Genomic DNA, 55,773 nt, shown 5'->3' on the forward strand with positions numbered 1-55,773 from the left:
ATCAGTCGACTGAACGGACCCTGGCCGTCTGGTATCAGCAGACCCGCAACAACGAGGGCGACGGCAAGGACTGGCTGAAGGATCTGCGCACCTGGTGGCGCAAGGGCGGACGCGCCATGACCCTGCCCGCCGACGGCGTGTCGGGCGCCACGCGCGCGCCGGGCCGCCAGACCATCACCGTGCCCGCCGCACGTTTAGCCGGCCTGCAGCCGGGCCAATACAACATCGTCGTCGAGGCGGCCCGCGAACTGGGCGGCCGCGAGGTCGTGCGCGTGCCCTTCCGCTGGGGCGCGGCCAACACCAGCGCCGGGACCGGCGCATCCGAACTGGGCGCCGTGCGCGTCGCCGTCTCTCGCTGAGGATCACGACCATGAAGAAGACGATCGCCCTTCTGACGCTCGCCGCCGCCCTGGCGGCGCCGATGGCGGCCCAGGCGCACCGCGCCTGGATGGCGCCGACCGCCACCATCCTGTCGGGGACCGACGCCTGGGTCGGGTTCGACGCCGGCATGTCCAACAAGGTGTTCGATCCCGACCACGCCGCCATGCGGATGACGGGCCTGACCATCACCGCGCCGGACGGCTCGGCGGTCCAGCCCGAACACGCCATGCAGGGCCAATATCGCTCGACCTTCGACGCCCATCTGACGCAGAACGGCACCTATAAAATCGCCAACGTCATGAGCGGGGTCATGGCCAGCTACAAGCTGAACGGCGAGCAGAAGCGCTGGCGCGGGACCGCCGCCGAATATCCCGCCGCCCTGCCGGCGGGCGCGACCGACGTTCAGGCGACCCGCACCGCCAGCCGCATCGAGACCTTCGTCACCCTGAACAATCCGACCGACACCGTCTTCAAGACGACCGGCGAGGGGCTGGAGCTGGCGCCCGTGACCCATCCCAACGACCTGGTCGCGGGCGAGACGGCGACGTTCAAACTGCTGAACAACGGCCAGCCGGCCTCGGGCCTGGACGTCACCGTGGCGCGCGGCGGCGTCCGTTATCGCGACAATCCCGAGGAAATGACCGTGAAGACCGACGCGGACGGCGCCTTCACCATCACCTGGCCGGCGGCCGGCATGTACTGGCTGAATGCCTCGGTCCGCACCGAAGGGCAGGGGCAAACGCTCGGTTCCAGCGCCAACTATGTGGCGGCCGTGGAAGTCCTGCCCTAAGCGAGCGGGATGTCCGACACGCCCCTCTCGCGCGGCTCGCGCGCCGCTCCCTCCGCCGTCGTCATCGGCGACCCCGCTCCGCTCGCGGACCGGGCCGACAATCGCGTCCTGATCCCCGTGATCGAGGGCGCGCCGCCGCGTCCGCCCAGCGACCTGATCCGCTCGCTGGACGGCCAGACGATGGGCACGACCTGGAGCGCGCGCGTCATCGCCCCGCCCGGCGTGGGCGAGGCGACCGTTCGCGAGGCCATCGAGGAAGAACTGGCAGCCGTCGTCGCCCTGTTCAGCCCGTGGGAGCCGTCCAGCGAGATCAGCCGCTTCAACACCGCCCCGGCCGGCGTGTGGGCGGTGTCGCAACCGTTCTGGGACTTGCTGGACGCGGCGATGACCCTGGGCGACGAGACGAACGGCGCGGTCGATCCGACCCTGGGCGCCCTGGTCGATCTGTGGGGCTTCGGGCCGCCGGGACCACGCCCGGCCCTGCTGCCGCTTCCACCCGAAGAAGAAATCGCGGCGGCCCTGGCCGTATCCGGCTGGCAGAAATTGCGGCTGAACCCCGATGCGCGCGGCGTGATGCAGATGGGCGGGATGAAGCTGGACTTCTCCGGCATCGCCAAGGGGCATGCGGTGGACCGGGTGTCCGACCGGCTGACGGCCCTGGGCGCGACCTCGCACCTGATCGAGATCGGCGGCGAGCTGAAGGGGCGCGGCGTCAAGCCGGACGCCCAGCCCTGGTGGGTCGAGATCGAGCGTGTCGAGAACAGTCCCGCGCCCCGCACCGTGGCGGCCCTGTTCGACCTGGCGGTGGCGACCAGCGGCGACTACCGCCGCGCCTTCGTCCATGACGGCCGGCTGTATCCCCACACCCTGGACGGTTCGACCGGCCGTCCGGTCCGCAACGCCCTGAGTTCGGTCACGGTGATCCACGCCTCGGCGATGATGGCCGACGCCTACGCCACGGCCCTGACCGTCATGGGACCGTTCGAGGGGCCGGAATACGCCGAGGCCCTGGGCCTGGCCGCCCACTTCGTCGAGCGCAGCGAACGCGGGCCGATCGAGCGGATGACGCCGGCCTTCGCCGCCATGATGGACGATCCCGACGGAGACCGGCCGGGGTGACGGCCGATCCGCAGCGCTGGCTGTGGGCGGTCGGGGCGGTTGTGCTTTGGCTGGTCCTGATCGCCGTCAAGGTCTGGCGCGAACGCCGCGCGGCCGCCCTGGTCCGCGCCCGATCCGAGGCCATGGCCGGCGCGGGAGACGGCAAGCCCGTTCTGGTCGCCTTCGCCAGCCAGACGGGGTTCGCCGAGGAACTGGCCTGGATGACGGCGCGGGCCCTTTTGGGCGACGGCGGCGTGGGCGCGCGGGTGTTGTCCTTCGCCGATCTGGACCTTGAGACATTGAAGGCGGCGGATCGGGCCTTGCTGATCGTCTCAACGACGGGCGAGGGCGACCCGCCCGACAACGCCGCCCGCTTTGTCAGGAAGACGATGGCGGCCCCCGGTGATCTGGCCGGCGTGCGGTTCGGCGTGCTGGCCTTGGGCGACCGCAGCTATGACCAGTTCTGCGGCTTCGGCCATGCGGTGGACGGCTGGCTGCGGCGCTCGGGCGCCGAACCCCTGTTCGATACGGTCGAGGTCGACAATGGCGAGGCCGGCGCCCTCCGCCACTGGCAGCATCAGTTGAACCAGATCACCGGCCACGTCGCCGTCCCAGATTGGACCCCGCCCGCCTACGCCCCCTGGCGGCTGGTCGAGCGCACCCTGGTCAATCCGGGCAGTCCGGGCGGCGAGGCCTGGCGTCTGGCGTTCGAACCCGTGGACCCTGTGCCCGACTGGTCGGCCGGCGACATCGCCGAGGTCGGCCTGCCCGAACGGGACGGCGTGACGCCTGGCTCGCGCGAATATTCCATCGCCTCCCTGCCGTCGGATGGGCGGGTCGAGTTTCTGATCCGCCTGATGCGCCGCCCCGACGGAACGCCCGGCCTGGCTTCGGGCTGGCTGACCCAAGGATTGGCGCTCGGCGACCGGATCGGGATGCGGCTGAGGACGAACCGCAGCTTCCACGGCCCGGCGGATGCGACGCCGATGATCCTGATCGGCAACGGCACGGGCCTCGCGGGTCTGCGCGCGCATCTGAAGGCGCGAACGGCGGCGGGCGGCGGGGCTTGGTTGTTGTTCGGCGAACGGACTCAGGCCCACGACGCCTTCTTCGACGCCGAGCTTCAAGCCTGGCTGGCGTCGGGCGTGTTGCGACGGCTGGACCGATGCTTCTCGCGTGATGCAGGCGACGGCCGCTATGTTCAGGATCTGGTCGCGGCCGCGGCCGACGACCTGCGCGACTGGATCGCGCGCGGGGCCGCGATCTATGTCTGCGGCAGTCTGGAAGGCATGTCCCAGGGCGTTCACGCGGCGCTGGAGCAGGCGCTGGGCGCGGACGTGGTTCTGACGATGCTGGAAGACGGCCGCTATCGGCGCGACGTGTACTGAGCCTTTCCGCTCATTCCGACCTTCGGGGGATGAGCGGTTATTTCTGTAGCCGCGCCAGCAGTTCCGCCGCGAAGGTCGACAGGGTGTCGTCGCGCGCGCCCATGACGATGATCCGGTCGCCCGGCTTGGCGATCTCCACGATCCGGTCGCCGCAGTCGGCGCGCGTCGGCAGGGCCTCGGCCTGACGGCCGGCGGCGCGGACGCCGGAGGCGATGTCCTCGGACCCCACGCTGCGGTCGGTGGTGCCGCCGTAATAGACCGGCTCGGGCATCAGCAGCAGGTCGTCGGGGCGCATCAGTCCGGCGAAACCGTCGATGAACTCGGACTTCATCAGCTTCAACGGGCCGAACCCGTGCGGCTGGAACAGGATCAGCAGCCGCCCGTCGAAGGCGTGCAGCGTCTTCAGGGTGGCGGCGATCTTGTCGGGGTTATGGGCGAAGTCGTCGATGACGGTGATGTCGCCGGCGGTTCCCACCACCTCCATGCGGCGACGGATGCCGGCGAAGGTCTCCAGCGCCCTGACCGCCTCGCCCGTCGGCACGCCCAGCGCGCGGGTCGCGCCCAGCGCCGCCAGGGCGTTGGCGACATTGTGGGCGCCGGGCACGTTCAGCACCACGTCGTGTTCGCTCCATCCCTCGATCAGGCGGAACGTCATGCCTGTCGGCAGGGGCTGCAGGTCGTGGGCGGACAGGTCGGCCTTCTCCTCGCCCAGGCCGAAGGTGATCGCCTTTCCGGCTGGAAGAGACTGGGCCAGGGCCGCCGTCTCGGGGTTGTCCAGGTTCAGCACCGCCGTCGTCGCCCGCGCGGTGAAGCCGCCGAACAGGTCGCGCAGCTCCTCCATCGACTTGTGGTCCAGCGAGATGTTGGACACGACCGCCACGGTCGGATCGTAGCGGGCGATGGAGCCGTCGCTCTCGTCCACCTCGGACACGAACAGGTCCGTTCCGCCGATCAGGGCGCTGGCGAACGGATGGTCGGCGTCGGCGAAGTTCTTCATCACCGCCCCGTTCATCACCGTGGGATTTCGACCCGTCTGGTGCAGAATCCAGGCGATCATGCCGGTTATGGTGGACTTGCCGCTGGTGCCGGCGACCCCCACCGAGGTCGGGGCGGCGTTGAACAGCTCGCTCAGCAATTCGGGGCGGGTCTTGATTGTCGCGCCGGCGCGTCGGGCCGCGCCGATGTCGGGCACCGTGTCTTCGATGGCGCCGGTGGCGATCACGGTCTGGTGGGGGCGGGTGACGCCTGACCCGTCCTGGGGATGCAGGACGACGCCGTGGGCGCGCAGCCAGTCGAACTTTTCGGGCGTGCGGCCCTGATCCAGGGCGCGGTCGGAGCCTTCGATGGCGTTTCCGCGCGCCTGCACGATCATGGCCAGGGGCAGCATCCCCGATCCGCCGATGCCGCAGAAGAAATAGGAGGCGTCTTGGTTCATGCCCCCTTAGAACAGGGGATCGGGCCGGTCCGCCAGTGGGGATCGCAAAAACGACGAAGAAGGCGGGCGTGACCACCAAGAGCTTCAAGATCGGCGTCGTCTGCGCCAGTTCGCGCTTCTCGCGGAAGCGCGCCGACCAGATCGACGCCTGGATGGCCGAACACCATCCCGACCGCAACGTCTCGGTGGTGTTCCACCCCGCCTGTTTCCTGAAGCACGGCCATTTCGCCGGGGACGACCGGGCGCGGGCCGAGGCGTTCGTGGCCTTCGCCAACGATCCGCGCATCGACGCCATCTGGTTCGCGCGCGGCGGCTATGGGTCGTGCCGCATCGCCGAGGCGGTGATCCCGCGCCTGGACGCCGTGGCGCGCAAGAAACGCTACATGGGCTATTCCGACGCGGGCAGCCTGCTGGCGGGGATGTACAAGGCCGGGTTCGAACATCTGGCGCATGGGCCGATGGCGTCGGACGCGGTTCGGCACGATGAAACGGCGCGCGGCGCCCTGGCCTGGCTGACCACCGGCCGCACCGACTGGATCGAGCCGTCTCTGGCCGTCGATCCGCGCCCCGCTGTCGCCTTCAACCTGACCATCGTCGACCAGCTTGTCGGCACGGCGCTGGAGCCGGATCTGACCGATCACGTCCTGATGCTGGAGGAGGTTGCGGAGGCCGCCTATCGGATCGACCGGATGATGTTTCACTTGACGGGCCAGGCGTCGATCCGTCGCGTGGCCGGGATTCGCCTGGGACGGGTTTCGGACGTCACGCCAAACGATCCCGATTTTGGTCAGACCCCGGAGGAAATCGTTCGATACTGGTGTCTCAGGTCGGGCATTCCTTTCCTCGGACAGGCCGATATCGGGCACGACGGCGCCAACAAGGTCGTGCCTTTTGGCCGCCGTTGAACGAAATTGGTCGCGGCGGAAAAGACACAGTCTCGCCTTGATTTGCAGCCCGACCTTGGCCGCCCTCTCGACAGACCGCCGGTCCTTCCGTCAGATGCAGGTCCGCGAGGCGTTAGGACTTCGTTAGCCAAGGCGTTGGGGGACGCTGCGGTTTACGCCTTCTGCGATGCGGCGGTTCGTTCGGATATCGGGGGATGCCTGGACGAACCGCCTGATCGCCCCGATATCGGTTGAACAGTTGCGACCGATATTGGCGTTGGCAAATCTTATCCTCGATATTACCCACAGCGCGAATCAGGATCGGGGAAACTGGCGATAGGGCTAGTTTTCGACATTCACTTTCGCGCTAAGCGAAGGCTTGTGCTCGTGTGCGCTTTGACGACCGTTTCATCGATGAACTGAAGGCTCGCCTTCGCCCGTCCGACGTCATCGGGCGGACGGTGAAGCTTAAGCGTCAGGGGCGGGAATACGCCGGGCTGTCACCTTTCTCGAAGGAGAAGTCGCCCTCCTTCTTCGTCAATGACGACAAGGGTTTCTTCCACGATTTCTCGTCCGGCAAGCACGGCGACATCATCTCCTTCCTGCAGGAGACGGAGCGGCTGAGCTTCGTCGAGGCCGTGCAGCGTCTGGCGGGCGAGGCGGGGATGCAGCTTCCCGCCGAAGACCCCAAGGAGGCCGAGCGCGAGCAGAAGCGGGCGGGTCTGTCGGACTGGATGGACCTGGCCCAGAAATGGTTCGCCGCCAACCTGCGCCGCACGCCGGGCAAGGCGGCGCGCGAATACCTCGAAAAACGCGGCCTGCCCGAGGATCAGTGGGAGCGGTTCGGCCTGGGCTATGCGCCCAACGACCGCGAGGGTCTGAAACAGGCGCTGGTGCAGCGCGGGGCGCGGCCGGCCGATCTGGTCGAGGCGGGCCTGCTGATCTCGCCCGAAAGCGGCGGTCAGCCCTATGATCGGTTCCGCGACCGGCTGATGTTCCCGATCTTGGACGCGCGCGGGCGGATCGTCAGCTTCGGCGGCCGGGCCATGAACCCCGACGACCGGGCCAAATATCTGAACGGCCCGGAGAGCCCGCTATTTCACAAGGGGGCGACACTCTACGGCCTGCCCGAGGCGCGGCGGATTCTTGGCGCGGAATCCAAGAACGATCAGGCCATTATCGTGGTCGAAGGCTATATGGACGTCATCGCCTGCCAGCGCGCGGGCCTGCCGGCCGTGGCGCCGATGGGCACGGCCCTGACCGAAGAGCAGATGGAGCGTCTGTGGCGGGTCTCGCACGAGCCGGTCCTGTGCTTCGACGGCGATGCGGCGGGGCTGCGCGCCGCCTATCGCGCCATCGAACGGTCGCTGCCGTTGCTTAAGGCGGGGCGGTCGTTCCGGTTCTCGTTGCTGAGCGGCGGTCAGGACCCGGACGACATCCTGCGCGACAAGGGGGCGCCGGCCCTGCGCCAGGCCCTGTCCGAGACGCACGGTTTCGCCGAAGTCCTGTTCCGCCGGGAACAGGAACTGGAGCCGCTGGACACGCCGGAACGCAAGGCCGGTTTCAAGGCGCGCCTGCGCAACACCGCCTCGGCCATTCAGGACAGGGACCTGGCCGAACAGTATCGTCGCGATCTGTTCGAACGGTTCGACGCCCTGTTCCCGCGCAGCCCGCAACGCGCCCCCTGGACGCCGGGGCAGGGCAAGGGCCGGTTCGGCCCGCCGCCGAAACTGGGCCAGACCGCCGAGGGCGCCCAGGCGATGCAGTCGCTGTTTCGCGCCATCGAGCCCGTGCCCGCCGCCCTGGCCCACGGCGCCATCGATGACCCCGAGCGGATGGACGACCATCTGGAGGAAATTTCGGCCCACGGGTTCGGCGACAAGGGGCTGGACGGGCTGGCGCAGGAGCTGGTTCGCCTACGTCTGTCGGGACGATCCCTTGACTCCGCCGCCCTGCGACGCCATCTGGCGCAATCGGGTCATGATGCCTTAGTGCGCGAGGTCGAGAAGGCGGCGGCGAAGTCCGGCGCGCCATTCCTGGCCGCAAATGCGCCCCTCGCCGAGGCAAGGGTCCGATGGTCGCAGGCGTTCGACGCTTCGACGCGGGTCGCCGCGTTGGAGGACGCCTTGTCCCAGGCGCGTGGCGTGCCTGGGCAGGATGAGGCGTTCCGCCGGCTGAAGGCCGAGCGGGATGCGCTTCGCCGTGCGATCAAAGCCGGGACGATTTGGGAAGACAGCGCGGGCGCGTAACCTTACGCCTCGCCAGGCATTGTATTTTTCGCCGGGGCGGATTGATCACCCCCTCCGGCCGGAGACAGACTGACTATGAACGCACAGACCGAGACGCAGGACGCCGAGGTTTCGACCGACGGGCCCCTGCTCGATCTGACCGACGCCGGCGTCAAGAAGTTCATCAAACAGGCCAAGGCGCGCGGCTATGTGACGATGGACGAGCTGAACAAGGTCATGCCGTCCGAAGAGGTGTCGGGCGACGCCATCGAAGACACCCTGGCCATGCTGTCCGAAATGGGCGTCAACGTCGTCCAGGACGAGGAAGAGGCCGCCGAGGGCAAGGAAGGCACCGACGTCGCCGCCGCCGCCGGCACCGCCGTCGCCGAAACGCCCGCCAAGGCCGCCTATGACCGCACCGACGACCCGGTGCGCATGTATCTGCGCGAAATGGGCTCGGTCGAACTGCTGAGCCGCGAGGGTGAAATCGCCATCGCCAAGCGGATCGAGGCCGGCCGCGACGCCATGATCTCGGGCCTGTGCGAAAGCGCCCTGACGTTCGAGGCCATCATGGTCTGGCGCGACGAACTTGAGAACAACCGCATCCTGTTGCGCGAGGTCATCGACCTGGACGCGACCTACGGCGTGCTGAACCCGTCCTCCGTCCCCGGCGCCGAACAGCCCGAGGGCGAGGAAGAAGAGGCCGAGGACAAGCCGGCGGCCGAAGAGAAGCCAGAGTCCGATGACGAGGACGACGATGACTTCGACGATGGCGGCGGCATGTCGATCTCGGCGCTGGAGGCCGAGCTGCGCGACGGGGTGATGGAGGTTCTGAACCTGATCGCCGCCGACTTCGGCGCCTTCCGCCAGCTGCAGGACAAGCTGGTGCAGGCGCGGCTGAAGGGCGAGGTGCTGAGCGCCAAGGACGAGAAGGCCTATCAGGCGCTGACGCTGTCCATCTCGGATCGTCTGAAGACGATGAAGCTGAACAACAACCGCATCGAGGCGCTGGTCGAGCAGCTTTACGCCATCAACAAGCGGCTGATCGGTCTGGAAGGGCGTCTGCTGCGTCTGGCCGACAGCTACGGCATTTCGCGGCCCGAGTTCCTGAAGGCCTATTTCGGCGCCGAACTGGACCCGACCTGGACGGATCGGATCAAGGAACAGGGCGTGCGCTGGACCAAGTTCAGCGACAACGAAGCCAGCCAGATCGCCACCATCCGGGGCGATGTCGCCGCCGTGGCGCTGGAAGCCGGCCTGCCGATCGACGACTATCGCCGCATCGTCCAGACGGTGCAGAAGGGCGAGCGCGAAGCCCGTCAGGCCAAGAAGGAGATGGTCGAGGCCAATCTGCGTCTGGTGATCTCCATCGCCAAGAAATACACCAACCGCGGCCTGCAGTTCCTGGACCTGATCCAGGAGGGCAACATCGGCCTGATGAAGGCGGTCGACAAGTTCGAGTATCGTCGCGGCTACAAGTTCTCGACCTACGCCACCTGGTGGATCAGGCAGGCGATCACCCGCTCCATCGCCGACCAGGCGCGCACCATCCGCATCCCGGTCCACATGATCGAGACGATCAACAAGATCGTCCGCACCAGCCGCCAGATGCTGCACGAGATCGGCCGCGAGCCGACCCCGGAAGAACTGGCTGAAAAACTGGCCATGCCGCTGGAAAAGGTGCGCAAGGTCCTGAAGATCGCCAAGGAGCCGATCTCGCTCGAAACCCCCATCGGGGATGAGGAAGACAGTCACCTGGGCGATTTCATCGAGGACAAGAACGCCGTCCTGCCCATCGACGCCGCCATCCAGTCGAACCTGCGCGAGACCACGACGCGGGTTCTGGCGTCGCTGACGCCGCGCGAGGAGCGGGTTCTGCGGATGCGTTTCGGCATCGGCATGAACACCGACCACACGCTGGAAGAGGTCGGCCAGCAGTTCAGCGTCACCCGCGAACGCATCCGCCAGATCGAGGCCAAGGCGCTGCGCAAGCTGAAACACCCCAGCCGGTCCCGCAAACTGCGGTCCTTCCTGGACAGCTGAAGACGATCAGGGGCGGCGCCGAAAGGGCCGCCCTTTTTCGTTGCCAACCGCATGGCTCGAAAGCACGTCAATCTGGGCGTGGCGCCCGCCAAGGCCGACCTGCCGCAAAAGGTCTGCGCCGCCTGCGGCCTGCCGTTCGTCTGGCGCAGGAAGTGGGCGCGGGACTGGGATCGGGTGCGGTTCTGTTCGGATCGATGCCGGACAAAGGGGGCGTCGGGCGAGGGCCGGGAGGCGTGAGACTCAAGAGAGAATTGGACGACGGATTTTGTGGGATTACGGCGATGGCGACGACGGCCTGCGACCGATTTTGACGACTCGGGCGACCAGGATGTCGTCATGGAACACTATCGTCTGAGAAAATATCGCGGGCCCGAGGTCTGGAAACGGGTGCGCGAGGCCTATGAGGCCGGCGAAAGCGGCAAGTCGGTGGCGCGTCGGTTCGACGTGGGCCTGGCCAATCTGAGGAAGAAGTCGCGCCGCGAGGGGTGGAGCCGTAAGGACACCGCCGCGCGCCTGGATCGCGAACTGGAGCCGGCGCGGCCGGACCCGACGCCGACCGATGCCGCCCCGGCGCCGCCGGTCGATCCCCGCAAGGCGGTGGAGGAGGCGATGCAGCGCGCCGGCGGACTGCTGGTCCAGGGGCGCGGAGGTGAGGCCCAGGTTCTGGTGCGCTCGGCCGAGGCGTTGGCGCGGCTGGCGGATCGCGCCGAACCGGCCAGAGCCGCCGAGGCCGATGACGAGGCGCGCTCCGAGGACGATCTGGCCCGATTGATCGCCCAGCGCGACGCCGACATCATCGCGGAGGCGACCCGACTGGCGCATGCGATGCTGATGGACCAGCCGATGGGCGAATCCGGGCGATACGGCGCCTTTCTCTATCACTGGCGGGCGCGCCATCTGGGGCCGGAGGCGACGGCGTCCGACTTCGCCTATGCGGTCGACGGGGGCTGGGCGCCCAACTATTTCGACGCGGAGGGCCGGTTGAGGCCGCTGCCCGAGCCGATCACGCCGCTGGGGATGATGGTGGCCCAGCACTTGAGGCGCGCGCCGAATTTCGACGCCATCCCCGGCTGGCGTCACCCCTATACGATGGATCTGGATTACGCGGGGCCGATCAATGACTGGCCGCCTTCGGATGGCCCCGGAATCGATTAGGATGGCGAAATGTCATCGCCCCTGTTCCCGCGTCGATTCGGCCGTGCGGCCGCCTCGGTCGCCCTGGTCGCCGGCCTGATCCTGAGCGGCTGCGTGCGACGGCCGCCCGAGCCGTTGCGGCCGCCCTCGCCCTATCCGTCGCGCACCGAGGCGCCCCTGGTCGGGGGGCTGGTCGACCGGGCCATCGACGGCGGCACCCAGGCGCTGGTGGTGCGCGAGGGGAGCGATCTGGGCCGGTGTCTGGCCGAGTTGAACGCCGCGCGGGTGCGGTTCAGCCCCGTGCCGGATCGTCAGAACACCGCCAGCTGCGGCCTGCGTCAGGGCGGAGTGCTGGGCGCCGACCTGGGTACTGTGGCGCGGATGGCGCCGGGCGAGGTGGAGATGACCTGCCAGACCGCGCTGGCGCTGAGCATCTGGCGCAGGCAGTCGCTGGAGCCGGCGGCGCGCGAAATCCTGGGCTCGGACGTGGTCCAGATCGACCACATGGGCGCCTATGCCTGTCGCAATGTGAACAACGGCGTGGGGTCCAACCGGATCAGCGCCCATGCCCAGGCGGCGGCGCTGGATTTCGCCGGGGTGCGGTTGCGGGACGGGCGGCGCATCACCGTGACCAAGGACTGGAGCGGCGACACGGCCGAGGCCCGCTTCCTGCGCCGCATCCGCGACGACGCCTGCCGCATCTTCGGCACGACCCTGAGCCCCGACTACAACGCCGTCCACCACGACCACCTGCATCTGGAGGCGACCGACACGCGGTTCTGTCGGTAGAGCAACCGGCGCTGAGTTGATGTGCAAGGCGTTCATCACAACGGGCACGACGAAGTCACAGCGGACACGACGGAACCGAACACGCATCGGCTCGCAACTTCGTGTGCGGGCCGTCGATCGTTCGGTAGCCTCGCCCTCGCAGGCCATCAAGCCTTTGCCGAATCGGCAAGGCTCCGTCGTGTTCTCCGTGGCCTCGCTGTGATCGCTGTGATGAACATTATTCTGGACTGCGCTGATGAGTTGGCCCGTCCAAATCAGCCGCTGAACATCCTAGCCGAAAGCGGACAAGCGCAACGGTTTCGCCTGAGGCGGATTACGCCCCCATGCGCGGTGAACTGAAGACCTATCGGGCGAAGCGGCGGTTCGGGGAGACGCCCGAGCCGAAGGGGGCCAAGGGCGGGCGGTCGAAAGGCGGGCTGCGCTATCTGATTCAGCGTCATGCGGCGACGCGGCTGCATTATGATTTCCGCATCGAGGCGGACGGGGTGCTGAAATCCTGGGCCGTGACCAAGGCGCCGTCGCGCGACACGGCGGTCAAGCGGCTGGCGGTCGAGGTCGAGGATCATCCGCTGGACTATGGGGCGTTCGAGGGGACGATCCCCGACGGCAACTATGGCGCCGGCACGGTGCAGATGTGGGACGTCGGGACGTGGGAGCCGCAGGAGCCGGACCTGGAGGCGGCCTGGGCCAGGGGGCAGATCAAGATGATCCTGCACGGCGAGCGGCTGAAGGGAAAATGGGCGCTGATCCGGCTGAAGAACGACCGGGGCAAGCCGTCCAAACGGAACAACTGGCTGCTGCTGAAGGAGAAGGACGATTTCGCCGTGGCGGGCGAGGGGGATGCGCTGGCCGAAATCGACGCCTCGGTGACGACGGGGCGGTCGCTGGCCGAGATCGCGGATGGAACAAAGGCATGGACGGCGTCCCGGCCGACGGGTCGCAAGGGGCCGGCCAAGCCCAGGCCGTCCAAGGCGGCGGCGAAGGCGAAGAAGCCGCCGGCCTTCGCGCCGATCCAGCTGTGCAAGGTCGCGGACCATCCGCCGGGCGGGGCGGGATGGGCGCACGAGATCAAGTTCGACGGCTATCGCCTCCAGATCGGCGTCGGCGGTGGGCGGGCGGTGTTGCGGACGCGAAAAGGGCTGGACTGGAGCGACAGGTTCCCGGACCTGACGGCGGAGGCCGCGACCTGGCCCGATGCGGTGATCGACGGCGAACTGTGCGCGCTGGACGACGATCACAGACCGGATTTCGGGGCGTTGCAGGCCGCGATCTCGGACGAGAAGACTGGCGGCCTGGTCTATTTCGCCTTCGACCTGTTGTTCGAGGGGGCGGAGGATTTGCGAAAACTGCCGCTGTCGCATCGCAAGGCGCGGTTGCAGGCCTATGTGGACCGGATCGGCAAGGGGCGGGGCGGGCGGCTGCGCTATGTCGAACATTTCGCCTCGACCGGGCAGGCGGTGCTGGAGAGCGCCTGCCGAATGGATCTGGAAGGGGTGATCTCCAAGAAGCTGGAGGCGCCCTATCACGCCGGGCGGTCGTCCACCTGGCTGAAGTCCAAATGCCGGGGGCGCGACGAGGTGGTGATCGGCGGCTGGTCGTCGGAGGGCGGGACGCGGTTCCGCTCTCTGCTGGTCGGGGTGAAGGGCAGGGGCGGCCTGCGCTATCTGGGCCGGGTGGGGACCGGCTATGGCGAGGCGGTCGTGAAGACGCTGGTTCCGGCGCTGAAGGGTGCGGCGGCGGACAGGTCGCCCTTTGTCGGGGCGGGCGTGCCCAAGACGGCCAAGGACATCCACTGGGTCCGGCCGGTGCTGGTCGCCGAGGTCGAGCATGGCGGATACACCGAGGCTGGATCGCTGCGGCAGGCGGCGTTCAAGGGCTTGCGCGACGACAAGGCGGCCGCCGAGGTCACCGAGGCGCCGCAACCGCCCGCCGACATGGGCGACGCGAAGAAAACCACGACCACGGTGCGACCGGCTGGAAAGCCCGGCAAAGTGGTTGTGGCGGGGGTGACGATCTCCAGCCCTGACAAGGTGCTGTGGCCCGGTAGCGGCGACCGGCCGGCGATCACCAAGGCCGATCTGGCGCGCTATTACGAGGCGGCGGCCGAGCGCCTTCTGGCCCATGTGGCGGATCGGCCGACCTCGATCATCCGCGCGCCCGAGGGGATCGGCGGCGAGACCTTCTTCCAGCGGCACGCCATGGCCGGGTCGAACCCGCGCCTGAAGTTGATCGACGTCAAGGCGCGCACCCCCTATGTCGCCGCCGTCGATGTCGGCGGCCTGGTCGCCATCGCCCAGTCGGGCGGGCTGGAGCTGCATCCCTGGGGCTGCGCGCCCGGCCGGCCGGAAACGCCGGAGCAGATCACCTTCGACCTCGATCCCGACGCGGGGCTGGACTTCGGCGACGTGATCGCGGCGGCCAGGGGGGTGAAGACAAGGCTGGAGGCGCTGGGGCTGCCGGCCTTCGTCAAGACGACGGGCGGCAAGGGGCTGCACGTCGTGGTCCCGATCAAGAGCGACGCCCGATCCCGCGTGACCTGGGACCAGAACAAGGCCTTCGCCAAGGCCGTGGCCGACGCCATGCGCGCCGAGGCGCCGGATCGTTTCACCACGACCCTGGCCAAGAAGGCGCGGGGCGGAAAGATCTTCATCGACTATCTGCGGAACGGCCGCATGGCCACGGCGGTCGCCCCCTGGTCGCCCCGCGCCCGACCGGGGGCGGGGATCGCCTTTCCGCTGTCGTGGGGTCAGGTGAAGGCGGGACTGGACCCGGCGGCGTTCAACCTGTGGACCTATGAGGCCCTGTTGAAGAAGCCCGATCCGTGGGCGGATTTCCGGGCGTCAGCGGTCAGTCTCAAATCGGCGTTGAAAAAGATGGGAGTCCCCTGACCCCGCTCATCCCGGCGAAAGCCGGGACCCAGAGCTTTCGCATCGCCGGTGCGTGGGATGACCGCTGACCTCTGGTCTCATGCGATTAATCGCCCAAAGAACTGGGTCCCGGCTTTCGCCGGGATGAGCGGGTGTAAATACGTCAGGCCACCTTCTTCTTGGCCGTCGCCTTTTTGGCCGAGGTCTTCTTGGGCGCCGCCTTCCTGGCCGGCTTCTTCGCCCCCGTCGCCGAGCCCTTCAGGCTGTTTCGGAGCGCCGCCATCAGGTCGATGACGTTGGTGTCGTCGGGTTCAGCGACGTCGATCACGCCCTTGCCGCCCCTGGACTTGGCCTTGATCATGGCGCGCAGGGCGTCGTCGTAGCCGTCCTTGAAGTCGGTCGGGTCGAAGTCCGCCTCCTTCTGGCCGATGATTCGCGCGGCGATCTCGACCATGTCGGGATCGGCCTTTACGGTCGGAATGTCGTCGAAATAGTCGTCGGAGGCGCGCACCTCGTCATGGGCGCGCAGGGTGTAGGCGATCAGTCCCTTGCCCCGGACCTCCAGCGCCAGCTGGCGCTCCTTGCCGCGCAGGACCAGCCGGCCCAGCGCCACCTTGCCCTGTTTCTTCATGGCGTCGCGGATGACGGCGAAGGCCTCGACGCCCGCGCCCTTTTCGGGGACGACGAAGAAGGGATCGTCCCAGTACAGCCGGTCGATGTCCGCCTCGTCCACGAACTTGTCGATCGAGATGGTCTTGGTGCTTTCCAGCTTCACCTTGTCGAAGTCGGCGTCGTCGAACAGGACGTATTCGTCCTTTGACACCTCATAGCCGCGCACCAGGTCGCTGCGCTCGACCGGGCCGGCGTCCGGGTCGGTCGGGACCATGCGGATGCGGTTGTTGGTGTCGGGATTGATCAGGTGAAACCGCACGTCGTTCGTGCTGGTCGTCGCCGTGTAGAGGGCCACCGGGCATGTGACCAGCGACAGCTTCAGATGTCCTTGCCAGGTGGGGCGGGCGGCCATGTCGTCGTCTCCTCGATCCCTGACAATGCGCCAGGGCGATTTGCGTTCGGACAGGGCCGCCCGATCGTCAGGCCTTGCCCTCGAAGGCGACGCTGAAACCGCCCCACATCATCCGCTTGCCGTCGAAGGGCATGTCCATGTCGGCAAAGCCGGGATCGTCCTGCATCCCGGCGAAACAGGCGTCGGCGGTCGCGCGGTCGGGCCATGTCACCCAAGAGAAGACCACGACTTCGCCCGGTTCCAGCTTCACGGCCATGGGAAAGCTGGTCAGCTTGCCGTCGGGCACGTCCTCGCCCCAGGTCTCGGTCTGGGACAGGGCGCCGTATTTCTGGAACAGGGGCCAGGACGCCTGGGCGGACTTGACGTAGCGCGCCTTGTCTTCGGATCTCACGGGGGTCAGGAAGCCGGTCACATAGGTCATCGGTCGTCTCCTTGGGGCAGGGTCAAAGGTCGGCGACGGCGCGGTCCAGGGCCGCGATGTCGATCTTGGTCATGGTCATCATCGCCGTCATGGCGGCCGCCGCGCGGGCGGGATCGGCGTCGGTGTCGGTGGTCAGGTCCAGCAGGCGGCGGGGCGTGATCTGCCACGACAAGCCCCAGCGGTCCTTCAGCCAGCCGCAGGCGTTTTCGCGCCCGCCGTCGGCGATCAGGGCGTCCCACAGCCGGTCCGTCTCGGCCTGGTCCTCGGTCATCACCATGAAGGAGACGGCCTCTGTGAAGTGGAAGGCCGATCCGCCGTTCAGGGCCACATACTCGCGGCCCGCCAGGACGAACTGGACCGTCAGGACCGAGCCGGCGGGGCCGGAGGGCGTGTCGACCGGCGAGCGGTTGACGGCGGTGACGCGGCTGTCGGGCAGCAGGCCGACATAGAAGGCGGTCGCCGCCTCGGCCTCGCCGTCGAACCACAGGCAGGGAACGATCTTGTCGGCCATCACGAGACGCTCGCGTCGGCGGCGAAGGCTTCGGGGCCGGCGGCGACGGCGGCGGGGTCCATCCACATGACTTCCCAGATATGGCCGTCCGGGTCCGCATAGCTCCGGCCGTACATGAAGCCATAGTCCTGGGTCGGGTTGGGATCGACCTCGCCGCCCGCGCCCCCGGCCTGGGCGACCACGGCGTCGACCGCCGCGCGGCTGTCCTGCGACAGGCACAGCAGAACCTGGGCCGAGGCGTGGGCGTCGGGGATCTGGCGGTCGGTGAAGCTGCGCCATTTGTCGTGGGTCAGCAGCATGACGTGGATGACGTCCGACACGACCATGCAGGCGGCGGTGTCGTCGCTGAACATGGGGTTCCGGGTGGCCCCGACGGCCTCGTAGAAGACGATGGACCGGGGCAGGTCCGCGACGGGCAGATTGATGAAGATCATCTGGGGCACGGCGTTTCCTTGTCCTTGTTGTTTGCGAAACCTGACCCCGATGATTACGATAGTCAACCATGGAGTTAGAAAAGATAACTGCTAAGGCCGGGCGCCGGTATCATGACGCCTGCGGGGCGGCGCACGGCCTTGATCTGATCGGCGAGCGATGGGCGCTGCTGGTCATCCGCGAACTGATGATGGGGCCGCGCCGGTTCGGCGACCTGAAGAAGGACCTGCACGGTCTGTCGGCCAATGTGCTGACCCAGCGGCTGGAGGGGCTGGAGACGTCGGGCGTCCTGCGGCGGCGGAAGCTGCCGCCGCCCGCGTCGGTTCAGGTCTATGAGCTGACGGACTGGGGCTATGAGATCAAGCCGGTCTTCATGGTGCTGGGTCGCTGGGCCGCGCGCTCGCCGCTGCACGACCCGACCCTGCCGATCAGCGCGGTGTCGATCATGCAGTCGTTCGAGACGATGTTCGATCCGGCCCTGGCGGGCGATGCGGTCATGACCCTGGGCTTCGTCTTCGGTGACGAGCCGTTCGTGGTGCGGATCGCGGACGGGGAGATCACGACGGCGCGCGGGATGACGGAGGACGCTGAAGTCGTTCTGACGACCCAGCCGCCGCTGGTCGCGGCCTGCGTCTATGGCAAGGTTCCGCCTGTCGCCTTCGAGGCCGACGGACTGATGACGATTGCGGGCGACCGGGCCGTGTTCGACCGGTTCGTCGGCTTCTTCAACCTGCCGGAGAAGGCCGGGTGATTTCGCAGCCCAAGCGCGCGCAATAACGGGCGCGGACCTTGATGGCGACCGCCTCAGGGTCGAAGAGGTCGAGCGACGACTTCATCATCTGCTCGGGGTCAGGCGGCGTCTTGGAAACGGGCGGGCGGCCTTGAGACATCGCCTGCAGATCGGCCTCTGCTATGTTGCGCGCCAAAAGCGTCGCGAAAATTCGCCGTGTCTCTGTCGCCGATGGGGATTCTTGTCGGAACCACGACTCGATCAGCGCCCGCCGATCCTCGGGCGCTTCGATCTCGGGCATGAAGGGGTCCGGCATCTGGGCCAATAACTGCTGAGCCAGGCTGTCGGCGGCGGCCATAGCGGCCGGTGTCGGCGTCGGCCCCCGCCACGGCGTCGTCTGCGAACGGCGCGGGCGCTCGGTCTCAAAAGGAATGGCGACGCGAAAACGACTTGGCTGGGCCCGACCATTCCTGGTCGCAGGGTTCAGAGTTCCGCGGCGCACGATCTCCAAAGCGCGGTCTCCGAAACCCAGTCCTTCCGGTGATTCAGACCTTACTCTGCAGTTCTCGGGATGACCGCTCACGCTCGCGGTGCATTCGAGAATTACAAGGCCATCTATGCCCAGAAGAACCGCCAGACTTGGAAAGTCGTCCCCAGACGCCGCAGGCGAGACCTTCCATGATGGGGGGATGCGCTGCGCCAAGCTGGGCGAGGCGAAGGTGATCGAGGCCAGGCACGCTGCAACCGCCCACACCACACGCATGAAGACCTCCGACTGCTTCCCTTGGCGTGTTTGACGCTTAAGGCTTCAGGCCAGGATGTCCAGCAGGGTTCCGGTCATGTCGTCGGCGGTGCGCAGGACGGCGGCGTTGGCCTTGAAGGCGGTCCTGGCCTCGATCCGATCGACGACGTCTTCGGCGGGATTGTCCAGCGGCGCCTGGGCAGTGCGGCGCGCGCTGGCGTCGAAACGCAGCCGGGCGTCGGCCATTCCGGCGGCGGCGATGGAAAGGGCCTGCATGGGCGGGCTCCGGGCAAGGTTCGGTCGTTCGCCAAAGTGCGTCTTTCGGGTCAACATCGCCTGAAGGAACAGGGTGAACGGCGTTTTCCGCCCCGCTTCAGCCTTTATCCGTGTATAGAGCGTCACCATTCGCCCGGCCTGAGGTCTGACCTCGGCCGGGCGCGGTCGTTTCGGCGTCCGCCCTTGTCCGTTTGCCCAGGTTTCCCATGCCCTTTCCCGCCGTCCACCCCGCGCTCGACCGCGCCCTGATCAACAAGGGCTATGCCGAACCCACTCCGGTTCAGGCCGCCGTGCTGGAAAGCGAACACGCGGACCGCGACCTGCTGGTCTCGGCCCAGACCGGATCGGGCAAGACGGTGGCCTTCGGCCTGGCCGCCGCCCCGACCCTGCTCGGCGACAAGCCGATCTTCGGCCCCGGCGGCGCGCCCCTGTGCCTGGCCATCGCCCCGACGCGCGAACTGGCCATGCAGGTCGCGGCCGAACTGCAATGGCTGTACGCCGACTCGGGCGCCAAGATCGCCACCTGCGTCGGCGGCATGGATGCGCGCCGTGAAGCGCGCGCCCTGGGCTTCGGCGTCCACATCGTCGTCGGCACGCCGGGCCGCCTGAAGGACCACATCGACCGGGGCAATCTGGACCTGTCCGAGCTGAAGGTCGCCGTCCTGGACGAGGCGGACGAGATGCTGGACATGGGCTTCCGCGAGGATCTGGAGTTCATTCTGGACCAGGCCCCGGCCGAACGCCGCACCCTGCTGTTCTCGGCGACCATCGCGCGCGACATCGCCACCCTGGCCAAACGCTACCAGAAGGACGCCGTCCGCATCGACGCGACGGACAAGACGCGCCAGCACGCCGACATCGAATACCGCGCCTATCGCATCGCCCCCAACGAGATCGAACATGCGGTGGTCAACACCCTGCGCTGGTTCGAGGCGCCGCGCGCCATGGTCTTCTGCTCGACGCGCGACAGCGTGCGTCACCTGCAGTCGTCGTTGCTGGAGCGGGGCTTCTCGACCGTCAGCCTGTCGGGCGAAATGGGCCAGCGCGAGCGGACCGATGCGTTGCAGTCGCTGCGTGACGGCCGCGCCCGCGTCTGCGTGGCCACCGACGTCGCCGCGCGCGGGCTGGACCTGCCGGACCTGGGTCTGGTCATCCACGCCGAACTGCCGATGAACCGCGCCGGCCTGCTGCACCGTTCGGGCCGCACGGGCCGCGCGGGCAAGAAGGGCGTGTCGGTCATGCTGGTGCCGCACTCGCGCCGTCGCAAGGCCGAGCGGCTGATGGGCGATGCGGGCGTCGAGGCCATCTGGTCCGGCGCCCCGACCTTCGACGAGATCCGCAAGGCCGACGAAGGCCGTCTGCTGTCGCCGGAATTCTTCGAGGCCGAGGTGTCCGACGAGGACATGATCGTCGCCAAGCGGATGATCGCCGAGCGCACGCCCGAAGAGATCGCCGCCGCCCTGGTGCGCCTGCTGAAGAAGGAACAGCCCGCGCCGGAAGAACTGTCCGATCCCGGCGCCGATCGCGGCCCGGCCAAGCGCGAGCGCACGACGCGGGGCGACGACGGCGTGGCGGCGACGCCCTGGCCGGGCGAACGCCTGGGCGCCGACGAGGTGGTCTGGTTCCGCCTGGACGTGGGTCGCACCAGGAACGCCGACCCCAAATGGCTGATCCCGCTGATTTGCCGCATCGGCGGCGTCTCCAAGCCCCAGATCGGCGCGATCCGCACCTTTCCCGAGGAGACCCGGTTCGAGATCGCCAAGACCCACGAAAAGGCCTTCCGCGAAGCCATCGCCGCCTCCAAGGACGAGGTCCGCATCACCCCGTCCGAAGCCCCTACGCCGGGCTCGATGAAGGCCAGTCGTTTCGCCGGCAAGCCGCGCGAGGACGGCGACCGCCCGTTCAAGAAGACCCCCTACAAGCGCGCCGACGGCGGCGAGGGCGACGCCCGCCCGCCGTTCAAGAAGAAGCCCTGGGCGCCCAAGGCCGACGCGGGCAAGCCCGCCGGCGACAAGCCCTTCGCCAAGAAGCCGTTCAAGGCCAAGCCCGGCTTCAAGAAGGACGGCTTCAAGGGCAAGCCGAAGGGCTGATCTCATCCTCCCTCGTGAAACGGGGGAGGATCAGCGCTCTTGCCACCCGCGAAATCCGGGCGCACGCTGCGTCCATGAACACGCCGTCCGCGCCCGAGGGACGATACGCCTCGTTCGAGGCCTTCTATCCCCATTACATCCACGAGCATTCCAACAGGACGTGCCGGCGCATCCATGTCGTCGGCACCGGACTGGTGATCGCCGCCTTCGTCGCCTTCGTCGCGACGCGGAACCCGTGGTGGCTGCTGGCCATGCCGCTGGTCGGCTACGGCTTCGCCTGGGTGGGTCATTTCGTCTTCGAGAAGAACCGTCCGGCGACGTTCAAATATCCGCTCTGGAGCCTGATGGGCGATTTCCGCCTGTTCTTCGAGACGATCTCTGGCCGCCGCAGGTTCTGACGCCCGGCTTCGATTTGAAGCTGCAGCGTTACCTGAAAGCCATTAGGGTGTCGTTCACGGCGGTCTGCCGTTGCTGGAGGGAGCCTCAATGAAATCCATCGCCTTCGTCGCCGCCGCTGCGGTCCTGCTGGCCCCCGGCGTCAGCCTGGCCCAGAAAAGCGGCGCCAAGCCCGACTTCACGCTTGAGCCCAACTACGGCTCTGTGCGGCTGGAGAGCGGCTTCACGCCCGACCCGTGGACCAAGTCGATCCTGGCGGGCGGCTCCATCCCCGCCTCGGCCGCCAAGTCCGATTGCGAGGGCAAGGTCAGCGCCGCGCCCGATCTGCAGCTGAACTACACCGCCGGCGATCTGAACCTGACGATCAAGGCCGTGGCGTCCGAGGACACCACCCTGCTGATCAACACGCCCAGCGGCCGCTGGTACTGCGACGACGACAGCGGCGGCGAACTGAACCCCCTGGTGACGATCAACGAGCCCGAAAGCGGCCGTTACGACATCTGGCTGGGCACCTATAACGACAACATGGTCCAGTCGACGCTGAACATCAGCGAACTGGGCGGATCGGACAGCGTCTCGGGCGCCACGCCGGACATCAATTTGACGCCCAACTACGGCACCGCCAATCTGAAGGGCGGCTTCACGCCCGATCCGTGGACCAAGTCGATCATGGCCGGCGGTTCGGTGCCCGCCTCGGGCGCCAAGGCCGGTTGCCAGGGTTCGGTCAGCGCCGCGCCGGACATCCAGATCTTCTTCGAACCGGGCGAGGGCGACCTGACCTTCCGCGTGCGGGCTTCCGAGGATACGACCCTGTTGGTCAATACGCCGAACGGCCGCTTCTATTGCGATGACGACAGCGCCGGGCAGTTGGACCCCAAGGTCACGATCACCAACCCCCAGGCCGGCCGCTACGACATCTGGGTCGGCACCTATAACGACAGCATGGTCCAATCCACGCTGGAAGTGTCCGAGCTGGACTGACGCCAGCCAGGCGCCCAGACGCGAAAACGCCGGCTGACCGAACGGTCAGCCGGCGTTTTTCATTCGGCCGGGCTTCAGTTGGAGGCGTTGGTCCAGGCCGGGGGGCAGCCGTCGAAATCGCCGGCGTCCACGATGGTCAGGGTGCGCATGTTCAGCCGCTGCGCCTGGGTCATCGACCCGCGGCCGTTGCCGGTGAACAGGTCGATCTTCTGGCCCTTGATCGCGCCGCCTGTGTCGGAGGCGTACCAGTAGCCGTCGTGGATCGTGCCGTCGGCCAGACGCATGCCCACCGTCTCGCGGATGAACAGCTTGGTGCGGCGGGGAATGACGCGGGGATCGACCGCGACGGTGCGCATGGCGATCGGACGACAGCCCAGGGAATCGTTGCCCGTCGCCCCGCCGCCGCCGGCGTGATAGAGCCGGGCCGAGGCGCGCCAGTCGGGATCGCTGGCCATCAATTCGGTCTGTTCGGCGTTCAACGCCGTCTCTGGGGCTTCGGAACCGATCGTTTCGGCAGGGGTTTCGGCCCTGACCTGATCCGCCGCGACTGCGACATTGTAGGGGACGGGCCCGCTCGTCATCGACGACAGGGCGGCCCAAAACATGGCGAGAGCAGCGGACGCGCCGATCATAGGCTTGGCTCAGGAGACACCGGCTCCCAACGCCGCCGGCGCGCGTCTTGTCGCGTTAACTTGTGGCGAGAAAGCGGCAAACCGGCGCTATGCGCGTCGCGTTACGATTTGTTTCTTAGTTAACTATTGGAAATAAATAGATATTCTCGACAAGTTGAGACGGCCTGTCGCGCCGTCCCAACCCGCGCCGGGACGCTTAGAATCGGAAATTAAGGCCGGCCTGGACGACCGGCAGGACCTTGTATTTGTCGGCCTCGTCCTGAATTTCGCGCTCCTCGTCGTCCAGACGCGCGCGCAGGACCGGATCGTTCGACAGGGTTCCGCCCCGCGCATCCAGATCGACCTTGGGCTTATCCCCGAACGCGGCGCCCGCCAGCACCCGGAACCCCAACCGCCCGTTCAGGGCGAAGGTGTTGTCATAGCCGACGCCGACGAAGGGCGCGGTCTTGGCCAAGTCGATCCGTCCGGTCAGGGTTCCGACCTGGGCGGGAGTGAAGACGGCGCCGCCGACGTTCACATTGCTGGTCGGCGTGGCGTCCAGATCGATCCGGCGCGCGCCGAAATAGGCCCCGCCCGACACCAGAAACCCGTTCTCGAACGGATGCAGATCGACGAAGGCGCCCGGCGACTTGAAGTCGATTTTGGCGTCGTAATCGATGCCCTTGTAGCTCTGGTCGCGATCCCAGTTCAGCACGTCGTAACCGCCGCGCAGCACCAGTTTGGGGCTGAGCGCCCATTGCGCCTGAAGCCCCGCGCCCGGCGTTCCGATCTGGGCGCCGACGGCGAACCGGCCTCCATCATGAGCTTGGGCCTGCACCGCGCACGGGATCAGGCAGGCGGCGAGGGCCAGCGGGGCCAGGCGAAGACGAAGGGACATGACGCGGTTCCGGGACACAAGGGGCAGGGGATGATCCGCCCACCCTGACGACCGCGTTTGAAGATTGGGTTACGCCGCCTGGCCTTCGGGTTGATCGCGCCGCGCCTCGGCCTCGCGCACCGCCTCGACGGCGCGGTCCAGAACCTCCAGCCCCGCGCCCGGCCGGATCGCCTCGACCGTCAGGATGCGCCGGAAGGCCCGCGCGCCCGGCCGCCCATGCATCAGCCCCAGCATATGGCGCGTCATCGCCGACAGGGCGACGCCCTCGGCCAGGCGCGCGGCCATATAGGGTCGGTAACGCTCTACCGCCGCGAAGGCGTCGACATCGGCGACGGCCTCTCCATACAGCCGCCGATCCGCCTGACCCAGGATGGCCGGCTCGTGATAGGCCGCGCGGCCCAGCATGACGCCGTCCAGCCGCACGCCGTCCTCCTCGGCCAGCAGCGCCTCGGCCGCGTCCAGCGAGGCGATCCCGCCGTTGATCGAGATGTTCAGATGCGGCCGCTCGCGCTTCAGCCGGCGCACCAGCCCATAGTCCAGCGGCGGCACGTCGCGGTTCTCCTTGGGCGACAGACCCTTCAGCCAAGCCTTGCGCGCATGGACGATGAAGACCTCGATTCCGACGGCGGCGCAGGCGTCCACCGTGGCGAACAGGCTGACCTCCGGGTCCTGGTCGTCCACCCCGATGCGGCATTTGACGGTGGCCGGCACGGTCACGGCCTCGCGTATCGCGGCCATGCAGTCCGCGACCAGGGCTGGCTCGCGCATCAGACACGCCCCGAACCGGCCCGACTGAACCCGATCGGACGGGCAGCCGACGTTCAGATTGATCTCGTCATAGCCGAACGCCTCGCCGATCCGCGCCGCCTCGGCCAGCTGCGCCGGATCGGACCCGCCGATCTGCAGCGCCACGGGATGCTCCACCCCGTCGAACCCCAGCAACCGCTCGCGATCCCCATTCACCACCGCCGGCGCCGTCACCATCTCCGTATAAAGCAACGCCCGCCCCGTCAGCGCCCGATGAAACGCCCGGCAGTGCCGATCGGTCCAGTCCATCATCGGGGCGATGGACAGTTTGCGTGCGCGATTTAAAGGCATGTGTTTGGTGACATCAGGGGTTTGGAAGGCGGCGTGTTCACTCGATTTTACGCCGTGTTGCGACATGTATTCCGGCTTTTCGACATCTCAACGCACATAGAGCGCATACGAATGGCGCGCCTATTCGAAGCTCCCGTCCGGGACATGGGGGTCCAGGTCAGAAGGAAGGGGCGCTATATAGGCGAGACCTTCCTCAAACGCGATGACGCGCGTCGCTGGGCTGCCGAAACCGAAGGCCGGATTGATCGTGGAGATGTGCCGACGCGCGAGCGCGCTGCTCCTCTGCGGACGTTTGGCGAGCTGGTCGATTTGCACATCGACGATACGAAATCCGTCGGAAGGGCGCCTCGGCGTTCGAAAGCCGCAGGCGCAGCGAAATGTCCAGCTGATGTGGCTGATGAGGCGGTAAGCGCAACTCCGGAACCAGGTCACGCTCCATCAGGCTTGGGGGGGGGCGGCTTTGGCCGTCAGGTGTCGGAGCGCTTCATGGAACGTCCATAAAGTCTCGGCCAAGGCTCAACAGCAGGGTGAGACATCTCGCGGCGAAGACGCCGGCGTTTCATGCCGGCGGGGAGCCTGCCCATGCGTTTCGGTCCTATCGCCCTGGTGGCGGGTTTGTGTTTGCTGACGGGGTTCGCACAACCCGCCCGCGCCGCCTCGATCGACGGCTATTCCGTCGGCAATCTCAACATCCGGTCTGGACCGAGCGTCCGGTTTCCCCCCGTCGGCGTGCTGGGCGCTGGAACGGTCATGACCGTTCACGGCTGCGTATCGCATTACAGGTGGTGCGATGTCAGCGCATCCGGCGTTCGCGGATGGGCGCCGGGGGGCCAGATTCAGATCGTCGACGAGGAACGCGGCGTCTATCTGCCCTCACGCGCCGGGGCGATGCAGATTCCGCTGATCACCTTCCAGATCGAAAGCTATTGGCGCGATCACTATCGCGATTACGATTTCTACGGCGACTATGACGACTGGGACCACTATCAGTGGGAAGACGATGGCCCTCCGCCGGGGTGGCATGACGCATGGGATGACTAGGCGCCCGATCCGATCCGGGGGCGGACTGCGACTGCTGCCGGAGCAGGGCATGGCGGTCGGACGGGTGTTGCGGTTCCCGTCTCCCGTTTCCGCCTGCGAACTCGAAACTGCGACATCCGACCATGCATGACATCGACGACTTCGCCGACTATGAGGCTTCGGCGCTGAAGCACACGCCCTGGCGGCGTGTGCTGGCTTTGTTCGGGCCACATCGCAAGGCCTTGCTGATCGTCCTCGGCCTGATCGTCGTCGCCGGCGCGGCGGGGGCGATGACGCCCTTCATGATGCGGGGCATCATCGACGACGCCCTGCCGGCCAGGGACAGCGGACTGCTGATCTGGCTATGCGCCGGGCTCGCGGGCGTCGCCGTACTGTCCGCCATCGCCGGGGTCTTGCAGGCCTATGTCTCGACCCATATCGGCCAGCGCATCATGCATGAACTGCGGGTGACGCTTTACGAGCACCTGCATTCGCTGTCGCTTTCGTTCTTCGCCACGGCGCGCACGGGCGAAGTCCAGTCGCGCATGTCGAGCGACATCGCCGGTCTGCAGTCGCTGTTCACCAACACGGCGGCCGAGGTGGCCCGCAATGTCACCGTGGTCCTGACGACGGTCGTGGCCATGTTCCTGCTGGACTGGCGTCTGGCGCTGGCGTCGCTGGCCTTCATGCCGGTCCTGCTGTGGCTGAACAACCGGGTGGCGGGGTTGCGCGAACGCATCACCTTCCAGCAGCAGGAGCGGATCGCCGACATGTCGGCCACCGTCACCGAGTCCCTGTCGGCCGGCGGTTTCATCCTGGCCCGCACCATGGGGCGCGCGCGCTATCTGCTGCAAATCTTCCGTCAGACCTCGTCCGATGTCGCGCAGCTCGAACTGAAATCCCACACGGCCGGTCAGTGGGAAATCGCCATCATCATGTTCGCGCTCGACATCCTTCCGGCGCTGACCTTCCTCGTCGGCGGGTTGATGCTGGCCCATGGTCTGGGCGTGTCGATCGGCACACTGGTGGCCCTGATCGCGCTTCAGGAACAGTTGCTCTGGCCCACGCTGCAGCTGTTCGAGTCTCGGGTGGAGCTGCGCAAGGCGCGCGCCCTGCTGACCCGCGTGTTCGGCTATCTGGACACCAAGCCGACATTGATCGAACCTGCCCAGCCCGTCAGCATCGACCTGGACGCCGTGCGCGGCGAGATCGTCTTCGAGGACGTCAGCTTCGCCTATCCCGCATCGGATCGCCTGACGCTGGATCACATCAACCTGCGCATCAAGGCCGGCACGCACACCGCCATCGTCGGCAGCACGGGATCGGGCAAGAGTACGCTCGGCTATCTCGTCGCGCGCCTCTATGATCCGGACAGGGGGCGTGTGACGCTGGATGGCGTCGATCTGAAGGATTTCAGCTTCGAAACCCTCTCTCATATCCTCGGCGTGGTGACGCAGGACCCGTTCCTTCTCAACGCCAGCATCGAAGAAAACCTGCGCTTCGCCAAACCCGAGGCGTCTTCGGACGAAATCGAACAGGCGCTGGCCCTGGCGCAATTGTCTGAAAAGGTGGCCGGCCTGCCCAAGGGGCTGCAAACCGAAGTGGGCGAGCGCGGATACCAGTTTTCCGGCGGGGAACGGCAGCGGCTGTCGCTGGCGCGCACCATCCTGCGCAATCCGCGCGTGCTGCTGCTGGACGAAGCCACAAGCGCGCTCGATCCCCAGACCGAAAGCGCGCTGTCCGCAGCCCTGGCCGCCAATCACAATCGCACCGTGATCTCGATCGCCCATCGCCTGTCGACGGTGCGCCACGCCGACCAGATCGTCGTGCTCGAAGGCGGACGGATCGTCGAAATGGGCGACCACGACGCGCTCATGGCCGCGAATGGCCGCTATCGTCGGCTGGCCACGATCGGCTGACGGCCGGGGGACGAGCGTTCGACCAAGATCGCGTTTCGCGGCCGGATCGGCCTAAGGAAATCCAACTTCGTTTCATGAATCGCCGTCCCTACGCCGGGCGCGGGGCGGATCGACTGCCCGATCAGGGCGTCGCGGAAACCGCTCTCGGCATCGTCGGCGACCACATGGGCGAGCGCCCGATCGCTCCAATTGAGCGCGCCAGCAGGCGGCATCCGCGTCATCGGGCTTTGGTCCCAATAGGGCCTTGCTGCGTCCACAAATCCTACACCTGCCGTCGACGGAGGTTGCACCGATCCATCGGAAGGAAGCGGCGACTTCAATGGAGATGTGCCTTGAGCATCAATGTGCAGGAACTTCTGGAGCAGGAAGCGCGCTACTGCTCCTTCGGCGACACGGTTCACTATGTCGACCCGCCCAAGATATTCACCGGCTGCGACGGCAGCTATATGTTCGACAATGACGGCACCGCCTTCCTGGACCTCCAGATGTGGTATTCGGCCGTCAATTTCGGCTATAAGAACAAGCGTCTCGACGACACCCTGATCCGGCAGATTCACGAGCTGCCGCAGGTCGCCAGCCAGTATCTGCACCCCACCAAGATCGAACTGGCCAAGTTCATCGCCGAGGACGCGCAGAAGAAATGGGGCCTGCCGGGCCGGGTCCATTTCAACGTCGGCGGGGCCCAGGCCATCGACGACTCGCTGAAGGTCGTGCGGAACGCCAGCAACGGCAAGACGCTGATGTTCGCCTTCGAGGGCGGCTATCACGGCCGCACGCTCGGCGCGTCCAGCATCACGTCCAGCTATCGCTATCGCCGCCGCTTCGGCCACTTCAGCGACCGCGCCCAGTTCATTCCCTTCCCCTATCCGTTCCGCCGCCCGCGCGGCATGACGGCCGAGGAGTACGCCGACGCCATCGTGCGTGACTTCGCCCGCAAGTTCGAGAACGAGTATCACGCCGTGTGGGACCCCAAGACGAACCAGTGCGAATATGCGGCCTTCTATGTCGAGCCGATCCAGGGCACGGGAGGCTATGTCGTGCCGCCGGCCAACTTCTTCACCGGCCTGAAGTCGGTGCTGGACCAGCACGGCGTCCTGATGGTGGTCGATGAAATCCAGATGGGTTTCTGGCGCACGGGTACGCTGTGGTCGGTCGAGAACTTCGGCGTGACGCCGGATGTCCTGGTCTTCGGCAAGGCGCTGACGAACGGTCTGAATCCGCTGTCGGGCATCTGGGCGCGCGAGGAACTGATCAATCCGACGACCTTCCCGCCGGGCTCGACCCACTCGACCTTCGCCTCCAACCCCCTGGGCACGGCGGTCGGTCTGGAAGTGCTGAAGATGACACACGAGGTCGATTTCGGGCGTCAGGTGCGCGAAGCAGGCGCCTACTTCCTGGAAGGGCTGCGCGATCTGCAGTCGCGTCACAAGGAGATCGGCGACGTCGACGGCCTGGGCCTGGCGCTGCGCGCCGAAATCTGCACCGAGGACGGCTTCACGCCGAACCGCGAACTGCTGGACAAGATGGTGGACATCGGTCTGGCCGGCGGTCTGGACTATCAGGGCGAAAGGCGCGGCCTGGTTCTGGACGTGGGCGGCTACTACAAGAACGTCATCACTTTCGCGCCGTCGCTGATGATCTCGCGTTCCGAGATCGATGAGGCCATGGTGCTGCTGGAACAACTGCTGAACCGCGCCAAGGCGACGTGAGGGCCGCGCCGATGCGCTGGCGCAATCTGCTGGAGCCGAAAACCCTGATCGACCGGTGGGCGGCCTGTCCGCCGGAAGGGTTTTCGGTCATCGGCGATGCGCCGGCGCCGGCGTTTCTGGCGCCGTTCGACCTGTTGACCACGGCGGACGCCGACTTTGTCGCGCGGCTGTCGCGATGGCCGGGTTTCCGCGCATGGCGGCGTTTCCTGCGCCTGCGCACGACCTTCGTCGGGACCACGGTGACGGAATATGCGCCCGTGCCGGAGACCGGGGCGGGCGACGCGCAGGCGGCGGCGGACCTGGCCGTGGCCCTGCGTGAGCGTCTGGGACGCGGCGCCGCCCTGACCATACTGAAGGATTTGCCGCAGGCCTCGCCCCTGTTGTCGGACCAAGACAACGCCTTCGCCGATGAATTGGCGCGGGCGTGCGAAGCGCGGGACTTCATCCCGCTGGCTGGGCAGGCGCTGGCCTATGTGCCGATCGATTTCACGGATGTCGATGACTACCTCGCCCGGCTGAAGCGCCGGGACGCCAAATATATCCGCAAGAAACTGGCCGCGCGCGCCGGGCTGACGGTCAGCGTGGTGCGCACCGGCGACGCCTGTTTCGACGACGCGACCGTCCGCCGATATTATGCGATGTACGAACAGGTCTATGACCAGAGCGAGATCCATTTCGACAAGCTGGCATACAGGTTCTTCTTCAACATCCTGACCGATGCCGCGCAGAACGGCGTGGTGTTCGAGTATCGCAATCAGGACGGCGCCTTCATCGGCTGGAACCTGTGTTTCGAGCATCAGGGTATGCTGATCGATAAATACATCGGCTTCACCTATCCGCAGGCGCGCGAGGCGAATCTGTATTTCGTCAGCTGGTTCGTGAATCTGGAATATGCGCTGGAACGTGGGCTGAACCACTATGTCGCCGGGTGGACGGACCCGGAGGTCAAGGCTCTGCTGGGCGCGCGCTTCACCTTCACACGGCATCTGGTCTTCATTCGCAACCCCTTGCTGAGGGCCTTGGGGCGTCGCGTGGCCGGGTCGTTCGAGAGCGACAGGACGTGGAGCGACAGGGCCGGGACCGCATCGACCGGGAGCGTCAAGCCATGAGGCCGCCCCTGGTGCTGGATATGGACGGCTCGGTCCTGCCTCTGCCGGGCGAATATCGTCCGCCGTTGCCGTGGGCGTGGAGCGAGACCCTGCGCTTCGGCTGCGGGGCGAAGACGTTCCGTCGCGCGAGCGCCGTCCTGACGAGGCTGATCCCACCCTATCAGGCGCATGGGCCCGTGCTGATGGGCAGCGGGGACTTTCACCATCTCAGCTGGCCCCTGATCTTGCGGTGTCTGGAGCAGACCGAGACGCCGGTGCGCGTCGTTGTGCTGGACAACCATCCCGACAGCATGGCCTTTCCGTGGGGCGTCCATTGCGGATCGTGGATCGGCCGCATGGCGATGGACCCGCGCGTGTCCGAGGTTCATGTCGTCGGCGTGACGTCCGAAGACCTGGGCGGCGCCCATGCGTGGGAGCATGATCTTCGTGCGGTCAAGGCCGGCAAGGCGACCTATTGGAGCGCGGGCGTCGATGTGGGCTGGGCGCATCGTCGCGGCCTTGGCGAACGGTTCCGGTCCTTTGCCGACACGGGCGCGCTGACGGCGGCCTTCAGCCGCTATCTGGGTGATGATCCGGCGCCGACCTATCTGAGCATCGACAAGGACGTCTTCGCCCCCGACGTGGTCCGCACCAACTGGGATCAGGGCCGGATGACGGCAGGGCAGGGGCTGGACATCGTGGCGGCCCTGAACGGTCGTCTGGTCGGGGCCGACATCACGGGCGAGGTGTCGCTGCACCGCTATCGCACCTGGTGGAAGCGCTGGCTGAGCCGGATGGACGGTCAGACGGAGGAACCGTCCGCCGAGATCGTGGCCCGCTGGCAGCGGGAGAACCACACTTTCAATCTGGAACTGGTCCAGGCGCTTCAGGCCGCCTGGCGCGCCTAGGCGCCATCACAAGAAACATCCTGGGGGGACGCACGACATGCTGGATGGACTGATGCTGAAGCTGGTGAAGCGGGTCTTCACCCCCTTGGTCCAGCGTGGCGATCTTGAGATCGTCATGCCGGACGGAGCCGTGTTGCGGCTGGGCGACGGCGGGACGCCCAGCGTGCGGGTGCGTTTCAAGGATCGCCGGGCGATCCTGAACCTGCTGCGCGATCCCGACCTGAACATGGGCGAGATGTTCATGCAGCAGCGACTGATTGTCGAACGCGGCACGGTCTATGATTTTCTAGAGCTGGTTCTGCGTGACGACCGCGAGGTGGCGGTGGGCGCCACGGTGCGGTTTCTGGACACCGTGCGGTCGGCGCTGCGTCCCGTGCTTCAAAGCAACAAGCGGCGGAAATCGCGTCGCAACGTGGCCCATCACTACGACCTCGACGACCGGCTCTATCGGCTGTTTCTGGACGAGGACCGCCAGTATTCCTGCGCCTATTTCGAGACGGGCGACGAGACCCTGGAAGAGGCCCAACTGGCCAAGAAACGCCATATCGCGGCCAAGCTGCTGATCGAGCCTGGCCAGCGCGTGCTGGACATCGGCTGCGGCTGGGGCGGTATGGCGCTCTATCTGGCCGAGGTGGCGGGCGCCGGTCAGGCCGTCGGCGTGACCCTGTCGACCGAGCAACAGGCGGCGGCGACGGCGCGGGCGGCGAAATCGCCGCGTGGCGGCGATGTGGAGTTCCGGCTGCAGGACTATCGCGACGTGCCCGGCCCGTTCGACCGCATCGTCTCGGTCGGGATGTTCGAACACGTCGGCATCGTCAACTTCGACGCCTTCTTCAACCAGTGCCGCGACCTGTTGACCGAGGACGGCGTCATGCTGCTGCACTTCATCGGCAACAGCGACGTGCCGGACTTCAACAATCCCTGGCTGGAGCGGTATATCTTCCCCGGCGGCAGCCTGCCCTCCCTGTCCGAGTTCACGCCGGCGATCGAACGGTCGGGCCTGATCGTCACCGACATCGAGGTCGTTCGTCTGCATTACGCCCAGACGCTGCGGATCTGGCGCGAGCGTTTCATGGCGCGGCGCGACGAGGCCAAGGCGCTGTACGACGAGCGGTTCTGCCTGATGTGGGAGTTCTATCTGGCCATGTCCGAGACGGCCTTCCGCTATCAGGAGATCGCGGTGTTTCAGGTCCAGCTGGCGCGCCGACAGGAGGCTGTGCCCCTGACGCGCAACTATATCGCCGAGTGCGAGGCGGAGCTGAAGCGCAGGGAACAGGCGCGGGCTTAGCCCCGCGTTCAGATCGCGCGGCGCAGCATCTCGCAGACCCGCGCGAACTCCGCATCGCCCAGCCATGAACTGTTGCTGATCGCCAGCAGCCGCCCGGCCCAGCTCCGCGCGTTCGGCAGGGCGTCCGGCGCGCAGGCGGGCACGACCGAGGCGTAGCGCCGATAGTCCGGCAGGGCGCGAAGGAAGGGCGGGCTGAGGCCCAGCCCCTTGTCCCATCCTTGCGCCAGAACGGCGTCGCGCGTCGCCTGATCTGGCAGGCGCAACATCAGGATCGGCCAGACGCCGCGCGCGCCGGGCGCGCTGTCCCGGACCACATCCACGCCGGAAATCTGCGCCAGCGTCTCCAGGCGCGACGACGCCTGCGCCTCGGCGGCGGCCAGAAACTCCGGCAGGCGTTTCAGGGCCATGGCGCCGACCTTCTTGCGCCATCGCCCCGGCCGATGAAGGGGAATCCGGTCGGGAAAATCATCGCCCGCCGCGGCGCTCCAGTCACCCCGCGCCAGCGCCTGACGCAGCGGCGCGCCATAGCTCCATCGCAGGGCGCCCGGCCGATAGAGAAGGGCGTAGCCGATCAGTTCGGCGATGCGCCGGGCCTCCATCGTCCGGCTGTCGGGGATCAGACGGCGGCTGGTGTCCTGAAGAGCGCGGCGAAGCGGCGCATCGCGCGCGGTCAGGACGCCGCCCTCGTAGATGCTGAGCCCCTTGCCCACGGCCAGGCTGTAGAAGCCGATGTCGCCCAGCAGGCCCACCGAGGCGGCGCCGAGGCGCGCGCCTAGCGCCTGCGCGGCGTCCTCGATCACCCAGGCGCCGACGCGGTGCGCGGCCGCCAGAGCGGGGCGGATGTCGCTGACCCGCCCGCCCAGATGGGTCGGGACGACGGCCAGGGTGCGCGCGCCGCAAAGCCCGTCCAGCGCCTGGGGCGCCATGTCCAGACTGTCGGGGCCGAGATCGGCCAGCTTCAGTTTCAGACCACAGGCCGCGACCGCCTGGGCGACCAGCGGGCAGGTGTAGGCCGGGACCACCACCTCGTCCCTGTCGGGCGCGCGGTCGGCCAGGGTGCGCAGGGCGACGATGAAGGCCGCCGTGCCGGAGCATTCGATCTGGACCGAGGGCGCGCCCAGAAACGCCGTCAGATCGGTCTCAAGTCCCGCGTTCCTGTCGGGGAACAGGTCCCGGCCCAGCAGGGGCAGGCCAGCCGTGGGCGGCGCGAAACCCGCCGCCCTAGCCAAGGGGTTCAGGCTCCGCCTCGCGGCTGAGCCGGCCTTCACCGACCGCCAGGCAGACGATGCCGCCGAGGATCAGCGCCGTGCCTATAAGCTGGGGCCAGCCGATGACCTCGCGGAACAGCACGGCCGACAGGGCCAGAACGGACACGATCTCAAGGTGAGATGCGGCGAAGGCTGGGCCGACCGGCGCCCGCTTCAACAGGGTCATCCAAGTGAAGAAGGCCCCGACATAGCCCGCCATGGCGCCATAGATCCACGGCTGGCCGAACACCCTGGCCAGCCAGGACGGTGAGAATTCCAGCGGCAGGGCGCTGCTTCCCGCCTGTTTGAAACAGAGCTGGGCCAGGGTGTCGAACGCCATCAGCGAGAGAAAGCCGATGATATAGAAGGCCTTGGAAGACGACTTCATCACTTCAGCCCCACGACCGCCACCCCGAGGGAAATCAGCGTCACGCCGATGATCCGCAGGGGCGTCAGCTTTTCACGGAACAACAGGCGCCCCAGCAGCAGGATGACCACGATGTTGATCGAGCCCAGCAGGACCCCGTCGGACAGGGGCACGAGCGACAGGAAGGCCAGCCAGATCACAAACTCCGCCACATAGCTGCTGACGCCGATCCATATCCACGGGCGGCGGGCCATGTAGAGCCAGCGCGCCAGACCGTCGCCCGCGCGCGGGTCGGAGGCGGCGGCCTTGAACGCCAGCTGACCGGCGCAGTCGACGACGATGTTGGCCGTCCACAGCCCCACGACCAGCGCGCTCACGCGGCGGCCTCCATCGTCTCAGGCTGGCCGGCGATCCGCTTGGCGAAGTCGGTGACACAGGCGATGACGCGGCGACGCTCCCGGTCGATCGTGACCATGTGATAGCTGTCGTCCAGCACCACCAGCTCGACCGGCGCCTTGTGGACGCGGTTCTGGATGTCCTGAGCGTTGGACAGGGCGGCGACGTCGTCGTGGCGCGCGTGAACGACCAGACAGGGGACGTCGATCAGGGACAGACGGCGCCGCACATGGCGCGCCAGCGCCTGAAGCTCGCCGATGGACCACCAGGGATTGCCGGGCAGGCCCGCCTGGGAACTGTCGCCCGACTGCATCTGGGCCACGATGCGGGCGCGGATCGCCTCGTCCTTGATGCCGTAGGGCGGCATTTCAAAGAAGACGCGCTTCGCCCCGATCCCCAGGGCGCGGCACAGCGGCAGCAGGAAGGAAAACCGCGTGTAGAAGGGCATGCTCCAGCCGTCGTGGCGGAAGGTGGTGGACAGGGCGACCACGCCCGCCAGTTTCGGCGCGCCATCCTCAGCCAGCCCCAGGGCCAGAAGCGCGCCCATCGACAGACCCACGGCGATGATCCGGTCGGTGTCGGCCGCCAGAAGACGCGCGCCTTCCTGCACGCTGTTCATCCAGTCGCGCCAGCCCGTCGCCAGCAGGTCGTCGACGTCGCCGCAGTGGCCGGCCAGTTGCAGGGCATAGACGGTGAACCCCTCCTTCTGCAGGCCGCGCGCAATCAAGCGCATCTCGTTGGGCGTTCCGGTCAGGCCATGGATCAGCAGCACGCCGACGCGCGCGTTCGCACCCTGGCCGGGCAGAAGATAGGCATGGTCTTTCAACACAGAGGTCGCGGGCGGCGTCATACGGCGTCCTGAAGCGAGGGACGGCTCAGGATTTCCGGCAGCAGGGCCAGGGCGTCGGTGAAGTCGTCTATGGGGGCGTGGGGAATGGCGTTGGCGCGGCAATGGTCGATCAGCCGGCGCTTCGCCAGGACGAAATCCGCCTTGCCCGACACGCAGAAGTCCGAGGTGCTGTCGCCGATGTAGAGGATGCGGTTCGCCGTGCGCCGCGCCTCGGCCAGCCGGGCGCATTTGCAGTTGGCGCTGTCCTTGACGCAGGCCGCGGAACTCCATGGCGTGTTCAGCCGCCAGCGGTTGGCCGAAACCTGTTCCATCTGATTGGCCATGATGGGCAGGGGCCCCAGGTCCAGCGGGGCCAGGATGCGTTCGATGGCCAGATCCAGACCATCGCTGACAATGCTGATGGGCACGCCGAACCCTTGCGCCGCCCGAACGAAGGCGGGGAAGGCCGGGTCCACCTGAATGGCGGACAAGGCTTGGTCAAAGGCCTGATCGGTCATGTCCAGCAGGGCGATCTGGCCGGTCATACAGGCCTTGGAGCCGATCCGCCCCTGTTCCCAGGCGTTCTCAAGGTCCGTCCAGCCGGGACGGCCGAAGGCGTGAAGCAGGCTGTCGGTCGCATCGCGGTCGCTGATGGTGCCGTCGAAATCGCAGTGGATGGCCCATTCGCTGCGAGACGGGCTGAGGCTGTAGCGGCGATTAGTCATTGAAGTTGACCCGGACGGTTTGGCCGACGCGCACGTCGGGGCGGGTGTCGAATTCGAGCAGGCCTTCGACGATGCGGCTGGGGCCGCGTTCGACGTCGTCGCCCTGTCGGGCGTGACTGTAGATGGGGCTGAGGTAGGTCAGATGCGCGGCGGGCAGCAGCTTGCCGCCCAAAGGTGTCGGATCAATGGTCACGCTCGCCTTCATGCCGGGACGCACGCGGCCGATGAAGCTCTCGTTGACTTCGGCGCGGACGATCAGCGGGCGATCCGGCAGCAGGGTCATCAGGGGCGCGCCCTGCGACAACCGCTCACCGGCCGGCGCGACGATGCGAAGGACGACGCCGTCCGCGGGTGCGATCACCTGGGTCTTCTTCAGGCGGTTGCGCGCCTGGTTCAGACGTTGCTGGAAGACCGCGATGTCGGCGGCGGCGGCGGCGGCTTCGGCCTGGGCGTCGGCCAGCGACAGTTGCACGTCGGCCAGAGCCTGGGCGGAGACGGCGCCCGCCCTTTCGGCCCGCTGGTTTCGATCAAGGGTTTCGCCGAGGGCGCGGACCTTGAGCTGCGCGGCCTGCTGGCGTTGACGCGACTGATCGGCCTGGGCTTCGATCAGGCGGGTCTCGTCTGTCAGCGCGCCGTCGTCGAAGCGGGCCAGCACGTCGCCCTTGCGCACGGTCTGGCCTTCGGCGACCTCCAGCGCGCGCAGTTCGCCTTCCAGCGGCGCGGTGACGGCGACCAGTCCGCCCTGCACCTCGATGCGGCCGCGCGCCACCGCGTGCATCGGCGCGGCCTCGGCGCGCGCTTCAGGCTTCTGGCAGGCCGACAGGGCGGGGAGACCGACAATCGCCAGCGCAGCGGCGACGGCGGAAAGGCGAGGGGCGGGCGGCAGGGGCGTGGCTCTCATCACCGAGCTTCCGAATAGGGGTGTGGGGTGGAGGAGGGGGCAGGGCGCACATCGCTGTGGATGACGCCGTCCTCCATGGTCAGCAGGCGGTCGGCGAAGCGGATCAGGCGCGGATCGTGGCTGACGCAGACGACGGTCGCGCCCCGGCGACGGGCGATCTGGCGCAGCATCTCGCTGACCCGCTGGCCGTTCTCGGCGTCAAGGGCGCTGGTGGGTTCGTCGGCGAACAGCAGGGCGGGCGACTTGGCGATGGCGCGGGCGATGGCGACCCTCTGTTTTTCGCCGCCGGACAGTTGCGCCGGGCGCATATGCAGGCGGTGGCCCAGCCCCACCTCCTTCAACGCACCTAGGGCCAGGGCCTCGCTCTGGCGGCGGTCCATGCCCAGATAGCCCAGCGGAAGCTGCACCTGCTCCACGGCGGTCAGGGCGGGGAACAGGTTGAAGCCCTGGAACACAAAGCCGGTATGTTGCAGGCGGAAGGCCTCCAGTCGGCTGCGTCCGAGACGATCCAGTCGCTCGTCCAGCGCCGTGACGGAACCGCCGTCCGGCTTCTGCAGGCCGGACAGCAGGGACAGCAGCGTGCTCTTGCCGCAGCCCGACGGGCCGGAGATCAGGGTCATCTCGCCGGGATGCAGGTTCAGATCCAGATGGGTCAGAACCCGCGTCTGCACCGCGCCGGTGGTGAAGCCTTTCGCCAGTCCGGCGGCGATCACGGTCGGGGCGGGCTTCAGGATATGCATGCAATCGGCCATGGCCTTATCTCAGCAACATGGCGGGATCGGTTCGCAGCATGGTCCGCACCGCCGCCAGACTGGCCAGCATGGCCATGGCGAAGATCAACAGGCCGCAGCCGGCGGCGACAGGCAGGCTCATGGCCACCGGCACGTCCTGTCCGGCCGCCAGCATCAGCAGGGGCGTGCTGATCAGGGCCGCCAGCACCAGGCCGACCCCGCCGATCCAGGCGCTCTGTTCAAGCACCACGCGGGTCAGCGGCCAGCGACCGACGCCCAGGGCGCTGAGGGCCGCATACTCCCGGCGCGAGGCGGAGATGGTTCCGGCCAGCGACTGGCTGGTCACAACGGCGCCGACCAGGCTGACGATGACGGCCATGAACAGGACGGCGATGCCCGCCCCGGTGTCCAGCAGCCAGTAGTTCTGCGAGCGGGCGGCGAAGGCGTCGGCGGTCCAGGCCTCATAGGGAGAAAAGGCGGCCCGGTCCTGCATCAACCGCTGGCGCACGACGCCTGGCGCGACGCCGTCCTTCACCCGCGCCAGATAATAGGTGTCCCCGGACGTCGCCGAACCGCCGATCTCGCGGGCGGTCTCCAGCGACGACAGGACGTTGACGCCGCCCAGGCCGCGCATGCCCTTTATGACGCCGACGACGCGCACCGGGCGTTTGTTGATCCAGGCCAGACCGCCTTCGGCGACATGAAGCGTGGACAGGTCCGCGCTGTCGACCACGACCGCGCCCGGCTCGCGCAGCCGCTGACGCAGGGCGTCCGGCAGCCGTTCAGAAAAGGCCATGGCGCCCTTTTCGACCGAGAGGCCGGATAGATAGATCGAGATCGCCCCGCCTTCGCCCGACGCCGAATGCCAGTCGGCGTCCACCCAGCGCCAGGGCTCGACCGCCGAGACGGCCTCATCGGCCCGCAGCCGCATCTCGATGTCCGAGCCCAGCGGGCGGCCATAGTTGAAGCTTTGCGAACCGGGATAGCCGACCCAGACATCGGCCGAGGACGCCTTGATGTAGATGGCGGCGCTGCTGAAGATGCCCAGGACCAGGGCGGCCTGCACGATCAGCAGCAAGCCGGCGAACGTCACCGCCAGAACGACGGGCACGAAACGAACCCACTCGTGGATCAGGGTCTTGCGGGCCAGGGAGATCATGGCGTCGCCCCTTCCGCTGGCAGCGGGCCGCCCGCCGACCTGAAGAGACGGATCAGGGCCGTTATGCTGTCCAGCCTGGCGTCGGCCAGGGCCGAGCGGGCCTCCAGCAGTTCGGTCTGCGGCTGGATCATGTCCAGATCGCTGGCCAGGCCCAGGTCGTGTCGAACGGTCCAGGCGTCCAGGGATCGGCGCAGGGTTTTGACCGTCTCGCGACGCGCCTTGACGATGGCCTTTTGCTGCTCAAGGGCGCTGAAGCCGGTCTGAACCTCGCCGGCGGCCTCGATGACCGCCTGGTGGTAAAGCGCCAGGGCGCTGGACAGGGCGTGGTCCTCGCTGTTGACCAAAGCGCGGCGGCGGCCCCAGTCCCACAGCGGAATGTCGATCGTCGGCCCGATCACCGGCATCAGCCCGCCGGGGGAGGGCGCCGAGGACAGGCTTTGCGTGTAGCTGATCGATCCGGTCAACGACAGGCTGGGATAGAGGGCGGCCCTGGCGATCCTGACGCGGGCGGCGGCTTCCAGCACCTCGGCTTCCGCCGCCATCACATCGGGGCGACGACGCAGATCGTCGGCCTGCAACTCGGCCGGAAAACGCACGGCCGCGAAATGACCCGCAGTCTGGTCGTCGGCGGCGGAAGCAGGCCGACTGAGCAGGGCGTCCATCGTCCGTGACGCGCTCTCGACCTGATGTTGCAGGCGCGTCTGTTCGATGCGGCGGCGATTTTCCTCGACTGACGCCGCGCGGAGTTCGCGCGCGTCGGCCAATCCTGTGTCCAGCCGCGTCCGAACCAGGTCGAGGGCGCGCAGGGACAGGTCGTGAGACTGTCGCGCCAGCCCCAGCCGCATCTGCGCCTCGTGACGCTCGTAGTAGGCCTGAATGAGCGAGGTCGCGATCATCAGGCGCGCCGCGCGCAGCTGGGCGGCCTGGGCGGCTGTCCGGGCCTCGGCTTCCTGATTGCGCGCGGCGTTGGCGCCGAAGAAGTCCACCTCCCACCGCGTGCCGAGGCCCAGCTGGTAATAGCCGTCGCTGGTGGCGACATCCTGCAACGGCGCCCCCAGCAGGTCCAGGCCGGGGCGTTCGGCGTTGCGGGTTCGGCCCTGGAGGGCCTGCGCCTGTTGCAGCCGCTGCCGGGCGCTCTCGATCGTCAGATTGCGGTCCAGGGCCTCGGTCAGCAGGACCATCAGGTCGGGGTCGTCGAACGCCTCGCGCCAGTCTTCGGCGACCCAGTCCCGAGCCTGGACGTCGCCCGTCCGGCTGTCTCCGGCGACGGCGGTCGGCGAAACCGGGGCGGCGGCTTCGCCGGCCCGGGCGACCGCGCCGCCCGATGCGGCAAGCAGCATCGCGCCTGACGCACCCAACAGAAGTCGTCGTTTGGGCCGGGGCAAGGACAGTCCTTATGGAGCAAGGGGGCGGGGAACTGTCGAAGCCCTTACCCATCGCGTGTTGCGGCTTTGCGGACGGAATGTGGAGGCCATGTCGCGCCCGCGCGTTTGACGAGGCCGACGACCGCCGCGTCAATCGGCGAGCGGCAACTCGAATTCCGCCCGGAGTCCGCCGGATTCGGAGCGTCCCAGGAGGGCGTATCCGCCATGTGCTTCGGCGATATATTTCACGACGGTCAGGCCCAGGCCGGACCCCTTCGCGTCGGAGCGCGCGCTGCGGAAGGGATCGAACATCTGGGGCGCGATGTCATGGGGGATTCCCGGACCCGAATCCGCGACGCTGATGACGGCGAAGCCGGCGTTTTCCTCGATGGAGACCCGGACGACGCCGGGAGCGGCATGGACGCGCACGTTTTCGAGCAGGGCGTTGAGAGCCTGCCGGATGCGGGTGCTGTCCCCGAACACCCGAACGGGTCTGCTCTCCCATTCGATCGTGAAGCCCAGTTTGCTGAGCAGCGGCTCGTACAGGCTTCTGAGCGGCTGGATGACCTGATCCAGCGCCAGCCTTTCCGTCTTCAGCGACATGCGGCCGCTTTCGTACAGGCTGATGACGCGCAAATCCTCGACGATCCGGGTCAGGCCCTCCAGCTGAAACTTCATCAGCGCCATCCACTCGTCGTCCAGATCGAAGACCTGGTCGGCGACGCCTTCCATCATGCCGTTCATGATGGTCAGGGGCGTTCTGAGTTCATGGGCGATGGCGGCGTTCCACTGGATGGATTCGTTGGTGGACTGCTGCAGGTGGGCCGCCAGGGTGTTGAAGTCGGATATGAGCTGGGAGATCTCGCCGAGGCTTCCGTCCTTGTACGCCACGCGGGCCGACAGGTCGCCGGCCGTCAGGTGTCGCGCCACCAGCGCGACCTCGGACAGCGGGGCGGCGATCCGCTTTGACAGGATGCGCGCCGCGACGAGCGAGACGATCAGGCCCAGCATCACCGACAGCAACAAGGCCGCCAGATCGATGAAGTTGAGATAACTCTCCAGATACTCGTTACGGGGATCGACGAACACAAAGTAGAAGCCGCCCCAGACCACGAAGGACGACAGCAGGCCGCTGATCGCGACCGTCGCCATATAGAAGGAGAACTTGCGTCGGAGACTGGGCGAGTGCTGGATCATCGCGCGTTCAGACGATAGCCCACGCCGCGGACGCCCTTGAGCGCCTTCTCCATCCCGGCGGCGGTCAGCTTGCGGCGCAGCTTGCTGATGTGGCTGTCGACGGTGCGGTCCAGCGCGTCCTCGTTCGGCAGACAGGCGTCGGCCAGCTCTCCGCGCGAGAAGACGCGCATCGGGTGGCGGGCCATGAATTCCAGAATGCGGAACTCGGTCAGTGTGGTGTCGATGTGGTTGATCTGGTCGCCGGTTCGAACGGTCGCGATATAGCTCTCCGGGTCGATCTCCAGCGCGTCGACGCGGATCAGACGATCCGGCGCCATGCCGGAGGTGCGTCTCAATATGGCCTGGACGCGGGCGACCACCTCGACGGCGCTGAAAGGCTTGACCACATAGTCGTCCGCGCCGGTTCGCAGGGCCTGAAGCTTGTCCACGTCCTGATCCAGGGCGGTCATGATGAGAACCGGCGTATCGCCGCGACGACGCAGTTCGGACAGCACGCCCCAGCCGTTGATGCGCGGCAGCATGACGTCCAGCAACACCACGTCCGGCTTCAGGGACGCATGAAGATCAAGACCGACCTGACCATCGTAGGCGCGTGCGGTGCGAAATCCTTCGCGCACCAAGTAACGATCCAGAATTTCCGCGATCGCGACTTCATCTTCGACGATGAGGGCCAGAGGGGTCATGTGCCTGGGGTTCAAGATCTCGTGCTTACGAGATCAATCTCACATGGGCCCGATCCATGGCCAAGACCGAGATAGGCCCGTCCACCATGGGTCCATCAAACCTTCACACTCGCGCATGATTTCTTTCGGTGTCCTGCAACCTCTTGTGAATGAGCATGGACATTTCGACTTCTGGAGCACCCGCACTCGGCGGTTTCAGGCCTTCTAGACGGCATCCCTGTTCTCCGAAGGGATTGGACAAGTCAGATCATAGGCGAGTGATAGACGGCCCTGATCCCGGCCCTGATACTCGCCGCCCTAGCCTACGCCGTCTTCGCCCTGGGGGCCTTCGGGATCGAAAGCCTCCAGCGCCGCCGGCCGCTGCGAGTCGCAAGGCCGGATCGGCGAAGGCCAGGGCGAAAAGGCCGGCTCCGCCTACCGTCTGCCGAACGGCAATCTGATCTATGTGCCGGAGTAGGGCCGATATCAGCTACACTCAGGCGCATGGTACGGCGACTACAGAGGTGTGAGGCCACACGTGTCGCGGCTTGCCGGTGGCGCTCTCCGGCTCCAGGGCGATCACTCAAGAGCGTTGCAGACCTTCTTGCAACGCTCGTAGCGGAGAAGGGGCGGCGCTTATCCTAAGGCGATCCGGGTCCGCACTTGATGTTTGATGGGGCGTCGATGCGCACGCTCTCGGCCGATCAGCGCGCTCCTATCGCCTGCGCTACCTGTGGTGCATGGGTCAGTTGCGGATTGTGGCCTGCATCTGGAATGACGACTCGTTCGACGCTAGCCGCTGTCGGCCATCGGGGCGGATCGTTTTCTCCATTGACGATCTTGATGGGCATGAGGCGGCTGCTGGCCAGAACGGCAAGCTGGTGGCGCAGCCTGCGGCGGTCGGCTTCATCGCCGACGCGGCGCAGATGTTCTGCAAGTCGTTTGATCGCGCCTGGCCGACGCAGATGGGCGGCGTCCTGACCCAGGCTTTGCAATCGCCGCCCCACGGCCAGTCGCAGGACGGAGGCCGCCAGAAAAGGATGGCGCAGGAAAAAGGCCGGTCTGTCGCCCAGGAAATAGGGGGAGATCAGGACCAGCCCCGAAATCTTGTCGGGATGTCGCGCCGCGAAATCGACCGCCAGCGCGCAGGCGTAGGAATGGGCGACGAGTTTGATGGGACGGGTGAAATGCGACGACAGGGAGTCGAGCCAGTCCGCTTCATCCAGACCGCGATCAAGTTGGCTGCGTCCCTGGCCAGGCAGGTCTGGAGCCAGCGCCTCGACATCGAGATGAGCGCGCACGGCTCGCCATGAGCGGGATGTCAGGGGCAGGCCGTGCAGAAGCACGATTTGCGCGTCAGCGCCGCCTTCCACGAACGTCGCTGCGCCCGCCAGGTTTTCAAAGCCGCCGCGGTGATCTGGATGGGCGCTGAACTCCGTCGCAATAAGATAGTCGAGGGTTCGCCCGAGCGCCGGCTGCAGCCTGGGGCGTTCGAGGCCCACGGCGGCGGCGGCCCGATCGGCGGTTTCGGTCTCGAAGTCGAAGGACGTCAGAAAGGACAGGGGTTCCGCCGACACGCCCATCACCCGTCCAAGCCCGGCCTTGAGCGCGAACCTGACGATGCCGACCGGCACATGTCGGCGCGGCGCGCGTAGGCCCATATGCTTTGCGACCATGCCGACAAACGCACCGAAGCGTGGCGTGTCCGGGCAGATCAGCGTGTATTCCGCTAGACTTTGCGTATCTCGGCCGGGCGCCCTCGCCATGAATCGGGCGACATAGTCCACGGGAACATGGGGGACCCAGTCCGTCGGCCTGCCGGGTATTGCGGATAAGGCGCCCCGCCAGAGTTGGTCGACGATCTCTGCAAAGCCGGTGATCTGTCTGAGTTCGCCCGATCCGCTATGGCCTATCACGGCCCCCGGGTTGATGACGGTCAGATCGACATTTCGTACACCGGCTTGTGCGCGGACCACAAAGTCGCCTTCGATCTTGGAGGCCTCATAAGGGCCCAGTCGGCGATAGAGTTTCGTCCACTCCCGCTCGGTGGGGGCTGGGTCGCGACGAAGTCCCAGATGGTCGAGCCTCTTCTGCGATGCGACCAGATATCCCGAAACATGAACGAGACGCGGCCGACCGGGCAGGGCGGCGGCGAAGTCGACCACGCGCGCGGCCCCGACGACATTCACCGCAGCCGCTTCGGGTCGCGTCATTCCCCAGGCGTAGCGACCGCTCAGATTGTAAACGAGGCGAACCGCGGTCAGCGTTTCGATGAAGCGATCGCCCAGGCCGAGACGATCCAGGGTCAGATCCCCTTCGACGTAAACGATTTTGCTCGCATCGCCGCCGTGATCTTCGATCCAGGACGAAAACTCCGCCTGCCGCCCCTGGGCGTTCCGCAGCACCAGGGCGACGGCCGTGTCGGCGGCCGTCAGTTCGACCACAAGCCAGCGCCCGATTTCTCCCGTTCCCCCGAAGACGACAACGCTGGGATCAGGCATCGTCGGCCTCCCGGAGGGCGTCTTCCGCCAATGCCGCTTGCAGAGCCACAGCGGCATGAAAGGGCGCCAGAGAGCGTTGGGCGCGAGCCATGATCAGGGCGCCTTCGACGCCGGCGAGCCCGGTCTGGGCGAGTGCGCGGGCGCGCGCCTCGGGAACACGGGTGCGCATCAGGTGTGAGGCCAGGGTGACAGTCCAGCTGTCAAACGCCTGGGCGCAGGCGCGCTGCAAATCCGGCGTCTTTTCTCCTATGGTCGCCGCGACGGCGGTGACGGGGCATCCTTTCTGGAAGTCCGATCCCTGCAGGACATCGCCGAAGGCCCGGGCGGCGAATTCGACCACTTCTCCAGGCGACGTCGCCCCTCGGCAACTGGCGTCAAGCTGATCCCGGATGACGGCTGCGGCAAGATCAACGGCGGCGGCGGCCAGCTGCTCCTTGCCGTTCGGAAAATGAAAATACAGGGAACCGCGAGGCGCCTCTGCCGCCGCGACAATGTCGTTCAGGCCTGTGCCGGTGTAGCCGTGTGTCTGGAGTTTATCGACCATGGCCAGGAGCAGTCGCTGCCTGGTCTTTTCACCCTTGTTCGTCATGCGCGTCCTTTCTAATAAAATTAATATATAGACCGATCGGTATATTCAAGGGTGTTTTTGGCGTGGAGCTTGCGTAGAGGTCTGCATGCCACGACGGCGTCGCCGCTGGGGACGTAGAGATTGCGATCCGCTCCGACAGAAATTCGTGGTGACCATCCGAGCCATTTGCGTAGCCAGTCAGACTGGCCGTGAGAGCATGATCGTCCGCGACAATCCATCTTCTTGCTTCTGAGAACCAATCGCATTAACAGCGAAGCGGATTTCAGGGATTTGTCATGCGCCGTCGTTTGCTTCTCGCCACCGTCTTCGTCCTTGGCCCGGTTCCGGCGCTGGCTCAGGTTCAGCCGCCGGCGGCGGTGGAGGATGTGGTGGTCACGGCCTCGACGCGGGCGCAGCGGGTAGTGGAGGCGCCGGCGTCGATTTCGGTGGTGACGGCCGAAACCCTGGCCAATCGGCCGAATGCGGACCTGACCGATGCGCTGCGGGACGTGGAGGGGGTGTCGGTCAGCGGCGGATCGAACAATCAGGACATCTATATTCGCGGCCTGCCGGGCAGCTACACCCTGGTTCTGGTGGACGGAAAGCGTCAGTCCACGCGCGACAGCCGGGTCAACGGCAACGCCGGCTTCGAACAGAGCTTCACCCCGCCGTCGGGCGCCATCGAACGGATCGAGGTGGTGCGCGGGCCGATGTCGTCGCTGTACGGATCGGACGCCATCGGCGGCGTGATCAACATCATCACCAGGAAGGTTTCCAAGCGCTGGGGCGGCTCCATCGGCGGCGACTACATCGCCCAGGAAAAGGGCGCGTCCGGCGACTGGCGTCAGGCCCAGGGGTATCTGGCCGGGCCGCTGGTGGACGGCGTGCTGGGCACCCAGGTCTGGGGCCGCACCTACAGGCGCGACGAGGATCGCATCCCGGGCGGCGTCAACGGCGGCGAGGACTGGAACCTGACCGGGCGTCTGGCCTGGACGCCAAACGCCGATCACGAGGTGCTGCTGCAGGTCGACCGCACCGACGTCCGGCGCGAGAACACGGCCGGCGCGACCCTGGCCGCCACGGCGGCGTCGAACTACAACACCAATGAGCGGACGGCCGCGTCCCTGGGCTGGAACGGACGGTGGGACTGGGGAACCAGCGCGCTGTCGGTGCTGCGCGAACAGACCCAGCGCAAGACCTTCACTCGCCGGTCGGGGGACTTCACCCAGGACGCCCGCGCGCCGGAACTGACCAACACCGTCTATGACGCCCTGTTCAACATCCCGCTGGAGGGATCGCCGCTGGGCGATCACCAACTGGTCGTGGGCGGTCAGTATGTCGAGAACAGGCTGGTCGACCTGAACCCCGGCGTCAGCGCCAGCCAGCCCGGAACCTTCACCGTCTGGCAGCGCGCCCTGTTCGTCGAGGACGAGTGGCGGTTGAACGACCGTCTGGCCCTGACCGGCGGACTGCGGTTCGACGATCACGAACGCTATGGCTCGCACTGGAGCCCGCGTCTGTACGCCGTGTGGACGCCCGCCGAGGCCTGGACGATCAAGGGCGGGGTCTCCACCGGCTTCCGCGCGCCGGAACTGCGCCAGGTGGCCCAGGGCTATGCCTACACCACGGGCGGGGCCAGTTGCTCGGTCGGGCCGAACGGGACGTGCGGCGTCATTCTGGGCGATCCGAACATCGCGCCGGAAACCAGCACCAACTATGAGATCAGCGTGCTGTGGAACCCGTCCACGACCCTGTCGGCCAGCGCGACGGTCTTCCGCACCGCCTTCAAGGACAAGATCGACAGCGCCATGGTCTATAATCAGGACGGGTCCATCGCGCGGTGGAGCGAGAACCCCAACTATCGCCTCTACTATTGGTACAATCTTCAGGACGCCGATCTGCAGGGCGTGGAGCTGTCGGGACGCTGGCGGCCCATCGACCGGCTGGGGCTGAAGGCGGGCTATACCTATACCGACTCCGAACAGAAGTCGGGGACCTACAAGGGTCTGCCGCTGTCGCGCACGCCCGAACATATGGCCAATCTGCGCGCCGATTACGACGCCAGCGAGCGGCTGAACTTGTGGGGGGCGGTCAACTATCACGGGGCGGAGCTGAACGCGGGCCTGCGCGTGGGGACGAACGGCCAGCCGGTCCTGAACGGCGCGACCCAGGTCGGGCGGCGCTATCCCGGCTACACCACCGTCGACATCGGCGCGAACTGGCGCGTGACCCCGGCCGTCAGCCTGAAGGCGGGCGTCTATAATCTGGGCGACGAGGCGATCAACGTCGCCGATTACGACTTCCAGGGCGATGGGCGTCGCGGGTGGATCGGCGTGAACTACAGCTTCTGATGCGCCGCGCCCTGCTCATCGCCGTCTGCGGTCTGGCGGTTCTGGCCGCCGCCCCCGCCCTGGCCCAGCCGGCGGCGGCCGCGCGCGTGGACCGGACCATCGCCGATGTCGGTTCGGCCTTCTATCGGTTCGAGCGGCTGTCGGTGACATCCGAGGACGGGGCGCGGGTCTATCGCATCTGGGTCGCGATCCCGAAAAAGGCCGCGCCCGCCGCCGGCTATCCGGTCGCCTGGCTGCTGGACGGCGACGCCGCCCTGGCCCGGATCGACGAGACGCTGCTGGCGCGGCTGGACGCGGGCGATCCGCCGGTCATCGTGACCCTTGGTTATCAGGGCGACCGGCAGTTCGACGTTCTGGCGCGCGCCTTCGACTATACGCCGCGCCCGGCCGAGGGGCCGGCCCTCGATCCGGCGGGGCGGCCGGGCGGCGGGGCCGACGCCTTCCTGACCCTGGTGCAGGACCGGATCGCGCCCGAGGTCGCCCGCCGCGTCGCGGTCGATCCGGCGCGCAGCCTGATCTGGGGCCACTCCTATGGCGGACTGTGCGTGCTGCACGCGGCCCTGACGCGGCCCGACGCCTATCACGCCTTCGTCGCGGCCAGCCCGTCGTTGTGGTGGGGCTATGGCGCGGTGCTGAACGACGTGGCGCCCTTCCTGGCGCGAGCTTCGCGGCCGGACATGGCCCTGACCCTGCTGGTCGGAGAGGACGAGGTTCGGGGTCGGTCGTCGCGGCCGCACGTCCATCCGATGTGGACCTCCGTTCCCGCCGGCGCGACGCACGATCTGGCGGCGCGGCTGGCCGGCGCCGGGGTCGATGTCCGCTATGGCCAGCTGCCGGGTCAGGGGCATGGCGCCATGCTGGCCGCCTCGCTGATCCCGACCCTTCTGTCCCTGGCCGGCGTCGCCCCGACGCCTGGAGAGCCCCTGTCATGAGCGCCTCGATCCTCCCCCCGCCGTCGCGCCGATCCACGCTGCTGGGTCTGGGCGGCCTGTCGCTGCTGGCGGCCTGTGGTCCCGAGCGGAAGGCGGCGACCGGGTCGGGGCTGAAGGACCTGCGCGACCGGCCGGTCCAGCCCCTGTCGCCGGGCCAGAAGATCAGCATCGACGACGGCCGCTATCTGACCGCCCTGGCCCTGATCCATCCCGATCCCGTCTCGCTGCTGGCGGCCTGGAGCGGCGACGTGAACCGGATCAGCCCGGACATGTACAAGACCTATGTCGAGAAATTCCCGGCCCTGGCGACCCTGCCCAAGATCCCCCGCTCGGGCGAGCCGTTCAATCTGGAGGCCGTGCTGGCCGCGCGCCCGTCGACGGCGGTGGTGTCGATGGAGTCCGGCCCCAGCGACGAACAGGCGGCCCAGTTGCAGTCGGCGGGCGTGCCGGTCGCCTTCATCGACTTCTTCAACCACCCGTTCGAAAACCAGAGCCGCAGCCTGGCCCTGCTGGGCGCCCTGATCGGACGGGGCCAGCAGGCCGCCGCCTTCAACGCCTTCAAGAAGGCCCGGCTGGACGCGATCTCGGCCAGGGTGGCGACCGTGCCGATGGACCGGCGGCCGACGGTCTTCCTGGAACCCCACGCCATGATCACGCCGGACTGCTGCAACTCTCCGGGGCGGGGCAATGTCGGCGACTACATCGCCTTCGTCGGCGGTCGCAACATCGGCGCTGATGTCCTGACCGCGCCGACCGGCAAGCTGAACCTGGAATATGTGATCCAGCGCGACCCCGACGTCTATATCGCCACCGGCGGCCCGCATCTGGCCAAGGCCGGCGGCTTCGTCGTCGGGCCGGACTTCACCCCCGAACAGTCGCAGGCGGGCCTGCGCCGCGTCGCGGGGCGGCCGGGGATTTCGACCCTGAAGGCGGTGCGTCAGGGGCGGGCCCACGGCCTGTCGCATCAGCTGATCAACTCGCCAATCGACATCGTCGCCACCGAGGTTCTGGCCAAGTGGATTCATCCCGAATTGTTCGGCGACCTGAACCCGCGCGCGACCCTGGACCAGATCAATCACCAGTTCCTGGCCGTGCCCTATCGCGGCGACTACTGGGCCGATTTGACGCCCGCCTGATTTATTCCCCGAAAGACCGAAGAAGAAGGACTATGCCGATGACTTCCGTTCGTTTCGCCGCCCCCGCCCTGGCCTACGCGGCCGCCGCCCTCTTGGCCGGCGTCGCCGCGCCCGTCCTGGCCCATACGGCCGCTGCGTCTCAGCCCGCCGCCGCCGGCGCGCCCGGCATCGTCAAGTCGGTGAAGGTGGAGCCGGGCGGCCTGTACGAGATCGTCTTCAACCCGGCCGACAGCGACATTCTGATCGCCGCCGTCGGTCCCCGCGGCGAGGCGCGCGGCGCCGTCGCCCGCCTGAACGCCGACCTGACGCCGGGCCAGTCCATCGACGTTTCGGCCAATCCGCTCTATGGCCTGGGCTTCAACAGCCGCACCCAGACCCTGTACGGCACGGCGACCCGCTCCGGCTCGGTCGGGGTCGTGGATGTCAGGACCGGCCGGCTGGTCGCCACCATCAAGGACGGGGACGACGATTCCGCCCATGTCCGCGAGGTCATCGTCGATGAGGCGCGCAACAAGGCCTATGTCACCGTCGTCGGCGGCGAGGCGAACGACGCCAGCCGCCCGAACCAGATCTGGGTCGTCGACGGCGCGACCAACACCCTCGAACGCAAAATCGACGCGCCCGTCGGCGGCCTGACCGGCGCCGCTCTGGACGCCGCCGCCAACCGCCTGTTCGTCACGGGCATGAGTTCGAACGACGTCGGCGTCATCGACCTGAACACCGGCCGGGCGGTCGGAACCTGGCCGACCGGCAGCGAAAAGCCCACGAACGTCGCCTTCGACGCGCGCGGAAACCGCCTGTTCGTGGCCAGCCAGGGCACCGGCGACCTGACCGTCATGAACGCCGCCGACGGGGCGGTGATCAGGAAGGTGCCGACCGGAGAGGGCGCGCTCGGCGTCGCCTATAATCCCGGCGTCGATCAGGTCTATGTCGCCAACCGTCAGGCGGGCACGGTGACGGTGGTGAACGGCGCCGACTACGCCGTGCTGGCCAACCTCCAGACCGGCACCTTCCCCCAGACCATCGCTGTCGATCCGGCGACCAACGCCGTCTATGTGACCAACAAGGCGCGGGGCCTGCCGCGCAACGCCCCGGCCGGCACGCCCGTCCCGGTCGATCCGGCCGGCGACACCGTCACCCTGATCCGGCCCTGAGGATGAGCGGGGCGGCGGTTTCGCCTTCGCTGGACTGGAACGGCGACAACGGGCGGCGCTGGGTCGAGAACCAGGACCGGCTGGACCGGATGCTGGCGGCCTATGGCGAGGCCCTGGCGCGCGTCGCCGCCCCGGCCGTGGGCGACCATGTGCTGGATGTCGGCTGCGGGGCGGGGGCCACGACCTTCGACATGGCCGCCCGCGTCGGTTCGTCCGGCCGGGTCGTGGGTCTGGACATCTCGGCGCCCCTGATCGGCCGCGCGCTGGACCTCGCCGCCGAGCGAACGGCGAAGACGGACGGGGCGGTCGAGTTCCGTCTCGCGGACGCCGCCCTGGCCGAGTTCGCGCCGGACTTCGACCGGATCGTCTCGCGCTTCGGCGTGATGTTCTTCGACGATCCGGTCGCGGCCTTCGCCAATCTGCGTCGCGCACTGAAGCCGGACGGGCGGCTGGTCTTCGTCTGCTGGCGCGGCGCGGCCGAGAACGACTGGACCCGCCTGCCGATGAGCGCGATCCGCCATCTGGCGTCCGTCCCGCCGCCCGACCCGGAGGCGCCCGGCCCGTTCTCGTTCGGTGACCGTGAGCGCGTCCGGCGGATACTGGAGAGGGCCGGCTATGCCGACATCGACATTCGCCCCTTCGACAGCCCTGTGCCGTTCGGCGCGGGCGACACGGCCGACGCGGCCCTGGACGATGCGGTCGATCACGCGATCCGCGTCGGGCCGCTGGAGCGGGCGTTGCGGGGCGTTTCGGAAACGGTGCGCGCCCAGGCTCTGGCGGCGGTGCGGCTGGCCTTCGCCGGCAAGCTGCGCCCCGACGGCGTCTGGATCGACGGCGCGGCCTGGATCGTCAGCGCGCGTCCGGCCTAAAGCACCTCGTCCACCATCACCTGAATCTGGCCGCGCGCGCAGGGTTCGACGCGGGCGCGCACCTGCCAGACATCGGCCAGGACGGCGGGGGTGACGGCCTGGGCCGGCGAACCCTCGATACGCACCTGTCCGTCGGACAGCACCACGATCCGATCCGACACGCGGGCGGCGGCCTGCAGGTCGTGCAGCACCATCATCACCACGGCCCGATGGTCGCGGGCGTAGTCGCGGGCCAGGCGGAACACCTCCAGCTGGTGCCGCAGGTCCAGCGCGCTGGTCGGTTCGTCCAGCAGGAGGACGCGCGGTTCGCGCACCATGGCCTGGGCCAGGCCCGCGATCTGGCGCTGCCCGCCCGACAGCCGGTCCAGCCGCTTCAGCGCCAGATCGACCGCCCCGACCCGCTCCAGCGCCGCCAGGGCGCGCACCTCGGCCGCGTGCGACCCGGCGGCGGACGGCGAGGCCTCCAGCGCCGCGATCACCGTCTCCAGCACCGTCAGGGCCACGTCCTGAGGCAGGGTCTGGGGCATGTAGGCGATATGACGCGCCCGCTCGGCGATGGACATCCGGTTCAGGTCCAGCCCGTCAAGCAGGATCTGGCCTGAGGCCGGCGTCAGGCCCGCAACGGCCCGCATCAGCGTGGTCTTGCCCGCCCCGTTCGGCCCGATCAGCGACACGACCTGTCCCGCCGCCAGCGGCTGCAAGGCCACGTCCGACAGGATGGCGCGCTCGCCGTAACGGGCGGTCAGATGTTCGATGACCAGGCTCATCCCCGCGCCCCGCTGCGGAAGATCAGGATCAGGAAGGCCGGCACCCCGATCACCGCCGTCACCACCCCGACCGGCAAAAGCGCGCCGGGAACCAGCACCTTGGACGCCGCCGAAGCCAGGGACATCAGCAAGGCCCCGCTCAGGACGCTGGCGGGCAGGTAAAGCCGATGATCCTCGCCCACCAGCAGCCGGGCGATATGCGGCCCGACCAGACCGACGAAGCCGACCACGCCGACGAAGGCGACGGCGGCGGCCGACAGCAGGCTGGCGCGCAACAGGGACAGGAACCTCAACCGCCCCACATCGACCCCGGCGCTGAGGGCGCGATCCTCGCCCAGCCGCAACGCCGTCAGGGCGCGCGCCGCCGCCCAGGAGAAGGGCAGGGTCAGGGCCAGGACCGCCGCCAGCACGGCGACCGACCGCCAGCTGGCGCGCGACAGCGACCCCATGGTCCAGAACACCAGCTGTTGCAGCGCCTCCTGCGAGGCGACGAACTGAACCAGGGCGGTCAGGGCGTTGAAGGCGAAGACCAGGGCGATGCCGAACAGGACGATGCTCTGCACCCCGCCGCGCCGCGCCCGCGCGAGGGCCTGCAGCAGCAGCACCGATCCGAAGGCGAAGACGAAGGCGTTCAACGCCACCACCCCGTCCGCCGGCACGAAGGGCAGGCCCAGCCCCAGCACGATGGCCAGCGACGCCCCGAATGAGGCGGCCGACGACACCCCCAGCGTGAAGGGGCTGGCCAGGGGATTGTTCAGCACCGTCTGCATCTCGGCCCCCGACAAGGCCAGCGCCGCCCCGACCAGGATCGCGGTCAGGGCGTAGGGCAGGCGGATCTGCCAGATGATGGCCGCCTCGGACGGACTGAGCCGGTCGGGGCGCAGGACGCCGGCGACGATCCGCCAAGGGGACAGGCCGGACGGCCCGGTCGCCGCATCCAGACACAGCGCCGCCACGCAGGCGACCGCCAGACCCGCCAGCAGCCCCCAACGGCGCAGGCGCAGACGCCGGTGCTGGTTCAGGACGTTACGCGCGGCGTCGGAGGAGGGAAGGGAAATATCCATGATCAGATTGCGTCGCATTACAACATGATGCGCGCATGGGCTAGGATCGGATCATGACCGACCCCGATCCCGCCGACTGGACGCCCTGGACCGCGCCGCACTGGCGCGTCCGCGCGCTGACGGGGCCGGAAGGGCGGCGCATGGACCTGATGCTGGCGACGCCGGAGGGCGAGCCGCCGCCGGGCGGCTGGCCCCTGTTGCTGGCGCTGGACGGCGGCCGGTTCTTCGCGGCCCTGGCCGGCGCCGCTGCGGCCCTGTCGCACCGGACGGAAAAGACCGGGATCGCGCCGATGGTCGTCGCCGCCCTGGCCCATCGGCCGGAGGAGGGGGCGGTGGAGGATCAACGCGCCCACGACTTCACCCGTCGGCCCTGCGCCGATCCCGGCTGGGCGCGACCGTCAGGCGGCGGGGAGGCTATGCACCGCTGGATCGCGGATCGGGTCTTGCCGATGCTGGCCGAGGCCGCGCCCGTGGATGTGGCGCGCGCCACACTGTTCGGCCATTCGCTGGGCGGACTGTTCGTGCTGGAGACGCTTCAGGCCGAGCCGAGCCTGTTCGCCCGCTGGATCGCCGTCAGCCCGTCCCTGTGGTGGTCGACGCCGTCGCCGGACATCGTCTCGCCCGCCGTGCTGATCGGCTGCGGCGAGGCGGAAACCGCACGCGACATGCGCGACCGCATCGCCGCCTGGGCCGGCGCCAGGCCTGATGGCGCGATCTTCAGACAGGCGCCCGCCGCCGACCACGGCTCGGCCCCCTTCGCCCTGATCCCCGACATCCTGCGCCACGCCGGCGGCGCAGGGACGTGAGCGGCGTCAGCCCTCGCGACGCCAGGCCGCGACGAAGGCCTGGGCGTTGCGGCCGGTCTGTTCGGCGCTCTGGCCCGGCTTGAACACCGCCGAACCGATGCCGAAGCCCGAGGCGCCGGCGACCCGCCATCCGTCCATGCTGTCGGGATCGACCCCGCCCACGGCATAGACGCGCGTCGCGGCCGGCAGGATGGCGCGCACGGCCTTCAGGCCCTTGGGCCCGGCGACCTCGGCGGGGAACAGTTTCAGCGCATCGGCCCCGGCGTCCAGCGCCACGAAGGCCTCCGAAGGCGTGAAGAAGCCCGGCAGGGACAGCAGGCCCAGCGCCTTGGTCTGGCGGATCACCTCGGCGTCGGTGTTGGGCGAAATGACCAGCTGGCCGCCCGCCTCGGCCACCTGTCGCGCGGCCTCGGCGCTCAGGACCGTGCCGGCGCCGATCAGGGCGCGGCCGTCCAGCGCGGCGCGCAGCCGACGAATGCTCTCCAGCGGCTGGGGCGAGTTCAGCGGCACTTCCAGACAGGTGAAGCCGGCGGCGACGATGGCCTCGCCCACCTCCACCGCCTCGTCGGGCGTCAGACCGCGCAGAATGGCGATCAGCGGCAGGGCGTCCAGACTTTCGATGGCGACGGGGATCATGCGGATGCGGCCTCGTGAATGCGCCACAGGCCCCGGGCCGTGGCGGCGGCGCCGTCCGCCGTGCGGACGTCGGAAAAACCACCCAGGGCGAGGGCGGCGGCGTAGCGGCGGCACAGGGCCTCGGCGCCGATCAGGACGACGGGACGCGCCGCCATGTCGGATTGGGCGGCGATCTCGGCCCCGATCAGCAGGCCGGACAGATAGTCCGCCGCCGCCGTCGCCGGCAGCCGAC

Annotated in this window: 54 protein-coding genes and 2 pseudogenes (2 of these 56 running past the window's edge); 28 read left to right on the top strand and 28 right to left on the bottom strand. The window is 67.7% G+C overall.

Features of this window, described 5'->3' with window-relative positions:
• The 4 genes in view from SH203_RS13310 to SH203_RS13325 are tightly spaced (at most 11 nt apart) and all read left to right on the top strand, a layout consistent with a single transcriptional unit that may run on beyond the window.
• Positions 1–359 carry the 3' portion of a DUF2271 domain-containing protein gene (locus tag SH203_RS13310; RefSeq protein WP_087121432.1) on the top strand. 154 nt of this gene lie to the left of the window's left edge, so only the last 359 of its 513 coding nucleotides appear in the window; its start codon lies beyond the left edge, outside the window; it ends in the stop codon at positions 357–359.
• An 11-nt stretch (positions 360–370) separates the two neighbouring features.
• The gene (locus SH203_RS13315; protein WP_087121433.1) at positions 371–1,171 is read left to right on the top strand and encodes a DUF4198 domain-containing protein; all 801 of its coding nucleotides are present in this window, start codon (positions 371–373) and stop codon (positions 1,169–1,171) included.
• A gap of 9 nt (positions 1,172–1,180) precedes the next feature.
• On the top strand, positions 1,181–2,290 hold the full coding sequence (locus SH203_RS13320) for an FAD:protein FMN transferase (RefSeq protein ID WP_087121434.1): 1,110 nt from the start codon (positions 1,181–1,183) through the stop codon (positions 2,288–2,290).
• The gene (locus SH203_RS13325; protein ID WP_087121435.1) at positions 2,287–3,657 is read left to right on the top strand and encodes a sulfite reductase subunit alpha; all 1,371 of its coding nucleotides are present in this window, start codon (positions 2,287–2,289) and stop codon (positions 3,655–3,657) included. Before SH203_RS13320 ends, SH203_RS13325 begins: the two co-directional genes overlap by 4 nt.
• A 37-nt stretch (positions 3,658–3,694) precedes the next feature.
• Here SH203_RS13325 and murC read toward each other — a convergent pair whose 3' ends face one another.
• The gene (gene murC / locus SH203_RS13330; protein ID WP_087121436.1) at positions 3,695–5,092 is read right to left on the bottom strand and encodes a UDP-N-acetylmuramate--L-alanine ligase; all 1,398 of its coding nucleotides are present in this window, start codon (positions 5,090–5,092) and stop codon (positions 3,695–3,697) included.
• 68 nt (positions 5,093–5,160) lie between these two features.
• Here murC and SH203_RS13335 point away from each other — a divergent pair, with 68 nt between their 5' ends.
• The 7 genes from SH203_RS13335 to ligD all read left to right on the top strand — a co-directional run bounded on the left by SH203_RS13335 (position 5,161) and on the right by ligD (position 15,058).
• Entirely contained in the window at positions 5,161–5,997 is an 837-nt protein-coding gene (locus SH203_RS13335; RefSeq protein ID WP_087121437.1) for an LD-carboxypeptidase, read from the top strand.
• A 368-nt stretch (positions 5,998–6,365) separates the two neighbouring features.
• Positions 6,366–8,225: a DNA primase gene (dnaG, locus tag SH203_RS13340; RefSeq protein WP_087121438.1), complete on the top strand. Its 1,860-nt coding sequence runs from the start codon at positions 6,366–6,368 to the stop codon at positions 8,223–8,225.
• 75 nt (positions 8,226–8,300) lie between these two features.
• Complete coding sequence (gene rpoD, locus SH203_RS13345; protein ID WP_375600729.1) at positions 8,301–10,247, top strand: RNA polymerase sigma factor RpoD; 1,947 nt, start codon at positions 8,301–8,303, stop codon at positions 10,245–10,247.
• Between the two features lie 51 nt (positions 10,248–10,298).
• Positions 10,299–10,484, top strand: coding sequence for a DUF2256 domain-containing protein (locus SH203_RS13350; RefSeq protein WP_087121440.1), 186 nt, complete (start codon positions 10,299–10,301; stop codon positions 10,482–10,484).
• A gap of 99 nt (positions 10,485–10,583) precedes the next feature.
• Positions 10,584–11,402, top strand: coding sequence for a hypothetical protein (locus SH203_RS13355; protein ID WP_087121441.1), 819 nt, complete (start codon positions 10,584–10,586; stop codon positions 11,400–11,402).
• Between the two features lie 9 nt (positions 11,403–11,411).
• Positions 11,412–12,170, top strand: a complete 759-nt coding sequence (locus SH203_RS13360) for an extensin family protein (protein ID WP_200808948.1) — start codon at positions 11,412–11,414, stop codon at positions 12,168–12,170.
• Between the two features lie 323 nt (positions 12,171–12,493).
• Positions 12,494–15,058 (top strand): DNA ligase D, encoded by a 2,565-nt coding sequence (gene ligD, locus SH203_RS13365; protein WP_087121442.1) that lies wholly within the window; start codon positions 12,494–12,496, stop codon positions 15,056–15,058.
• Between the two features lie 142 nt (positions 15,059–15,200).
• On the opposite strand, the gene SH203_RS13370 is transcribed toward ligD, so the two are convergent.
• The 4 genes from SH203_RS13370 to SH203_RS13385 form a co-directional block, all read right to left on the bottom strand.
• Entirely contained in the window at positions 15,201–16,061 is an 861-nt protein-coding gene (locus tag SH203_RS13370; RefSeq protein ID WP_087121443.1) for a Ku protein, read from the bottom strand.
• A gap of 67 nt (positions 16,062–16,128) precedes the next feature.
• A complete protein-coding gene (locus SH203_RS13375; RefSeq protein ID WP_087121444.1) occupies positions 16,129–16,482 on the bottom strand; it encodes a DUF1428 domain-containing protein in 354 nt (117 codons plus the stop codon).
• Positions 16,483–16,504: 22 nt separating this feature from the next.
• Positions 16,505–16,993 carry a VOC family protein gene (locus tag SH203_RS13380; protein ID WP_087121445.1) on the bottom strand — a complete coding sequence of 163 codons (489 nt, stop codon included), beginning with the start codon at positions 16,991–16,993 and terminating at the stop codon, positions 16,505–16,507.
• Positions 16,993–17,427: a VOC family protein gene (locus tag SH203_RS13385; protein WP_375600730.1), complete on the bottom strand. Its 435-nt coding sequence runs from the start codon at positions 17,425–17,427 to the stop codon at positions 16,993–16,995. Before SH203_RS13385 ends, SH203_RS13380 begins: the two co-directional genes overlap by 1 nt.
• Before the next feature lie 68 nt (positions 17,428–17,495).
• On the opposite strand from SH203_RS13385, the gene SH203_RS13390 reads away from it, so the two are divergent.
• The gene (locus tag SH203_RS13390) at positions 17,496–18,176 is read left to right on the top strand and encodes a winged helix-turn-helix transcriptional regulator (RefSeq protein ID WP_087121447.1); all 681 of its coding nucleotides are present in this window, start codon (positions 17,496–17,498) and stop codon (positions 18,174–18,176) included.
• On the opposite strand, the gene SH203_RS15815 is transcribed toward SH203_RS13390, so the two are convergent.
• The 3 genes and pseudogenes from SH203_RS15815 to SH203_RS13400 all read right to left on the bottom strand — a co-directional run bounded on the left by SH203_RS15815 (position 18,151) and on the right by SH203_RS13400 (position 19,173).
• Positions 18,151–18,513 carry a hypothetical protein gene (locus SH203_RS15815; protein ID WP_234989510.1) on the bottom strand — a complete coding sequence of 121 codons (363 nt, stop codon included), beginning with the start codon at positions 18,511–18,513 and terminating at the stop codon, positions 18,151–18,153. The genes SH203_RS13390 and SH203_RS15815 overlap by 26 nt on opposite strands.
• A 75-nt stretch (positions 18,514–18,588) precedes the next feature.
• Positions 18,589–18,918: pseudogene (locus SH203_RS15985) on the bottom strand (energy transducer TonB); the annotation flags it as partial.
• A 45-nt stretch (positions 18,919–18,963) separates the two neighbouring features.
• Positions 18,964–19,173 carry a flagellar basal body rod C-terminal domain-containing protein gene (locus SH203_RS13400; protein ID WP_087121449.1) on the bottom strand — a complete coding sequence of 70 codons (210 nt, stop codon included), beginning with the start codon at positions 19,171–19,173 and terminating at the stop codon, positions 18,964–18,966.
• Positions 19,174–19,379: 206 nt separating this feature from the next.
• On the opposite strand from SH203_RS13400, the gene SH203_RS13405 reads away from it, so the two are divergent.
• The 3 genes from SH203_RS13405 to SH203_RS13415 all read left to right on the top strand — a co-directional run bounded on the left by SH203_RS13405 (position 19,380) and on the right by SH203_RS13415 (position 22,640).
• A complete protein-coding gene (locus SH203_RS13405; RefSeq protein ID WP_087121450.1) occupies positions 19,380–21,263 on the top strand; it encodes a DEAD/DEAH box helicase in 1,884 nt (627 codons plus the stop codon).
• Between the two features lie 74 nt (positions 21,264–21,337).
• Positions 21,338–21,661 carry an Mpo1-like protein gene (locus SH203_RS13410; RefSeq protein WP_087121451.1) on the top strand — a complete coding sequence of 108 codons (324 nt, stop codon included), beginning with the start codon at positions 21,338–21,340 and terminating at the stop codon, positions 21,659–21,661.
• A gap of 88 nt (positions 21,662–21,749) precedes the next feature.
• Positions 21,750–22,640: a hypothetical protein gene (locus tag SH203_RS13415; RefSeq protein WP_087121452.1), complete on the top strand. Its 891-nt coding sequence runs from the start codon at positions 21,750–21,752 to the stop codon at positions 22,638–22,640.
• 74 nt (positions 22,641–22,714) lie between these two features.
• On the opposite strand, the gene SH203_RS13420 is transcribed toward SH203_RS13415, so the two are convergent.
• The 3 genes from SH203_RS13420 to dusA form a co-directional block, all read right to left on the bottom strand.
• Positions 22,715–23,221 carry a 3D domain-containing protein gene (locus SH203_RS13420; RefSeq protein WP_234989511.1) on the bottom strand — a complete coding sequence of 169 codons (507 nt, stop codon included), beginning with the start codon at positions 23,219–23,221 and terminating at the stop codon, positions 22,715–22,717.
• 247 nt (positions 23,222–23,468) lie between these two features.
• The gene (locus SH203_RS13425) at positions 23,469–24,149 is read right to left on the bottom strand and encodes a hypothetical protein (RefSeq protein WP_200808949.1); all 681 of its coding nucleotides are present in this window, start codon (positions 24,147–24,149) and stop codon (positions 23,469–23,471) included.
• Between the two features lie 69 nt (positions 24,150–24,218).
• Entirely contained in the window at positions 24,219–25,247 is a 1,029-nt protein-coding gene (gene dusA / locus SH203_RS13430) for a tRNA dihydrouridine(20/20a) synthase DusA (protein WP_087121454.1), read from the bottom strand.
• Between the two features lie 582 nt (positions 25,248–25,829).
• Between dusA and SH203_RS13440 the strand changes: the two genes are divergently transcribed.
• The 6 genes from SH203_RS13440 to SH203_RS13465 all read left to right on the top strand — a co-directional run bounded on the left by SH203_RS13440 (position 25,830) and on the right by SH203_RS13465 (position 33,179).
• Positions 25,830–26,288, top strand: a complete 459-nt coding sequence (locus tag SH203_RS13440) for an SH3 domain-containing protein (protein WP_087121455.1) — start codon at positions 25,830–25,832, stop codon at positions 26,286–26,288.
• Between the two features lie 122 nt (positions 26,289–26,410).
• On the top strand, positions 26,411–28,186 hold the full coding sequence (locus tag SH203_RS13445; RefSeq protein ID WP_087121456.1) for an ABC transporter ATP-binding protein: 1,776 nt from the start codon (positions 26,411–26,413) through the stop codon (positions 28,184–28,186).
• Positions 28,187–28,518: 332 nt separating this feature from the next.
• Entirely contained in the window at positions 28,519–29,895 is a 1,377-nt protein-coding gene (locus SH203_RS13450; RefSeq protein WP_087121457.1) for an aspartate aminotransferase family protein, read from the top strand.
• 11 nt (positions 29,896–29,906) lie between these two features.
• Positions 29,907–31,004, top strand: coding sequence for a peptidogalycan biosysnthesis protein (locus SH203_RS13455; RefSeq protein WP_087121458.1), 1,098 nt, complete (start codon positions 29,907–29,909; stop codon positions 31,002–31,004).
• Positions 31,001–31,891, top strand: a complete 891-nt coding sequence (locus SH203_RS13460; protein WP_087121506.1) for an arginase family protein — start codon at positions 31,001–31,003, stop codon at positions 31,889–31,891. Before SH203_RS13455 ends, SH203_RS13460 begins: the two co-directional genes overlap by 4 nt.
• Before the next feature lie 37 nt (positions 31,892–31,928).
• Positions 31,929–33,179, top strand: a complete 1,251-nt coding sequence (locus tag SH203_RS13465; protein WP_087121459.1) for a cyclopropane-fatty-acyl-phospholipid synthase family protein — start codon at positions 31,929–31,931, stop codon at positions 33,177–33,179.
• Between the two features lie 8 nt (positions 33,180–33,187).
• Here the strand turns inward: SH203_RS13465 and SH203_RS13470 are convergent, their stop codons facing one another.
• From SH203_RS13470 to SH203_RS13520, 11 genes are all read right to left on the bottom strand, one after another.
• Positions 33,188–34,408: a DegT/DnrJ/EryC1/StrS family aminotransferase gene (locus tag SH203_RS13470; RefSeq protein WP_087121460.1), complete on the bottom strand. Its 1,221-nt coding sequence runs from the start codon at positions 34,406–34,408 to the stop codon at positions 33,188–33,190.
• The gene (locus SH203_RS13475) at positions 34,401–34,814 is read right to left on the bottom strand and encodes a multidrug efflux SMR transporter (protein WP_087121461.1); all 414 of its coding nucleotides are present in this window, start codon (positions 34,812–34,814) and stop codon (positions 34,401–34,403) included. The genes SH203_RS13470 and SH203_RS13475 overlap by 8 nt, the downstream gene beginning before the upstream one ends.
• Complete coding sequence (locus SH203_RS13480) at positions 34,814–35,170, bottom strand: EamA family transporter (RefSeq protein WP_087121462.1); 357 nt, start codon at positions 35,168–35,170, stop codon at positions 34,814–34,816. Before SH203_RS13480 ends, SH203_RS13475 begins: the two co-directional genes overlap by 1 nt.
• Positions 35,167–36,039, bottom strand: a complete 873-nt coding sequence (locus tag SH203_RS13485) for a carboxylesterase (protein WP_087121463.1) — start codon at positions 36,037–36,039, stop codon at positions 35,167–35,169. Before SH203_RS13485 ends, SH203_RS13480 begins: the two co-directional genes overlap by 4 nt.
• On the bottom strand, positions 36,036–36,743 hold the full coding sequence (locus SH203_RS13490) for an HAD-IB family phosphatase (RefSeq protein WP_087121464.1): 708 nt from the start codon (positions 36,741–36,743) through the stop codon (positions 36,036–36,038). Before SH203_RS13490 ends, SH203_RS13485 begins: the two co-directional genes overlap by 4 nt.
• A complete protein-coding gene (locus tag SH203_RS13495) occupies positions 36,736–37,644 on the bottom strand; it encodes an HlyD family secretion protein (protein ID WP_087121465.1) in 909 nt (302 codons plus the stop codon). Before SH203_RS13495 ends, SH203_RS13490 begins: the two co-directional genes overlap by 8 nt.
• Positions 37,644–38,396: an ABC transporter ATP-binding protein gene (locus tag SH203_RS13500; protein ID WP_234989512.1), complete on the bottom strand. Its 753-nt coding sequence runs from the start codon at positions 38,394–38,396 to the stop codon at positions 37,644–37,646. The genes SH203_RS13495 and SH203_RS13500 overlap by 1 nt, the downstream gene beginning before the upstream one ends.
• Positions 38,397–38,400: 4 nt before the next feature.
• On the bottom strand, positions 38,401–39,534 hold the full coding sequence (locus tag SH203_RS13505; RefSeq protein ID WP_087121467.1) for an ABC transporter permease: 1,134 nt from the start codon (positions 39,532–39,534) through the stop codon (positions 38,401–38,403).
• The gene (locus SH203_RS13510) at positions 39,531–40,874 is read right to left on the bottom strand and encodes a TolC family protein (RefSeq protein WP_087121468.1); all 1,344 of its coding nucleotides are present in this window, start codon (positions 40,872–40,874) and stop codon (positions 39,531–39,533) included. The genes SH203_RS13505 and SH203_RS13510 overlap by 4 nt, the downstream gene beginning before the upstream one ends.
• A gap of 174 nt (positions 40,875–41,048) precedes the next feature.
• Positions 41,049–42,095 carry an ATP-binding protein gene (locus SH203_RS13515; RefSeq protein WP_087121469.1) on the bottom strand — a complete coding sequence of 349 codons (1,047 nt, stop codon included), beginning with the start codon at positions 42,093–42,095 and terminating at the stop codon, positions 41,049–41,051.
• Entirely contained in the window at positions 42,092–42,778 is a 687-nt protein-coding gene (locus SH203_RS13520) for a response regulator (RefSeq protein ID WP_087121470.1), read from the bottom strand. The genes SH203_RS13515 and SH203_RS13520 overlap by 4 nt, the downstream gene beginning before the upstream one ends.
• A gap of 373 nt (positions 42,779–43,151) precedes the next feature.
• On the opposite strand from SH203_RS13520, the pseudogene SH203_RS15990 reads away from it, so the two are divergent.
• Positions 43,152–43,235 (top strand): annotated as a pseudogene (locus tag SH203_RS15990) (DUF2149 domain-containing protein); the annotation flags it as partial.
• A gap of 226 nt (positions 43,236–43,461) precedes the next feature.
• On the opposite strand, the gene SH203_RS13530 reads toward SH203_RS15990, so the two are convergent.
• Together SH203_RS13530 and SH203_RS13535 are read right to left on the bottom strand one after the other, a co-directional pair.
• Positions 43,462–45,258: an alpha/beta fold hydrolase gene (locus SH203_RS13530; RefSeq protein WP_159457571.1), complete on the bottom strand. Its 1,797-nt coding sequence runs from the start codon at positions 45,256–45,258 to the stop codon at positions 43,462–43,464.
• Complete coding sequence (locus tag SH203_RS13535) at positions 45,251–45,847, bottom strand: TetR/AcrR family transcriptional regulator (RefSeq protein ID WP_087121472.1); 597 nt, start codon at positions 45,845–45,847, stop codon at positions 45,251–45,253. Before SH203_RS13535 ends, SH203_RS13530 begins: the two co-directional genes overlap by 8 nt.
• Before the next feature lie 275 nt (positions 45,848–46,122).
• Between SH203_RS13535 and SH203_RS13540 the strand changes: the two genes are divergently transcribed.
• The 5 genes from SH203_RS13540 to SH203_RS13560 are packed head-to-tail and all read left to right on the top strand — an operon-like array spanning position 46,123 to position 52,268.
• Complete coding sequence (locus tag SH203_RS13540) at positions 46,123–48,177, top strand: TonB-dependent receptor domain-containing protein (protein WP_087121473.1); 2,055 nt, start codon at positions 46,123–46,125, stop codon at positions 48,175–48,177.
• Positions 48,177–49,109 (top strand): alpha/beta hydrolase, encoded by a 933-nt coding sequence (locus SH203_RS13545; RefSeq protein WP_087121474.1) that lies wholly within the window; start codon positions 48,177–48,179, stop codon positions 49,107–49,109. The genes SH203_RS13540 and SH203_RS13545 overlap by 1 nt, the downstream gene beginning before the upstream one ends.
• Positions 49,106–50,245 carry an ABC transporter substrate-binding protein gene (locus tag SH203_RS13550; protein WP_087121475.1) on the top strand — a complete coding sequence of 380 codons (1,140 nt, stop codon included), beginning with the start codon at positions 49,106–49,108 and terminating at the stop codon, positions 50,243–50,245. Before SH203_RS13545 ends, SH203_RS13550 begins: the two co-directional genes overlap by 4 nt.
• Before the next feature lie 38 nt (positions 50,246–50,283).
• Positions 50,284–51,399: a YncE family protein gene (locus SH203_RS13555; RefSeq protein WP_200808950.1), complete on the top strand. Its 1,116-nt coding sequence runs from the start codon at positions 50,284–50,286 to the stop codon at positions 51,397–51,399.
• 2 nt (positions 51,400–51,401) lie between these two features.
• On the top strand, positions 51,402–52,268 hold the full coding sequence (locus tag SH203_RS13560; RefSeq protein WP_087121477.1) for a class I SAM-dependent methyltransferase: 867 nt from the start codon (positions 51,402–51,404) through the stop codon (positions 52,266–52,268).
• Here the strand turns inward: SH203_RS13560 and SH203_RS13565 are convergent.
• Positions 52,265–53,035, bottom strand: coding sequence for an ABC transporter ATP-binding protein (locus SH203_RS13565; RefSeq protein WP_087121478.1), 771 nt, complete (start codon positions 53,033–53,035; stop codon positions 52,265–52,267). The genes SH203_RS13560 and SH203_RS13565 overlap by 4 nt on opposite strands.
• Entirely contained in the window at positions 53,032–54,099 is a 1,068-nt protein-coding gene (locus SH203_RS13570) for an iron ABC transporter permease (RefSeq protein WP_200808951.1), read from the bottom strand. Before SH203_RS13570 ends, SH203_RS13565 begins: the two co-directional genes overlap by 4 nt.
• Positions 54,100–54,152: 53 nt before the next feature.
• On the opposite strand from SH203_RS13570, the gene SH203_RS13575 reads away from it, so the two are divergent.
• Positions 54,153–54,905, top strand: coding sequence for an alpha/beta hydrolase (locus SH203_RS13575; protein WP_087121480.1), 753 nt, complete (start codon positions 54,153–54,155; stop codon positions 54,903–54,905).
• 6 nt (positions 54,906–54,911) lie between these two features.
• Here SH203_RS13575 and SH203_RS13580 read toward each other — a convergent pair whose 3' ends face one another.
• Both SH203_RS13580 and SH203_RS13585 read right to left on the bottom strand, forming a co-directional pair.
• Positions 54,912–55,541: a 2-dehydro-3-deoxy-6-phosphogalactonate aldolase gene (locus SH203_RS13580; protein WP_087121481.1), complete on the bottom strand. Its 630-nt coding sequence runs from the start codon at positions 55,539–55,541 to the stop codon at positions 54,912–54,914.
• Positions 55,538–55,773 carry the 3' end of a 2-dehydro-3-deoxygalactonokinase gene (locus SH203_RS13585; RefSeq protein WP_234989514.1) on the bottom strand. It continues 655 nt past the right edge of the window, so the window shows 236 of its 891 coding nt (coding positions 656–891); its start codon lies off the right edge, out of view; it ends in the stop codon at positions 55,538–55,540. Before SH203_RS13585 ends, SH203_RS13580 begins: the two co-directional genes overlap by 4 nt.

Origin of the sequence: Brevundimonas sp. SH203, assembly GCF_002157625.1 — a bacterium.
In the GTDB taxonomy this organism is placed as follows: domain Bacteria; phylum Pseudomonadota; class Alphaproteobacteria; order Caulobacterales; family Caulobacteraceae; genus Brevundimonas.

Excerpts from the sequence above, each read along its gene's own strand:
- SH203_RS13385 (WP_375600730.1), bottom strand. The coding sequence starts at position 17,427 with ATGATCTTCATCAATCTGCCCGTCGCGGACCTGCCCCGGTCCATCGTC.
- SH203_RS13510 (WP_087121468.1), bottom strand. The coding sequence starts at position 40,874 with ATGCTGCTTGCCGCATCGGGCGGCGCGGTCGCCCGGGCCGGCGAAGCC.
- SH203_RS13575 (WP_087121480.1), top strand. The coding sequence starts at position 54,153 with ATGACCGACCCCGATCCCGCCGACTGGACGCCCTGGACCGCGCCGCAC.
- SH203_RS13520 (WP_087121470.1), bottom strand. The coding sequence starts at position 42,778 with ATGACCCCTCTGGCCCTCATCGTCGAAGATGAAGTCGCGATCGCGGAA.
- SH203_RS13315 (WP_087121433.1), top strand. The coding sequence starts at position 371 with ATGAAGAAGACGATCGCCCTTCTGACGCTCGCCGCCGCCCTGGCGGCG.
- SH203_RS13505 (WP_087121467.1), bottom strand. The coding sequence starts at position 39,534 with ATGATCTCCCTGGCCCGCAAGACCCTGATCCACGAGTGGGTTCGTTTC.
- SH203_RS13370 (WP_087121443.1), bottom strand. The coding sequence starts at position 16,061 with ATGGCCGCCCGCCCCACCTGGCAAGGACATCTGAAGCTGTCGCTGGTC.
- SH203_RS13420 (WP_234989511.1), bottom strand. The coding sequence starts at position 23,221 with ATGACGAGCGGGCCCGTCCCCTACAATGTCGCAGTCGCGGCGGATCAG.
- SH203_RS13400 (WP_087121449.1), bottom strand. The coding sequence starts at position 19,173 with ATGCAGGCCCTTTCCATCGCCGCCGCCGGAATGGCCGACGCCCGGCTG.
- SH203_RS15815 (WP_234989510.1), bottom strand. The coding sequence starts at position 18,513 with ATGGCCGCCGCCGACAGCCTGGCTCAGCAGTTATTGGCCCAGATGCCG.
- SH203_RS13560 (WP_087121477.1), top strand. The coding sequence starts at position 51,402 with ATGAGCGGGGCGGCGGTTTCGCCTTCGCTGGACTGGAACGGCGACAAC.
- SH203_RS13465 (WP_087121459.1), top strand. The coding sequence starts at position 31,929 with ATGCTGGATGGACTGATGCTGAAGCTGGTGAAGCGGGTCTTCACCCCC.
- SH203_RS13515 (WP_087121469.1), bottom strand. The coding sequence starts at position 42,095 with ATGATCCAGCACTCGCCCAGTCTCCGACGCAAGTTCTCCTTCTATATG.
- SH203_RS13495 (WP_087121465.1), bottom strand. The coding sequence starts at position 37,644 with ATGAGAGCCACGCCCCTGCCGCCCGCCCCTCGCCTTTCCGCCGTCGCC.
- SH203_RS13360 (WP_200808948.1), top strand. The coding sequence starts at position 11,412 with ATGTCATCGCCCCTGTTCCCGCGTCGATTCGGCCGTGCGGCCGCCTCG.
- SH203_RS13530 (WP_159457571.1), bottom strand. The coding sequence starts at position 45,258 with ATGCCTGATCCCAGCGTTGTCGTCTTCGGGGGAACGGGAGAAATCGGG.
- SH203_RS13380 (WP_087121445.1), bottom strand. The coding sequence starts at position 16,993 with ATGGCCGACAAGATCGTTCCCTGCCTGTGGTTCGACGGCGAGGCCGAG.
- SH203_RS13425 (WP_200808949.1), bottom strand. The coding sequence starts at position 24,149 with ATGTCCCTTCGTCTTCGCCTGGCCCCGCTGGCCCTCGCCGCCTGCCTG.
- SH203_RS13550 (WP_087121475.1), top strand. The coding sequence starts at position 49,106 with ATGAGCGCCTCGATCCTCCCCCCGCCGTCGCGCCGATCCACGCTGCTG.
- SH203_RS13500 (WP_234989512.1), bottom strand. The coding sequence starts at position 38,396 with ATGGCCGATTGCATGCATATCCTGAAGCCCGCCCCGACCGTGATCGCC.
- SH203_RS13390 (WP_087121447.1), top strand. The coding sequence starts at position 17,496 with ATGGAGTTAGAAAAGATAACTGCTAAGGCCGGGCGCCGGTATCATGAC.
- SH203_RS13375 (WP_087121444.1), bottom strand. The coding sequence starts at position 16,482 with ATGACCTATGTGACCGGCTTCCTGACCCCCGTGAGATCCGAAGACAAG.
- SH203_RS13540 (WP_087121473.1), top strand. The coding sequence starts at position 46,123 with ATGCGCCGTCGTTTGCTTCTCGCCACCGTCTTCGTCCTTGGCCCGGTT.
- SH203_RS13485 (WP_087121463.1), bottom strand. The coding sequence starts at position 36,039 with ATGACGCCGCCCGCGACCTCTGTGTTGAAAGACCATGCCTATCTTCTG.
- SH203_RS13565 (WP_087121478.1), bottom strand. The coding sequence starts at position 53,035 with ATGAGCCTGGTCATCGAACATCTGACCGCCCGTTACGGCGAGCGCGCC.
- SH203_RS13410 (WP_087121451.1), top strand. The coding sequence starts at position 21,338 with ATGAACACGCCGTCCGCGCCCGAGGGACGATACGCCTCGTTCGAGGCC.
- murC (WP_087121436.1), bottom strand. The coding sequence starts at position 5,092 with ATGAACCAAGACGCCTCCTATTTCTTCTGCGGCATCGGCGGATCGGGG.
- SH203_RS13460 (WP_087121506.1), top strand. The coding sequence starts at position 31,001 with ATGAGGCCGCCCCTGGTGCTGGATATGGACGGCTCGGTCCTGCCTCTG.
- SH203_RS13415 (WP_087121452.1), top strand. The coding sequence starts at position 21,750 with ATGAAATCCATCGCCTTCGTCGCCGCCGCTGCGGTCCTGCTGGCCCCC.
- SH203_RS13475 (WP_087121461.1), bottom strand. The coding sequence starts at position 34,814 with ATGAAGTCGTCTTCCAAGGCCTTCTATATCATCGGCTTTCTCTCGCTG.
- dusA (WP_087121454.1), bottom strand. The coding sequence starts at position 25,247 with ATGCCTTTAAATCGCGCACGCAAACTGTCCATCGCCCCGATGATGGAC.
- SH203_RS13350 (WP_087121440.1), top strand. The coding sequence starts at position 10,299 with ATGGCTCGAAAGCACGTCAATCTGGGCGTGGCGCCCGCCAAGGCCGAC.
- SH203_RS13445 (WP_087121456.1), top strand. The coding sequence starts at position 26,411 with ATGCATGACATCGACGACTTCGCCGACTATGAGGCTTCGGCGCTGAAG.
- SH203_RS13535 (WP_087121472.1), bottom strand. The coding sequence starts at position 45,847 with ATGACGAACAAGGGTGAAAAGACCAGGCAGCGACTGCTCCTGGCCATG.
- SH203_RS13320 (WP_087121434.1), top strand. The coding sequence starts at position 1,181 with ATGTCCGACACGCCCCTCTCGCGCGGCTCGCGCGCCGCTCCCTCCGCC.
- SH203_RS13555 (WP_200808950.1), top strand. The coding sequence starts at position 50,284 with ATGACTTCCGTTCGTTTCGCCGCCCCCGCCCTGGCCTACGCGGCCGCC.
- SH203_RS13490 (WP_087121464.1), bottom strand. The coding sequence starts at position 36,743 with ATGACTAATCGCCGCTACAGCCTCAGCCCGTCTCGCAGCGAATGGGCC.
- SH203_RS13355 (WP_087121441.1), top strand. The coding sequence starts at position 10,584 with ATGGAACACTATCGTCTGAGAAAATATCGCGGGCCCGAGGTCTGGAAA.
- ligD (WP_087121442.1), top strand. The coding sequence starts at position 12,494 with ATGCGCGGTGAACTGAAGACCTATCGGGCGAAGCGGCGGTTCGGGGAG.
- rpoD (WP_375600729.1), top strand. The coding sequence starts at position 8,301 with ATGAACGCACAGACCGAGACGCAGGACGCCGAGGTTTCGACCGACGGG.
- SH203_RS13405 (WP_087121450.1), top strand. The coding sequence starts at position 19,380 with ATGCCCTTTCCCGCCGTCCACCCCGCGCTCGACCGCGCCCTGATCAAC.
- SH203_RS13440 (WP_087121455.1), top strand. The coding sequence starts at position 25,830 with ATGCGTTTCGGTCCTATCGCCCTGGTGGCGGGTTTGTGTTTGCTGACG.
- SH203_RS13570 (WP_200808951.1), bottom strand. The coding sequence starts at position 54,099 with ATGGATATTTCCCTTCCCTCCTCCGACGCCGCGCGTAACGTCCTGAAC.
- SH203_RS13455 (WP_087121458.1), top strand. The coding sequence starts at position 29,907 with ATGCGCTGGCGCAATCTGCTGGAGCCGAAAACCCTGATCGACCGGTGG.
- SH203_RS13580 (WP_087121481.1), bottom strand. The coding sequence starts at position 55,541 with ATGATCCCCGTCGCCATCGAAAGTCTGGACGCCCTGCCGCTGATCGCC.
- SH203_RS13545 (WP_087121474.1), top strand. The coding sequence starts at position 48,177 with ATGCGCCGCGCCCTGCTCATCGCCGTCTGCGGTCTGGCGGTTCTGGCC.